The following is a 53,979-nucleotide window of genomic DNA, read 5'->3' on the forward strand; positions in this document are numbered from 1 at the left end:
TTGCACTCCGCTACTCCACTGGGTCACTCACAGGCGTCGCAATAATCGCCTTCAACTCACTGGTCATCGGGAATTCCAGGTTCAAGCCCTTGGGCGGGATCGGCTGCTCAAACCAGCGCTGGTAAATCCCGTTGATCTCCCCCGAGCTGTACAGCCCGGCCAGGGTCTCGTTGACCACCGCGAGAAACTGCGGGTCGTCCTTGCGCACCATGCAGCTGTAGATTTCCCGCGACTGTTCTTCCCCGACCACCACCCACTTGTGCGGGTCCCTGGCCTTGGCGCGCTCGCCGTAGAGCAACGCGTCATCCATGTAGAACGCCGCCGCCCGGCCGGATTGCAGCATCTGGAAGGCTTCGCCGTGGTCCTTGGCGCTGATCACCGACATGTTCAGTTTGTGATCGACGTTGTAGCTCTTGAGGAACCGCTCGTTGGTAGTACCGGCGGTGGTTACCACGTTCTTGCCTTGCAGGTCGGCGAAGCTTTTGATGCCGCTGTCGTTGGCCGTCAGCAACTGGCCCTTCACGTAGATAAACCCGTAGGAAAACGCTACCTGCTTCTGCCGCTCGGCGGTCACGCCGGTGGAACCGCATTCCAGGTCCACGGTGCCGTTTTGCACCAGGGCAATGCGGGTCTGGGAAGTCACCAGGTTGTACTTCACGTTGAGCTTCGGCACACCGGTTTTCTGCTGGATACGCTCGACGATCTTGTTCGCCAGCTCCACCGAATAGCCCATGGGCTTGCCGCTGTGATCCCCCACATAGGAAAACGGCACCGAGGCATCGCGGTAGCCGAGGGTGATGCTCCTGGCGTTGGCGATCTTGCTAAGCGTACCGTCCAAGGGGGCCTCGGTGGCATGGGCCTGAGCCCCCAACAACAGCCCCAGGGTGCAGCCGATCAACGTGATTTTTTGCATTGTTATTCTCCGTTGGTGGTTAAAGGTTCAGGTACGGCGCACCGCAATGACACTGATCTCGACCAGCACGTCCGGTCGCGCCAACTGCGCCTGCAACGTGGTGCGCGTCGGTGCCTGCCCCGGCGATAGCCAGGCGGACCAGACTTCATTCATCGGCGCAAAACCCTCCTGGATATTGTTCAGGTAGATGGTCGCATTCAGCAGATGATCCTTGTCGCTGCCGGCCTCGGCCAGCAGTGCATCAATCCTGGCCAGCACCTCTTCGGTCTGGGTCTTTACATCACGGCCTTCGCCCGGCACCTGGCCGGACAGGAACACCAAATCCTGAAAAACCACGGCGCCAGACAAGCGGCTGTTGCTGTTGATTCGGGTGATGGTCATCGAAATATCCTCAAGCGGCTCGGGGCGCGAAGCCCTGCATATCAATGGAAGTGGTGTGCCGGCCAATCAACTCGGCCAGTACCTGGCCGCTGCCGCAAGCCAGGGTAAACCCGAGGGCGCCGTGGCCGAGGTTAAGCCACAGGTTGCTGTAGGCGCTGGCACCAATCAACGGCACGCCGGTAGGCGTGGCCGGGCGCATACCGGCCCATTCGACCGCGTGCTGGTAGTCACCGGCCAGCGGGAACGTCTCAAGTGCCTGGCGTTTAATCAGCGCCAGGCGCTTGGGTTCCAGGCGGGTGTCGAAGCCGACAATATCCACCATCGCCGCCACCCGCAGTTGCTCACCGATGCGCGCGTAGACGATCTTGCGGTCGTAATCGGTGATGCTGATGTTCGGCGCCTGATGCTGCGCGCCAATCGGCACGCTCAGGCTGTAACCCTTGAGGGGATACAGCGGCAGTGACATACCCGGCAAGGCCAGCTCGGGGCTGCGGTGCCCGGCGGCCAGCACCAGGTGCTGCACCGGCAAGACTTCACTGCCCATTTCGATAGCCTGCACGGCGCCTGCGCTGTGACGAATCGCCGTCACCTTGCGCCCCATCAGGAACGTGCAGCGCCCCGACGCTTCAAGGCGCGCCGCCAGTTGTTGGCAGAACCCATGGCAGTCGCCGACCTCCTCATTGGGCGTATAGATGCCGCCGGCAAAACTGGCGCTGTCCAGGGTCGGTTCCAGCCGTGCGCAGTCCGCCGCCGAGAGCACTTGCTGTTGCAGCGGGTCGGTCACTTTATTCAAGGCGCGTTCATAGCTGTCGAGGCTGCGAAAGGTCACCAGCTTGCCGTTGCGCCGCCAGTGGAAACCGCCCAGTTGGTCTTCTTCACGCCAGCGTTGCAGGGTGCCCTGGCTCAAGGACGCCAGGCGCAGCAGGTGGGCCGCATTGCGCTGGTTCACCGAGCCACGGCAGGCGCCCAGGAACGAGGCCATCCAGCGCCACTGCGCCGGGTCCATGCGCGGGCGCAGCTTCAGCGGCGAGTCACCGCGCAGCATCCAGCCGATGGCTTGCAACGGTACGCCCTTGTCGGCCAACGGCGCGACATAGCGGTAGGACAGTTGCCCGCCGTTGGCGAAGCTGGTCTCGCTGCCCAGGGTTTCCCGGGCTTCGACCACCGTCACCTGCATGCCGGCACGCACCAGCGCATAGGCACTCGCCAGGCCGATAACCCCGCCACCGATGATGCAAACCTGCTGAGCCATGTGCGTCCCTTAACCGTGCGATGTCAGGCTTGAAGGTTAGAGGCAGGTGACAGCGGCGGGACAATGAATAAAGATGGGTCACCCATAAACAAAGGTTATGGACTGCCCATGCGCTTGCGTCATATCGAAATCTTCCAGGCCATCCGCCAGACCGGTTCCATCAGCGCCGCCGCCCAGTTGCTGCATGTCTCGCAGCCGGCGGTGAGCAAGGTGCTGCAGCACGCCGAGTTGCAGTTGGGGTTCCCGCTGTTCCTGCGTATACGCGGCAAGCTGCAGCCAACCCCGGAAGCGCTAGCGCTGGAGCGCGAAGTCGACAAGGTGACCGAAAGCCTGCAAGGCGTGCGGCGCCTGGCGCAGAACCTGCGCCGCGAGCCGGGCCAGAGCCTGCGTATCGGCGCCACACCCGCGCTGGCCTTGTCGTTGCTGCCGCCGGCCATCCGCGAATGGACCCAACGCTACCCGGACATCGCCTGCGAGCTGTCCAGCGCCCACAGCCGCGAGCTGGTGCAAAACCTGTTGATGCGTGAGGTCGACGTGGCGCTGACCCTGCAACCGCCCGATCACCCAGGGCTGAACGCCCAGCCGTTGGCCCACGGCGTGCTGGTGGCGCTGGCGCCGCAGGGTTACTGGAAGGAAAACGAGCTAGGCAAACCGTTGCCGCTGATGGCCCTGGCGGGCGCGCCGTTGATTGGCCTGTCCAGCGCCGACCCGTTGTCGGCGAAGCTGGACAGCTACCTGGAAGCGGTCGATCCACCGCCACGGGTCAGCATCGCAGTGCAGACCTATTCCCTGGCCAGGGCCATGGTCGAATCCGGCGCCGGGCTGGCGGTGATTGATCCGTTCACCGCCCTCGGCGCATCACCGGCCACTACTTGCATTCGCCCCCTTGCGCCGCCGCTGCCAATCACCTTGTACGCCCTGACCCGCGCCGACGAACCGCCGCCGCATATGCTGGCGAGCCTGTTGGAGATCTTCGGCAGCCGGGCCCATGAGCAATTGGACCGGCTATAACACGTACCCCATGATCGCCACGAAATGCAGCAGGCTGCCGCCAATCACGAACAAATGCCAGATCCCGTGGGAGTGCCGCAAGCGGTCCTCCAAGGCAAAGAAAATAATGCCCACGGTATACAGCACCCCGCCCGACGCCAGCCAGGCAAACCCGGTAGGCCCCAGCGCAGCAATCAGCGGCTTGACCGCCACCAGCACAATCCAGCCCATCACCGCATAGATCACGATCGACAAAATCCGCGCCTCGGAGCGTGGCTTGATCTCCTGCAGGATGCCGATCACCGCCAGCCCCCACACAATCCCGAACAGCGTCCAGCCCCACGGCCCGCGCAGCGTCACCAGGCAAAACGGCGTGTAACTGCCTGCGATCAGCAGGTAGATCGAAAAGTGATCCACCTTCTGCATGATCGCTTTCTTGCGCCCGCGCACGCTGTGGTACACGGTCGACGCGCTGTACAGCACCAGCAACGTGAAACCGTAAATGGCCACGCTGACAATCTTCCAGGGGTTGCCGTCCATACCGGCCACCACCAACATCCATACCGCACCCACAAAAGCCGCAACCGCCCCGAGCAAGTGGCTCCAGGCGTTGAATCGTTCCCCGTGATACATGTGTCACTCACCTCGAATAACGGTTATCACCTCGACCATTCTGACGTCACCCACCCAATATCAGGTAACAACCTTTCTTCATTTGCCCAAATACACATGCCGATGGATGATTCGCTTCATCCTGTGGGAGCTGGCTTGCCGGCGATAGCGGTGTATCAGCAGCAGATGCATGTCTGACCCACCGCTATCGCAGGCAAGCCAGCTCCTACATAAAAGCCCCTCATCGGTAACGCCCATGCCCGACCTCGAACCTGCCCAGCCCCACCCGAGTCTGTGGCAATTGTTTTACAACTTCGCCATGGTCGGCCTGTTCGGCTTTGGCGGCGTGATGCCCTGGGCGCGGCAGATGATGGTCGACCGCAGGCAGTGGGTCAGCGAACAAGGCTTCAACGAGTTGCTGACCACCGGCCAATTTTTCCCCGGGCCGAATATCGCCAACGTCGGCATCATCTACGGTCGGCGCCTGCACGGCTTGCCGGGTGCGGTTGTGACCGTGGTCGGCTTGTATCTGTTCCCCTCGCTGATCACCGTGCTGGCCGGCTTCGCCTATGCCAAATGGTGGAGCCATGACGTGGTGCAGCAGATCTTCGGCGCGGTGATGCCGATCGCCACCGGGCTGATGCTCGGCACCACCTTACGCCTGCTCAAGGCCATGCCCAGGACCCTGGCCAACTACAGCGCGTTCGTCCTGACCTTCGTGTTGATGGCGGTGCTGGTGCTGCCGTTGTGGATGGTCTTGCTGATCTGCATTCCCAGCTCGTTGGCCTTGAGCTTCATGGGCAAGCAGAAGGTGGCCGGCTGATGCAGAGCGTGCTGTTTCACCTGATGATCCAATGCGCGCTGTGGTCGCTGATGGCGATTGGCGGCAACACCGTGGCCCTGAGCGATATCCACCGCTACACCGTCACCGACATGAACTGGATCACCGACGCCCAGTTCGTCGCCTTCTTCGCCTTGTCCCAGGCCTTGCCGGGGCCCAATGGCATGTTCCTGGTATTTATCGGCCAGCAAGCCGCCGGGTTGCCCGGCGCCCTGGTGGCCCTGACCGCCAAGCTGGTGCCCTGCTCGGTGCTCACCTACTTCGGCGCCGGCTGGCTGGAAAAACACAGCAAAACCCCGTGGGTGCAGCGGGTCAAAGGCAGCCTGCTGCCGATCTCCATCGGGCTGATCCTGGCCGCCAGCTACATCCTGATGAACAGCCTGGAAAACAACGCCACCAGCCTGGTACTGACCCTGGCCAGCGCTGCCGTGGTGTATTACACAAGACTCAACGCGATCTGGCTGATCATCCTCGGCGTAGTGTTAGGCCTGTGCAGTGCATGGCTGGGAGTGAACTGGTTTTAGGGGCACAATCGACGGCATTCGAACAAGAGTCACGCCCATGCTGATCGACGAAGAGTTCACCCTCAAGAAGCTGGAAATCTTCCTGGCGTTCATGCGCACCGGCAACCTGGCGCGGGCGGCGGCTGAACTGCAGACCAGCAACGTCAGCGTGCACCGGGCGATCCACTCCCTGGAAAACGCCCTGCGCTGCCCGCTGTTCAAGCACGAAGGGCGCAACCTCACGCCGCTGGAAAGCGCCTATGTGCTGGAAGAGCGTGCGCAGAAGCTGGTGCAGGATGTGGTCGACAGCGTGCGGGTGACCCGCGAGGCCGCCGGCTTTTCCGCCGAGCGCTTCAAGCTGGGCTCGCTGTATTCGCTGACGGTGAAGACCGTGCCGCAGTTGATCATGGGGCTGAAGATTCGCCGTAGCGAGCTGAATATCGACCTGATCCTCGGCTCCAATTTCGACCTGCTGTACAAGCTGAAGAACATGGAAGTCGATGCGATCCTGATCTCCCTCGACGAGCACGCCAACGATCCGGACTGCGAGCAGATCGCGCTGTTTTCCGACGACATCTTCCTCGCCACCCCGGCCGATTCACCCTTCGACCGCGAGCAGGAAATCGACCTGGCGGACGTGCGCGACGCCACCTTCATCACCCTCACCCAAGGCTTCGCCACCCATCAGGATGGCAACCGCGTATTCAAGCAGGCGGGGTTCGAGCCGAAGGTGGCGATGCAGGTCAACGACATCTTCACCCTGCTGAGCATGGTCAGTTCGGGCGTGGGTTATGCGCTGCTGCCGGGACGGATTGCGGCGGTGTACGAGAACCGGGTGAAGCTGATTCCCCTGCAACCGCGCTACCGTTTGCAGCAGCACATTGGCGTGGTGTTTCTGAAAGCCAAGGAACGCGACCCGAACCTGCTCGCGCTGTTGGCGGAGTGCCGGATGTATGCGAACCGCCAAACCTGACAATGATCCCCTGTGGCGAGGGAGCTTGCTCCCGTTCGGCTGCGCAGCAGTCGTAAAATCAGCGCCCGTGTTGTTTCAGGATGAATGCATTGGGACCGCTTCGCGCTCCAGCGGGAGCAAGCTCCCTCGCCACAAAAGCGGTCGACACCTCTCGGGTCAGCCGACAATCCCGCGCACGATGAAGTACAGCACCGACGGCCCCAGCAAGCACCCAAGCCCGGTGTGAAAGGTGGCGGTCAGTGCGCCATACGGCACCAACCGCCGGTCCGTCGCCGCCAGGCCTGCCGTCACACCGCTCACCGTGCCGGCCAAACCACCGAACACCATCGCCGAGCGCGGGTTATCCAGGCCCATCCAGCGTGCCGCCATGGGCGTGCCCACCATCACCAGGATCGCCTTGATCAACCCAGTCGCGATGGACAGCGCCACCACATCCGAGCTTGCACCCAACGCCGCCCCGGTCACCGGCCCGACGATGTACGTCACCGCGCCCGCGCCGATGGTGGTCATGCTGATCGCATCGCGATAACCAAACGCCCAGGCGATACTCGCGCCCACAATAAACGGCAGCACCGTGCCCAGCAGCAAGGCAATCGCACCAATCAAGCCGGCCTTGCGCGCCTCGGTGGCCTGTACTTCAAATGCCGTGGCCACGATGGCAAAGTCCCGCAGCATGGCACCGCCCATCAAGCCGATCCCGGAAAACAGCGCCACGTCCGCCAGGCCTTTCTGCCCGCCGGTCAAGGTGCCGCCCACCCAGGCCAGCACCAGCCCGATCACAATCGCGATGGCTGAGCCGTGGATGCGTCCGAAGGTCAGGCGCTTGGACAGCACCACCGAAATCCACATCACCACGCCGACAAATGCAAAGGCGGTGACCAAGCCGTTATTTGCCAGGCCTTTCTCGATGAGTTCCCACATATCAGCGACCTCCCGCGACAGGTGCAGCCGCAATCAGCGGCTCTTCATCGGGCAGCGGTTCGCCCTTGTGCGTGCGGCTGATCAAGGCAATCGTGCAACCGCACACCACCACCGAACCAATCGCCGCCAGCACCGCCACCGGGCCGCCGTGCAGCGCGGTCACCACGTTCTGTTGCGCCGCCATCGCCACCACCACCGGGATGTACATGGCACCCCAGAAGCCGACACCCATCTCGCATTCCTTGGTCATGCCGCCGTGTTTGTGCATCCACAACCGTGCGCAGATCAGCAGGATCATCGCGATCCCCACCCCGCCCACGTTGGATTTGACTCCCAGCAACACGCCGAGCATGTCGCCCAGAATCACGCCGGCCAACATGCAGATCGCCAGCAACGCCACACCGTAAATAATCATGATGGTTGTCCTCAAAGTGCTTCATCGAAATTGTTGTTTTTGTGCTTCGAAAGCCTTGGGCGGCAATGCCGATCCGATAAAGATGAATACCGTACCTGTGGCGAGGGAGCTTGCTCCCGTTGGGCTGCGTAGCGGCCCTGAAATCCTCGGAGCGCTGCGCACTCCAACGGGAGCACGCTCCCTCGCCACAGGTCATTGGTGACCCGCTCTATCTCTTGACCGACCAGCATCAGCCTTGGTGGAGCTCTATCGGTGATGGTTTCCCTCCTCTCGCAGCAAGGCCTGCAAGGTGTCCAGGCGGGCGCCTTCGAAGGCGATGACGGTGCCTTGCTCGAACACCCGGCGCGCGAGGCCCGTAAGCACGGCACCGGGAGGCAGTTCGATATGCAGGCGCACACCGCGCTCGAAGGCGCTTTGCACGGTGCCGCGCCAGTCGACGATGCGGCACATGTTGAAGGCGAGGTCGTCGCGCAGGTGTTCGGTGTTGTGGATCGGCCGGGCGCGGGTGCTGCTCAGGTAGGTGATGCTCGGCGGTTTCAGTGTCACTTGGGCGAAGGCTTGAGCCAGTGCTTCGGCGGGCTTTTCCAGCAGCACGCAATGGGACGGCACGCTGACGGCCAGGCGTTTGGCGACGCCGTTGCCGCGCACCAGATTGGCGACCGCCTTCATGGCCTCATCGCTGCCGGCGATGACCGTCTGGTTGTCGGCATTGATATTGGCCAGGTAAACCGGGGTTTGCGGGCTGTGGACCTGAGCAAGCAAGGCTTCGACGGTGGACAGGTCCGGGCCGATAAGGGCGGTCATGCCGTAGCCGTGGGGATACGCGTGTTGCATCAATTCGCCGCGCAGGCTGACGAGTTTCAACGCGTCGGCAAAGTCCAGCGAGCCGGCGATCACGGCGGCCGGATAGGCACCAATGGACAGGCCGGCGACGTAATCGGGGGTGTGTTCCAGCAAACGCGCACTGGCCACACCGGCAATCAACAGGCAGAGCTGCACGGCACGGGTCGAGGCCAGCGCTTCGGCAGAATCCAGGGTAAGTACATCCTCATTGAGGGCAGCACTGGCTTCGTCCAGCACCGCACGCGGCAGTTGCTGGAGCATGCCGGGACGCTGGGCGCCCTGCCCCGGGAATGCCAGGAGGCTACTCATGCCACGGCCTGCCACGGGTCGAGCACCAACTGCGCGCCGCTGGCGTTCTTCAGCAGCACGCGACGCGAACCACCGGCCCATTCACGCAACGCGACCGCGCCAAACGGCGTTTGCAGTTGCAGGTCCACGGCGCACACCGCCGTATCCAGTATCGCCAGCAGGTCCTCTGCATCGCTGCGTTCAAGCCGCTCGGGCGTGCGCAGAATCAAATCCAGATCGCTCTTGGCATGCAGCGCTTCGACGCCGCTGGCCAACTCGAAACCCGCACTGCCGGTGACGCCCCAACTCTCTCCCGCCAGCACCGGTCGCAACTGAGCGAGGGCCTGCAACGCCGGCAAATCCCTTGGCGAGATCACACCGCGCAGGTCTTCCGGCACCACGCGCCGCTGCACCGCCGCCATCGGCATCACGGCGGCGAAGCGCTGCTCGCGCAAGCGCCCGCGTACCCCCACCGCTACCTGGCCCGGCGACGCGACGGCACGCCGCACCACCACCGGATGCCCAGCGGCCAATGCTTCCAGCACCCAGGCCGGTGCATCAGCGGGCGCATGCGCCGGGGTCATGCCCCAGAGCAAGTCGTGAGCGTTCACCATTGCTCCCGCAGCAGTTGGCGCACGTGGCTGGAGGCCGCGCGATTGGCGGCGCCCAAGCGACCGCTCAGATCCCGACCGCCGGCCTGCACATCCTTGATCGCCTGCACCAGGCAATCGCTGACACGCGCCACATCTTCGCTGGTGGGCTGCTCGATCTGGCTGACCGACAAGGTCTCCCAGAGCAAGCCGAGGCTGGCATAACTGTCGATGTCATAGGCCATCGGCGGCACGCTGGCGGCCAGGGTTTCCAGCTCTTCAACACTGCGCAGGGTTACCCGCGCCGCCGAAGCCTTGCCCATGGCATGCACCATCACGCCGGGGTCGCGCAGGGCAATCAGGCGGTTGGCCTGGTAACCATGGGCGAGGAAGGCGCCGGACATCGCCTTGCCCACCAGCAGCGCGATCACCGGGTGACCGGCCAGGCGGGCACGGGCGTAGCTGTCGGCAGCGGCGGCCAATGCCTGGTGAATGCCCAAGGCCTCTTCGCGACGACCGTAGGCCTGGCTCGGCACATCCACGATGGCAATCAGCGGACGCTTGTCGCCGGTGTTGATCGCCTCATCAACGGCCTTGGCCAAGCCCCAGCCTTCCAGCAAACCGACTTCACCGTTGCGAGCGCGAGGGAAGCGGTTTTGTGGGTCGGTGACCACCGCGATAAAGCGCACTGGCTGATCACCGAGCACACCGTCGGCAACTTTCAGCGAGTTCGGCAAACCGCTCACTGGCGCTGCGTCGCCGCTCAATGCGTTGAACCACTGCAAACCTCTCATGAGCGTTCTCCCTGATACAGATCGCGAACAGTCGCCGGGTCGATTTGCGGTTCGGCGTTCAGTGCGGCCAGGCGTTCCAGATAGTGATCAACCTGACGGCTGCGCTGTTTTTCCGGCAAGCCTTGTTGCAGCAGCTCAGTGATTTGCTGCTGAATCTGCGCCACGTCGTCGGCCACATACCGGTCGGCCAAGCCGCTGTTAAAGCGTTGCTCACCGCCGGTCAGGCTCCAGATGAAGGGCCGGTCGCGGGAGTCGTATTCCTCAAGCCCGGCTTCCTGTTCGATCACCTGCGGGCCGTTCAGGCCAAGGCGCGCCTCGCGGGTCACCAGCAGATAACTGCACAGGCCCGCCGCGATGGACATGCCACCAAAGCAACCGACGCTGCCGGCCACCACGCCGATTACCGGCTGGTACTGGCGCAGGTCGACAATCGCCGCGTGGATATCGGCAATCGCGGCCAAGCCCAGGTTGGCTTCCTGCAAGCGCACGCCGCCGGTTTCCAGCAGCAGGATGGCGCGCGTCGGGATGCCGTTGCGGTTGTCCTCGGCGGCCAGTTCCAGTGCGCCGGCCATCTTCGCGCCGCCGACTTCACCGAGGCTGCCGCCCTGGAAATTGCCTTCGATAGCGGCGATGACCACCGGCAAGCCGGCGATGCTGCCCTTGGCGATCACCACGCCGTCATCTGCCTGAGGCACCACGCCCTGGCGACTCAGCCATGGCGACATGACGCGCTGGAACGGATCGATCAATTCGCGATAGCTGCCCGCATCGAGCAAGGCCTTGGCCCGCTGCCGGGCGCCGAGTTCGACGAAGCTGTGTTTGTTCAGCAAGTCAGTCATGACCGATCTCCTCGAAACCCTGCTCCAGGCGCAAGCGCACCACGCCGGGTGTGGCGCCAAAGTCGTGGATATCGATGTTCAATGCGGGAGGTGTCTGCTCCTGGAAGATCCGTTCAAACAGGTGCTGCCAACGTAGCTGCGCACCATTGACCGAGGTCTGCACCTGAATCGTCAGGGTGCCGGCGGTGCCCGGTTCCAGCAGCACTTCCAGGTCGCCGGAGCCGACGCAACCCACCAGCGCGCGGCCCTTGGCGGGCTGCCCGGCGGGGAATTCAAAGGATAAGGTTTCCATCACAGCGCTCCGTCGAGGCGGTCGATAAACAGGCAGGCGGCCAACAGGTCGGCGGCGCCACCGGGGGAGGCATTCAGCGCCAGCAGTTGCTGGTCCAGCTCATGCAGTTGGCGGCGGCCGGCGAGGCTTGCACTGCCGCCGGCGTCCAGCACCGCTTGGGCGCCTTGTTGCATGGCCTGCAAGCCTTCAGGGCCGGCGCGGTAGAGCACGCAGGTGTCGGCCAGGTCCGTCATGATCGCCAGCAAGGCATCGAGGCGCGCGTTCTGTTCGCCGTGTTGTTGCAGGCGGCTTTTTTTCAGCTGTGGCAGGCCGCGTTGCAGCACTGACGGGAAGCCCAGTTGCGCTTCTTCACGGGCGCCGCGAGCGCCGTAGCGTTGTGCGACCTGGGCGCCGTGGCTCAGCGGTTGAGGTGCGTAACGGTCGTTGAGCAAGGCCAGGCGGGCAGCACGCAACGTCACTGCGTTGGCAGTGCAGGATTCGGGTTGCAGTGCGGCAGCGGCGACTAACAGGCCGAGGGCCCAGATCGCACCGCGATGAGTATTTACGCCGCTGGTGGTGACGAGCATTGCCTGTTCGCCTTCGCGACCGATCCGCCCGAGGGCTTCACGCAAGGGCAAACCCACTTCGCCACATTCGATCGCCACTTCGGCCATTTCCTTGAACGCCGGCCACAACGACAGCGCCGAGGCGTGCATCAAGCCGAGGTGCAAATCGTTATGGGCACCGTTGCCGCGACGGTCTACCAGGGCGGGTTTCGGCGACAGGTCTGCCTCATCGATCAACGCGTCGACGGCCATGTCGGCCAGGCGTTCGGCCAGCGTCAGGTCGTGCAGTTTGAGTGCGTGCATTTACCAGCTCCTGAACTTGGCGGGCGGGTTGTACAAGCCACCGGACCACTCCACCAGATCGGCCACGCTCTTGGCGGCCAGCAGCTCGCGGGTAGCGTCGGTGCGGCGGATGCCGAGGTCTTCGGGCAGCGCAATCAAGCCCTCGCGACGCATGCGTGCGGTGTCCTTGGGGTTGTGGCGCAAGCCGATGGCGGTCACCCCGGCCACGGCGGCGATCATCGCCTGGCGCTCTTCCAAGGAACGGGCCTTATACAGGTAGGCGATGCCTTCTTCGGTGAGCAGGTGCGTGACGTCATCGCCGTAGATCATGATCGGCGCCAGGGGCATGCCGCTTTTGCGGGCGACTTCCACCGCGTCGAGGGTTTCGACGAAGGTGGGTTTACCACCTTCCTGGAACGTCTCGACCATCTGCACCACGAGCTTTTTGCCGCGTTCGAGCAAGGCTTCCGGGGCGTCGTCGTGGCGCATGTCGAGCCAGGCGGGTGTGCCATGGCGGCGACCGCGCGGGTCGTGGCCCATGTTCGGCGCACCACCAAAACCGGCGAGGCGGCCACGGGTAACGGTGGAGGAATGACCGTCGCCATCGACCTGCAAGGTGGCGCCGATAAACAGATCCACCGCGTATTGGCCAGCCAGCTGGCAGAACATCCGGTTGGAACGCAACGAGCCGTCGCGGCCGGTGAAGAACACATCCGGGCGAGCGGCGATGTAGTTTTCCATGCCCAGTTCGGTGCCGAAACAATGCACGCTTTCCACCCAGCCGCTTTCGATAGCCGGGATCAAAGTCGGGTGCGGATTGAGCGTCCAGTTGCGGCAGATCTTGCCCTTCAGCCCCAGGGATTCACCGTAGGTCGGCAGGATCAATTCGATGGCGGCGGTGTTGAAACCGATGCCGTGGTTCAGGGACTGAACGTTGTGTTTTTCGTAGATGCCACGGATCGCCATCATCGCCATCAACACATGCACCGGCTTGATGTGCCGTGGGTCGCGGGTGAACAGCGGTTCAATGTAGAAAGGCTTGTCGGCGACCACCACGAAGTCGACCCAGCTTGCCGGAATATCAACGCGCGGCAGATCGGTGACGTCATCCACCAACTGGTTGACCTGGACGATCACGATGCCATCGCTGAAGGCGGCCGGCTCGATCAGCGCGGGTGTGTCTTCGGTGCTGGGGCCGGTGTAGATATTGCCGGCGCGGTCGGCCATGAAACCGGCGGAGAGCACGACGTTGGGGATCAGGTCCACCACCAGCCGCGCGTAGAGTTCGATGTAGGTATGAATCGCGCCGATTTCCAACAGGCCGTCTTCCAGCAACTGGCTGATGCGCAGGGACTGGGTGCCGGCAAAGGAGAAATCCAGCTTGCGGGCGATGCCCTTTTCAAACAGGTCCAGGTGCTCGGAGCGGCCGACGCTGGGCATGATCATGTGCAGGTCGTGGAGCTTGGCGGGGTCGGCCTTGGCCAGGGAGCGCGAGAGGAAATCGGCCTGCTTCTGGTTGTTGCCTTCCAGCACCACGCGGTCGCCGGGGAGGATCAGGGCTTCCAGGGCTTCGACAATGCGCTCGCTGGGGAGTACGGCGCCATCGGCGAAGGATCGCACCAAGGCGAGGCGGCGCTGCTTCTCATCGCGCCGCCGCGTCCAGCGCGAGTCGGGGGAAGTTGTTGTTGTCATGGTCGCTCCACGGGATTTGCTGTCGTGGGCTGTACCTTAGGAGGGTATTGGGGGGGCATCAATCAAGCTGGGCGGTGAACCGTTACGATTGGAGTAATGGTTCATCAGCAAATGCTGAGGCTCGGGCTCAACACAGTTCAAATGTGGGAGCGGGCTTGCTCGCGAATGCGGTGGGTCAGTTGATAAATCGGGTACTGACACACCATATTCGCGAGCAAGCCCGCTCCCACATTTGCTCACCGCTGTTCGTGAGAACGTGCGCAGAAGTCCCAAAATGGGAACGATCAGTCCCTTTTTGGGACCGATCTCGCTTCATCACCCAGCCGCTATTTCTGATGAGTCACCCACTGTTCGACCTCCATCAACAGCGCTTGAGTATGCGCAATCAGTTGCTCCAACAACCCCTCATCCTCATCCATATACCCTTCATATTCCGCCAGGTTGCGGCGCTCGTGGCATAGCGCAAACAGTCTTACCTGAACCTTGTTGGCTGCGGTGGTATGAACCAGGCATTGGAACACCAGATAGCGCTTGTCCGAGCGATAGCCGTGCAAGCGCAAGGCTGTGAGGGCGATTGCGTGGGCCGCGTTGTAAGCCAAATCAAAACGGCTGGCGAAAGATAATTGCGGGGTTTTGGCGTCCTTCAATCGATCACGGGCAGAGCGCATCAACCCATCACATTCCTTGCGATCCGGCGGCTCTGCCTTCAAGCCACCACTACGTTGCAGGTTCTCCAGGTTGGCCTTGCTGTCCATCCTTGGACTCCACGGGGTTTTCCCCAATCAGGTTGATCTTGTCCTGCTCCGCCACCCTTTGCACAAAACTGTTACCGGCATTCCATTTGCCGATCCAGTCTTCGGGGGTATAGAGCGTCGGGTTGATGGTGCGGCCCAGTTGCTCTTCCAGCGGCATGAGCTGCTCCATGACTTCACTGTAGTTGAGGTTTTCGCCGATCAGCATCAGATCTATGTCACTGGATGAGTGCGCCTCGCCCTTGGCGATGGAACCGTAGATAAATGCCCACTTCAGTTGCGCGGCAAATGGAGCCAGTGCGTTGCGCAATGGCTCGTCCAGGCTCAGGGTCTTGCGCACGATGGCCACCAGCTCCGAGTAGATGGGGCACTGCGGATTGGCCTGGTAGTGGGTTTGGTTGCCCTGGCGCGTCAAGGTCAGGATGCCTGCCAACTGCAAACGCTCCAGCTCGCGGGTCAGGCTGCCCTTGCCCACCTTTGCCCAGCGGGCGATTTCATTGGTGAAGAAGCTATGGTCGGGCTTGCCAAAGAGCAAACCCAAGACTTTCTGCTGAGTCACGGTGAATAGCGCAGTGCTAAGGGGCAGGGTTTGCATGGCAGCGACCGAAGAGTCCCAAAAAGGGAACGATAGGTCCCTTTTTGGGAACGATCAAGTTTTTAGGCTGCGCAAGAAGGAGCAACCTGCTCCAGTGCCTGATCAACCAGTAACTGCCCCAGCTCACTCATCTGCTGAATGGCCAGCACCACGCCGCGCTGGGAACCTTCCAATTCAAAGGCCAGGTTGGAGGTCAACGCGTTGAGTGAGGCAAAGGTTTCAGAAGCGTTGGCCAGCAGGGCTTCGGTGGATTGAGAGGGGGTGACGGTAAAGAGTGAAGATGAAGCCGAAGTCGGAAAGTAATGATCCATGGCACGCTCGGCGGCGGCCTGGAGTTTGCGGTGTTCGATTTCAGCGTTGTGGGGCGGATTGGGGGTAGGTTTGAACATGATGAAACTCCTAAACAGATGAGTAAGGAGCGCCACCGTTCGCTTGCACGCGAATAAGGGTGGCGACCGTGCGCAGGTGTGCAAGACCGGGCCTGTTTAGGACACCCAGCAGGTCCGAAGACCTCCTGCGCGCAGCCGCCATAAAGCAGCGAGCACAAAAAACGCCCGTTGGATGGCTGGGCGTTTGTACGCCTAAACAGTTTCGTCGGACTTGCACGTCCGTGTCACCGTTTTTTGCGATGACGCACGAAGACTAGGCGCGATCGCAAGGCACAACAAGTTCATGCACAGCGCGAGAGGTTGCAGGAAAAATCCGACTGTAAAGCGCACGCCGATTGCTCCTACAAACTTTTCGGGTTGTTGCTCGGAACCCGTCTCTCTAGCCTTTTCGGTCCGAAGCATGTCACCGATTGGGCGTTATGAATCTGATATCCAAACCTGATACAAGGCCATTGCAGAGCGTGATGTATCACATCACAATCTCGCCATGATCGTTAGCTGGAAGCATAAAGGCCTCAGGGTCTTTTTTGAGACTGGTTCTACTAAAGGTATCAACGCAGACCATGCAAAACGCTTGCGTCGTGTGTTGCTGGTTCTGAATAGAGCCACACACCGTGATGAACTGGACATGCCCGGTTGGCGGTTTCACCGATTGAAAGGCGATCTGATCGACTACTGGTCCGTCAGTATCAGCGGTAACTGGCGCATTATTTTTCGGATGTTCAACGACCAAGTAGAACTGGTCGATTATTTGGACTATCACTGAGTAAAGGCATCGATATGGACATGCATAACCCTCCCCACCCTGGCGAAATCCTGCTTGAGGACGTGATCCCGGCCTTGGGCATCACCATTACTGAAATGGCACGGCGCCTTGGCTTCGCCAGAGAAACATTCTCTAGAATCCTCCACGGACACGCGCCAATCAGCCCGGATCTTGCGGTAAGGCTTGAACGGGCAGGTATCAGCAAAGCTCGGTTGTGGCTTTCGATGCAAAGTGCCTATGACCTGTGGCAGGCAGAGCATCGAGATCAACCGAAAATCGAACGGTTTGCACGGATTGACTGACGGTTACACTCAGGCCAATCCGGCCTCGACCAACAACGCCTCCAATCCCATCAAGTCCGGCACCCTGGCCACATGCTCCCCCACCTGCACCGCCGCCAACTCCAGCGGGCACAACGGCACGTCCACATAACTCAACTGGCTATCGAGCTTGTACGAACGCGGAATCCCCTGGATCACCAACGCAATAAACTTCAACGTCGGCCGTCCTCCGAGGGTGTTCAACACCACAATCCGCGCCCGCTCTCCCACCACGCCCGACTCGCCACACGCGGCCTCAAAGCTGATCAACGGCAACTGCCGATCCCGCCAGGTAACCTGCCGCAAATACCACGGCGGCGCATCACTGGCCGGTTCGCCGCGCTGGAAGTCGATCAGCTCGGCCACGGCGACGTTGGGCAACAACAGGTGACGGTCGGCCAATGGCAGCAGCAAGCCGGTGAGTTGAGTTGCGCGGTGATCAAGCACGGGACTTGCTCCAGTAAGCGATGCTTTCCAGCAGCACCGACTCTTGATAAGGCTTGCCGAGGTAGTCGTTGACGCCAATCGCCATCGCACGATCACGGTGTTTTTGCCCGGTGCGGGAGGTGATCATGATGATGGGCATGCGCATCAGCCGCGGGTCGTCGCGCACCTGGATGGCCACTTCGAAGCCGTCCATGCGCGGCATTTCGATGTCGAGCAGCATCAGGTCCGGGGTGTGCTCTTCCAGCACGGCCATGGCGTCGATGCCGTCCTTGGCGGTGAGCACGTTCATGCCGTTGCGCTCCAGCAGGCGGCTGGTGACTTTGCGCACGGTGACCGAGTCGTCCACCACCAGCACCAGCAGCGGGCGCTTTTTCAGCGGGTCGTTGAGGATCAACGGAGCGTCCGCCGCCTGGGCCGGCAACGCCGGTGGCCGGGCGCGGATATGCGCCATCAGGTCGATGATCAGCACCACGCGGCCATCGCCAAGGATGGTTGCGCCAGACACGCCCTTCACCCCGGCAAACTGCGGCCCCAGGCCCTTGACCACGATCTCCCGGGTGCCGGCCATGGCGTCCACTTGCACCGCCACGCGCCGTTCGTTGCATTGCACCAGCAGCACCGGCAGCGGCTGGTACTGGCCCAGCAGGTTCGGCCGGCCGACGGTGTGCAGCAGGTCGCCGAGGTAGAACAGTTCATAGCGTTGGCCGGCGTATTCGTAGCGCGGCGGGTCCTGCTGATAGTGCCCTTCCAGCTCATGGGGCATGACCCGCACCAGCCCTTCGATGGTGTTCAGCGGGATCGCGTATTGATCGTCGGCACACTGCACCATCATCGCCCGGTTGACCGACACGGTGAACGGCAGGCGAATGCGAAAGTGCACGCCCTCTCCCGGCGTCGAGTCGATGACCATCGAGCCGCCCAGCTGGCGCACTTCTTCATGCACCACGTCCATGCCCACGCCACGCCCGGAAATCTGGGTGATTTTTTCGGCAGTGGAAAACCCCGGTTGCAGGATGAACTGCAACACGTCGCGGTCGCTGATTTCCAGGCTGGGGTCGAGCAAGCCACGCTTGATCGCCTTGCGCCGCACAGCTTCAAGCGGCACGCCGGCGCCGTCGTCGCGCATGTCGAAAACGATGTCGCCGCCTTCGTGGGTCAGGTCAAGGGTGATGCGGCCTTTCTCGGGTTTACCGGCCAGCAATCGTGCATCGCGGGATTCCAGGCCGTGGTCGACGGCGTTGCGCAGCATGTGTTCCAGCGGCGCGACCATGCGCTCCAGCACGTTGCGGTCCATCTCGCCTTCGGCATTGCCGACGATAAATTCCACGTCCTTGCCCAGCTCGCCCGCCACCTGCCGCACGATGCGTTTAAGCCGTGGCAGCATGCGTTCGAAGGGCACCATGCGCGTGCGCATCAGGCCTTCCTGCAACTCGGTGTTGATGCGCGCCTGTTGCTGCAGCAGGTTGTGGGCGTCCTGGTTGCGGCGGTCGAGGGTTTCCTTGAGGTCGAGCAGGTCGGAAGCCGATTCGAACAAGGCCCGGGACAGTTGTTGCAACTGGGAATGGCGGTCCATTTCCAGCGGGTCGAATTCTTCGTAGCCCAGGCGTTCGGCCTCGGCCTGCTGGCGGCTGAGGATGCGGCCCTGGGTCTCGGTGTCGAGGCGGCGCAGTTGATCGCGCATACGCTCGATGGTGGTTTCCACCTCGTTGAGGGCAACGCTCGCATCGTTGACCTGCTGCTCGATACGCCCACGGAAGATCGAAGTTTCACCCGCCAGGTTGACCAGGTCATCCAGCAAGTCGGCAGAGATCTTCACCATGTCGGCGGCCGGGTCGCTGGCCGGCACCGCCTCGGTTTTGGTTGCCGTCAACGCCAGCGGTGCGTCCGTCACTTCAGCCGGACGCACCAGGCTCTTGATGCGCTCGATCAGCAGGTCCACCGAGCCCACCGGCATTCCCGCCGCCACCGCATCGATCATCTGCGCCAGGCGGTCGTGGCAGCCTTGCAGCAAGGCGAACAGCTCCGCCGAGGGCGCCAGCAAACCTGCCGACAAGCCCTCATAGAGAAACTCCAGCTCATGGGCCAGGTCGCCAATCGGACCGATCTCGACCATGCGAGCGCCGCCCTTGAGGGTGTGCAGGTCGCGCAGCAGTGTCTCGACTTCCTGGCGATTTTTCGGCTCGGCCTGCCAGCGCAACAGCGCGGCGCCGGAGCTGTCGAGGATGTCGGCGGCCTCTTCGAGAAAGATATCCAGCAGCTCGGGATCACTGCCCGGCGTCTCGACTTCGGCGGCCGCTGCGGGCGCCGCTTGTCCGGTGCCTTGGCGCAACTCACGCAAGTGGCTGATCAGGTCGGAGGAGTCGCTCAACGGTTGCTGGTGTTGCAGTTGCTCAAGCAACAGCGCCAGCCGCTCATGACTGGCCATCAACACATTGGCCAGCTCGCTGGAATAGCTGTAGCGCCGGTCCACCAAACCTTCGTAAAGGTTTTCCAGCTCAAGGGCCAGGTCGCCCACCGCGCCGATTTCAGCCATGCGCGCGCCACCCTTGAGGGTGTGCAAATCCCGCTGCAACGATGACAGCGGCGCTGCGTTATCCGGGTCCAGCAGCCAACGCTTCAAGGACTGGCCGGCGCTGTCGAGGATGTCCACAGCTTCCTCAAGGAAGATCTCGACGATCTCGTCATCCACCGCGAAGCTCTGGTCGAGCTTCGCCGTAGCGGCGCCCAGCTCGGAGATGCTCAGCGCGCGGCTGCCATCGGTCTTGATCAAGCCGGTGGCGGACGGGTCGAGGCCTTCATCCAGCAGCTCGCGCAGGGCGCGTACCCGGGCTGGCGCCGCGCTGATTTCCTGGCCGGCGGCCAGTTGGTCGAGCATGTTGATCAGGGCTTCGTGGGCCTGTTCGGCCTCGTGGAAAAAGCGCTCGCTGACCGCCAGGCTGCTTTCTTCCACTGCACCGTAGAGGTCGAGCAAGGCTTCGCACAATTCGTCCATCGGGTGCAGGTCGGCGAGGTGCGCGCCTTCGCCGAGGGTGGTCAGTTCGTCCAGCAGCGCGCTCAGTTCCTGGCGTTCGCCGGGGTGCTGTTGCCAGCGGCGCAGCAGGCTTTCGGCGTCCAGCAGGATGTCCATGCCCTGGGCCAGGAAGTTGGCGATCAACTGCGGGTCGCGCTTGATCCGCAGGCCGGTGTTGGGCGCATTCAGCAAGGCTTCAAGCTGGCTGTTCAGCAGGTTTTGCGTGCGCTCGATCAGCCCTGCTGCACCATTGATGGCCGCGTGAGGGTCACTGTCCAGCTGGCGCACGCCGCGCTGGAACAACGCTTCGGCCTCCAGCAGCAATTCGATTTCATCCAGGTCCAGCGGCAGGCGGTGGGCCTTGTATTCGCGGGTCAGGTGATCCAGCGGGCGCGCCAGTTCGGCGATGGGCAACACACCGGCCATATAGGCGCTGCCTTTGAGGGTGTGCAGTGCGCGTTGCAGTTCATCACTGACTTGCAGCGGCAGGTGCTCGGTGGCCTGTTGCAGGAAGTGGTTGAGGCTGTCGAGGTGGCTCTGGGCTTCGTTGCGGAAGATTTCCAGCAACTGCGGGTCCAGGGCGGCCGGGTCTGTGGCCGACGGTTCGACACGGCTGGCCAAGGCGTGCGCCCGCGCCGCCAGTTCGTCTACGTCATCGCGCTGGCGCTGGGCATCGTCGGCAAAATCGGTGATCAGTTCCGGCAGCAATTCCAACACGTCATCCAGCACTGCTTGCACATCCGGGCCCGGCGCAACGCTGCGCTCCAGCACGCGGTTGAGCAGGTTTTCCACGGCCCAGGCCAGCTCTGCCAACACCAGGGCGCGCACCATGCGGCCACTGCCTTTCAAGGTGTGGAAGGCGCGGCGCATTTCGCTCAGGGTGGCCTTGTCTTCCAGGCTGGCGGTGCCGGCAGGCACATAGCGATGCAGCACGTCGAGAACTTCGGCGGTTTCTTCGAGGAAGACTTCCCGCAGTTCATCATCGATGGCTTCTTCACCGGCGGGCGGCGGCAGCAGGCTGCCGGGACGCTGGAGTGCCGGCGGGTTGAGGCGCGAGGTGGGGCTGGCCAACGCATCGGCGAGGAACGGGGTTTGCTCCGTGGGCGTATCACCCTGCTCAAGCAGTGCCTGGCGCCAGGGTTTTTCGGCCGGCAAATAGCCCAGCGCGGCCAGGCCTTCAGCGGCGACTTCCAGCACCCGTTCGCCCGGGGCGTCGTGGTCCTGGAGCATGCGTTCCAGGTAGTACTCGAGGCTGGTGAGCACATCGGCAAAATGCTCAAGCTGCGCCTCGGAAGGTGCGGCGTCGCCGACCATCAGTTGCTCGTTGACGTAGTCATTGCAGCCACGCATCAGGCTCGCCGCACGGGGCAGCGGAATCATCGCCAGCGCGCCGCGCACCTGGGTCAGCAACTCGGGCAGCGACTCCAGGCGCTGGCGGTCCCAGTGAGCCTCGATGCAGTCGATCACCAGCTCTTTGGCCTGGGTCAGGCACTGGCAGGATTCGCGGATGACGAGGTGGTGGATCTGCGTCAGGTCGGTGGTAGGCAGGCGGCTTTCTTCGCGGCGCTCCGGCTCGACAGTGCCGACCATCCCGGCCAGCGTGGCCTCGACGTAGAGCAACGCACCGGCAACGTCCATCAATACCGCATCGTTGGGTTCGCGCTGCCCCTGGGCCAGGCCGAGTACCACCGCCAGTTGGTCGATGATCACTTTGCGCGGCTGGCCGAAGCCCAATACCGCCAGGGTATCGGCGATCTGCCGCAGCGGCGCCAGCAACGCCTCAAGGTCCGAGGCGTGCTGACGGTCGCTGCGTACGAACAGGTCCAGGCGTTCCTTGACCCGCACCAGCTCCTCGCACAACGCGCCGAGCACCGAGCCCATCGCGTCGCGGTCCGGGCCGGCCAGGCGGGCGCGTTCGGCGTCCACCACGGCGCTGTCGGGCAAAGCTTCATCGAGGCCATATCGTTCTTTCAAACTTTGCATCCGTGGAGTCGGTCGGGTGACTTTGGCGACGTAGAACAACAGGCTCTTGAGCAGCTCATCCGGGGCCGGGGTGTTGACGCCGTTGATGCCCTGGATCAGCAGGCGCTTGAGTTGCTTGTCGCAGGCCTTGAGCAAACTGCGCAACGCCGGGCTGTTGGCAACCACGCCAATGAGCATGCCTTCCACCAGCGCCGAGGTGACCTGCCACAACGGTAACAGCGGCGCACCATGGCACAGGGCTTCGAGGCGGGCGAAGACCCGCGCCATGTCTTCCAGGTTGCTGGGGCCGTGGTCTTCGCGCAGCAAACCGACCAGCGCCTGTTGCAGCATCTGCCGCCACTGGCGCAGCAGTTCGGGGAAATCCTCTGGCGTGCGCTGGGCCAGGGCGTCTTCGGGCAGCGGCGGGATCACCAGCAGTTGCGGGCTGAACAGGCTGGTTTCCGAGAGCAGGCTTTCGCCGCGCACGCTGCGCAGGTCGTTGAGCAGCGGCAGCACCACCAGGGGCAGGTCGCGCCGGGCGCTGTGTACGCGGTCGAGGTACAGCGGCAGTTGGCCAAGGCCCTGTTGCAGCAGGCGAATGCCTTCGTCGCGCTGGCTGACGCGCGCGCCTTGCAGGGCGAGGGCCAGTTGTTCCATTTCTTCAGCGAACAGGGCCGCGCCGTAGAACTCGACCATCAACAGGCTGCCATGCACCTGATGGATGCATTCCAGGCACTGGCCGATGGCCTCGCTGCTGCTTTCTTCAACATAGGCGTCCAGCGCCGAACGGGCCTGTTTCAGGGTTTCGGCAATTTCGCCCTTGACCCATTCGAGGGCCACGTAGTCGTGCCGATCAACCATAACCGCTCCCGTCTGAATTCATGAGTTGCTGGTAGTGCTGGGTCATGCGTACACCGATCTCAAAACAAAGGAGATCAACTGTGGGAGCGGGCTTGCTCGCGAATGCGGTGGGTCAGACAAAGCGTCGGCGACTGACACACCACATTCGCGAGCAAGCCCGCTCCCACATTTGCTTTTCGGTGTTTTCGAGGGCGCATTTCACTCATCCACCCGCTTCGCCGCCGGCAAGGTGAACCCCGACACCGACCGCCGCAACTGACTGGCCATTTTTGCCAGGTTGCCGATGCTCTCGGCAGTGGCCGTAGAGCCCGACGAAGTCTGAGTGGTGATCTGCTGGATCACGTTCATCGTCAGGGAAATCTGCCCCGCCGACGACGTCTGCTGCTGCGCCGCGTTGGAGATACTCTGGATCAGCGCCGCCAGGGTTTTCGACACGCCTTCAATCTCTTCCAGCGCAACCCCGGCGTCCTGGGCCAGCCGCGCACCGCGCACCACTTCGGTGGTGGTCTGCTCCATGGAAATCACGGCTTCGTTGGTGTCCGTCTGGATCGCTCGCACCAGGGTTTCGATCTGTCGGGTCGCCGCCGAAGAGCGCTCAGCCAGGCGCTGTACCTCATCGGCCACCACCGCAAAACCACGCCCGGCATCACCGGCCATGCTCGCCTGGATCGCGGCGTTGAGCGCGAGGATGTTGGTCTGCTCGGCGATGTCATCAATCAGGCTGACGATGTCGCCAATTTCCTGGGACGATTCCCCCAGGCGCTTGATGCGCTTGGCGGTGTCCTGGATCTGTTCGCGGATGTTGTCCATGCCGTGGATGGTGTTGTGCACCACCTCGTTGCCCTTGTTGGCAATCTCTACCGAACGCTCGGCCACTGCCGAAGATTCGGCGGCGTTGGCCGACACCTGGTCGATGGACTGGGCCATCTGGTTGATCGCCGTGGACGCTTCGGCAATCTGCTGTGCCTGATGCTCCGACGCTTGGGCCAGGTGCATGGCGGTGGCCTGGGTGTCCTGCACCGCACCAGCCACCTGGCCGGCAGTGAGGTTGATGGTGGCCACCAGGTCGCGCAGTTGGTCCACGGAATAGTTGATGGAGTCGGCAATGGTGCCGGTGAAGTCTTCGGTGACCGAGGCGGTGACGGTCAGGTCGCCGTCGGCCAAGTCTTCAATCTCATCCAGCAGGCGCATGATCGCGTTCTGGTTGCGCTCGTTCTTCTCGGCGGTTTCCCGCAACTGGCGGTTGGTCTCGCGGACCATCACCAGGCCGATCAGGATGATCGAGGCCAGCGCCAGCAAGCCCAGCACGTAGCCGCCGATGGTGTCGAAAGTGCGCCCGTCCGCCAGGTTTTCAAAGCCGGTGGCCAGGTGCGAGGCTTCGTCCAGCAGGGTTTGCGACAGGTTGAAGATATTGCTCGCCGAGGCGCGCACCTGGAACAGCTGCGGCGAGGTCTCGAGGATTTCGTCCACGGAACCGGAGACGAATTCGAACAGCTCAGAAATCTCCGCCAACCGGGCGCGGGCGTCGTGGTCTTCAACCTGGGTGATGCGCAGCCCGGGATTGCCGTTGAGCATGCCACTGAGCACCACGCCAAAACGGTTGGCATCGCGGCCAAAGGCATCGGCGGCCTGCACGGCAGTCTCGTCCCCCGCGAGCACGGTGTTCACTGCCCCCAGGATGCGTTCGGCCAGCAATGACTGGCGCTGGGCCAACGCTACCTGGCTGGCCGGTGCGCCGCGTTGCAGCAGAATATCGACAACCTTTTCCGACTCCATCTGCAACTGCGGAACGGTTTCCGCCAGGGTCGCGGCCACTTGATGCAGCGACAGCACCGTTTGCTCGCTGGCCAGAATCGCATCGGCGTTTTTCAGCAGCGCTTCCCAGTCGGTCTGCACGGCGCGCATTTCGGCACGCACGGCGGTGGGTGCAGCGGGCAGGCCGGTGGCCGGGTCGCCTTTTTTCAGGTAACCCCAGCGCTGGGCAAAATCGTTGCGCGCATCCCCCAGCAGCTTGAACGCCGCCGCCTTGCCGGCGGCAGCCTCGGTGGCGTTCTTGGCGATGCGCTGGGACAGCACCCGCAGCTCGCCGGCGTGGCCGATGTACTGTTTGTCGTAGGTGGACTGGGTGTTGAGGTACGCGAAGTTGGCGAACAGCAGCATGATGAACACGATCAGCGCGATAAACAGCACGATGATCTGCGAGCGGCTGCGGGAGGCTTCCTGGGGTTTGACCGGGGTGACGGTACTCATGCGGCGACATCCATGAAACCTGGAGCCTGGGCCAGGGCGAAGGGGCTGAAGACCTGCCACAGCTGGTCGCCGTCGAACTGGCCCTGGATAAACGGCGCGCCGCCTGCGGTGCTCGTCGCCAACGCGTCTTGTGCGAAATGCTGCATGCCCACCACCTCGTCCACCAACAGGCCGACAAACACGTCCTGATACTCCACCACCAGCACCCGCCGTTGTTTGCGCGCCACTGACAGCTCAAGGCCAAGGAAACCGCCCAGGTCCATCACCGGCAGCAAGCGCCCGCGCAGGTTGGCCACGCCCTTGATCCACGGCTTGACCCCGGGCATCAAGGTACAGCGCGGTTCGTGCAGCACTTCCGCCACCTCGCCCATGGGCGCCACGTACCAGTGTTCGCCCAGGCGAAACCCGATCCCGCTCCAGCTGAGCAGCCGGGTTTCCTGGGACGGCAGGTCGGCAGCCAGCAAGCGGCAGCGGCGGTCGATGTCCAGCAGCAGCTCGAAGGCGGTTTGCGACTCGGTCATGGGAACGTGCCGTCAGCCGGCCAGCACCTTGTTCAGGGTGGCGATCAGGGTTTCTTCGTCCACGGGCTTGGTCAGGTAATCCTTGGCGCCCTGGCGCTCGCCCCAGATCTTGTCGGTTTCCTGATCCTTGGTGGTGATGATGATCACCGGGATGTGGCTGGTCTCGGCATCTTTGGTCAACTGACGGGTGGCCTGGAAGCCATTGAGGCCCGGCATCACGATATCCATCAGCACCGCATCCGGCTTTTCCTGACGGGCCAGCGCAACGCCATCGCCGCCGTTCTGGGCCTTGAGGACGGTGTGACCGTGCTTTTCGAGCATTTCGGTCAGTTTGTACATTTCAGTCGGCGAATCGTCGACGATCAGAACACGTGCCATGGTTTTCCCCACTTATCTAGTAGACGCAAGCCCTCGTGGGGCCCCCGTCAGTGTGCTTGTTCTACTGCGGCGAAGCCCGGTACATAGGCCTTGATCGCGCTCAGCAGTTCTTCCTTGCTGAAAGGCTTGGTCAAAAACTGATCAGAGCCGACGATGCGCCCCTTGGCCTTGTCGAACAGACCATCCTTGGAGGACAGCATGATTACCGGGATCGACTTGAACGCCGGGTTGTTCTTCACCAGCGCGCAGGTCTGATAGCCATCCAGGCGCGGCATCATGATGTCGACAAAGATAATGTGTGGATGATGGTCAACAATCTTGGCCAGGGCATCGAAACCGTCGATGGCCGTGATGACATCGCACCCTACGTTCTTCAACAGTGTTTCGGCCGTGCGGCGAATCGTTTTCGAATCGTCGATCACCATCACTTTCAAGGCGTTGGAATGCTGTTCCATATCTGCTCTACCATCGCCACAGCGAATAGGTTTTCGGTGTGTACTGCCTGATGTTGCACAGGACGAGCGCCAAAAGCCTCGGAATTCAAGGGCTGATGTGCCATGGCAGCCTTTTTAGCACAGTCTCAGAACGCAATCTATCGGCCGACCCGCGTGGTGGTTTTTCCTTGACCCACAACAGCCGCAGCGCCACTCTGACGCCACTTTTATGCGCCCTTATTTGCTAGAGGAAATCCCCCATGAGCGTTCGCGTCGGCATTGTCATGGACCCTATCGCCAGCATTTCCTATAAAAAGGACAGCTCGCTGGCCATGCTGCTGGCCGCCCAGGCCCGCGGCTGGAGCCTGTTCTATATGGAGCAGCCGGACCTTTACCAGGGCGACGGTGAAGCGCGGGCGCGGATGCGTCCCCTGCAGGTGTTTGCCAACCCCGAGAAGTGGTTCGAGCTGCAAGACGAAATCGACAGCCCCCTGAGCGACCTCGACGTGATCCTGATGCGCAAGGATCCGCCGTTCGACATGGAGTTCGTCTACTCCACCTACCTGCTGGAGCAGGCCGAGCGCGCGGGCGTGCTGATCGTCAACAAGCCCCAGAGCCTGCGCGACTGCAATGAAAAGCTGTTCGCCACGCTGTTCCCGCAGTGCACGCCGCCGACCGTGGTCAGCCGCCGCGCCGATGTGCTGCGTGAATTCGCCGCCAAGCACGGCGATGTGATCCTCAAGCCGCTGGACGGCATGGGCGGTACCTCGATCTTCCGCCACCGCGCCGGCGACCCGAACCTGTCGGTGATCCTGGAGACCCTGACTGCGCTGGGCACCCAGCAGATCATGGGCCAGGCCTACATTCCGGCGATCAAGGACGGCGACAAGCGCATCCTGATGATCGACGGCGAGCCGGTGCCTTACTGCCTGGCGCGCATTCCGGCCGCCGGCGAGACCCGCGGCAACCTGGCCGCCGGTGGCCGGGGTGAAGCCCGCCCGCTGACGGACAAGGATCGCTGGATTGCAGCCCAAGTCGGCCCGACCCTGCGCGAAAAAGGCCTGCTGTTCGTAGGACTGGACGTAATCGGCGAGAACCTCACCGAAATCAACGTCACCAGCCCGACCTGTATTCGCGAGATCGACAACGCATTTGGCACGAACATCGGCGAAATGCTGATGGCTGCGATTGCCGCCAAGCTACAAGCCAAGTGACATAGAACAGCCGGACACAAACCAACATTGCGTTATCATGCGCCACCTGTGAAACGCGCGATGTTGGTTTTCTTGTCATGACGCTCCCGTCCGATCTGCCCCCCGAACTCTCCCACAGCGGCGTGCGCCCGGCTGATCGGCTCGGATTTACCCTGTTTCTGGCGGCGTTGATTCACCTGGCGCTGATCCTCGGCCTGGGTTTCACCTTTGCCGAACCCAAGCAGATCACCAAGACCCTGGAAATCACCCTCGCCACGTTCAAAAGCGAAAAAAAGCCCGAAAAAGCCGACTTTCTCGCCCAGGACAATCAGCAAGGCAGCGGCACCCTCGACAAGAAGGCCGTGCCCAAGACCACTGAAGTCGCGCCATTCCAGGACAACAAGGTCAATAAGGTCACGCCACCGCCGGCGCCCAAGCCGGAGGTGAAACAGGCCGCACCCAAGGCGGCGGTCACCACCGTGGCGCCCAAGCCGCAAAAAGCCCCGACCCAGCGCGAAAAGGCCAAGACCGAACCCACGCCGGCCCCGCCGGCCCCGACGTTTGACAGCTCGCAACTCTCCAGTGAGATCTCCAGCCTGGAAGCCGAACTGGCCCACGAACAACAGCTGTACGCCAAGCGCCCGCGGATCTACCGCCTCAACGCCGCCTCCACCATGCGCGACAAAGGCGCCTGGTATAAGGATGAGTGGCGCAAGAAGGTCGAGCGCATCGGCAACCTGAACTACCCGGACGAAGCCCGTCGCCAGCAGATCTACGGCAATTTGCGACTGCTGGTGTCGATCAACCGCGACGGCACCTTGTACGAGGTGCAGGTGCTGGAGTCCTCCGGCCAACCGCTGCTGGACCAGGCGGCGCAACGCATCGTGCGCCTGGCGGCGCCTTTTGCGCCGTTTACCGGGGACCTGAACGACATCGATCGCCTGGAAATCATTCGCACCTGGCGCTTTGCCAAGGGTGATCGGCTGTCGAGCAATTGATGCTGGCGGTGATTTCCTGCGCATCCTCAGCTTGTCAGTTCGCCCCTCCAACGCCACACTAGCGGACATGAAAAATGTCAGCCCGACCTACCTCAAGCACCAATTCCTGATCGCCATGCCCCATATGGCCGACCCGAACTTTGCGCAGACCTTGACCTACATCGTCGAGCACACCGCCAATGGTGCGATGGGGTTGGTGGTCAACCGCCCGCAAGACCTGAACCTGGCCGATATCCTCGAGCAACTGCGCCCGGACATCGACCCACCCGCCAGCTGCCAGCACGTACCGATCTACATCGGCGGGCCGGTGCAGACGGACCGGGGTTTTGTGCTGCACCCCACCGGGCCGAAATTCCAGGCGACCGTGGACCTTGAAGGGTTGTCCCTGTCCACGTCCCAGGACGTCCTGTTCGCGATTGCCGACGGCGTGGGGCCTGATCAAAGTGTGATCACCCTCGGCTACGCCGGCTGGGAAGCCGGGCAACTGGAGGCGGAGCTGGCGAGCAATGCCTGGCTGACCTGCCCGTTCGACGCCGACATCCTGTTCAACACCCCCAGCGAACTGCGCCTGGAAGCGGCCGCCGCCAAGCTGCGGATCAACCTCAGCCTGCTGACCAGCCAGGCGGGGCACGCCTGATGGCCTTGCGTCTGATCCTCGGTTTCGACTACGGCACCAAACAGATCGGCGTCGCCGTCGGCCAGGTGATTACCGGCCAGGCCCGCGAGCTGTGCACCCTGAAGGCCCAGAACGGCGTGCCGGACTGGAACCAGGTCGAAGCCCTGATCAAGGAGTGGAAGCCCGACGCCGTGGTGGTCGGCCTGCCGCTGAACATGGACGGCACCCCGAGCGAGATGTGCCTGCGGGCCGAAAAGTTCGCCCGCCGCCTGAACGGCCGCTACAACCTGCCCTTCTATACCCACGACGAACGCCTGACCACGTTCGAAGCCAAGGGCGAGCGCCGTGACCGTGGCGGGCAGAAAGGCAGTTACCGCGACAACCCGGTGGATGCCATCGCCGCGGCCCTGCTGTTGCAGGGCTGGCTGGATGAAAACACCGCTTTATTTGAATCCTGACTGACGCGGCTTGCCGCGTCTTCTTACGTTTGAGCCCGGACCTTGCCTGCGCGAGGCCTAGAAGGAGCACCCATGAGCCTGCCCAATCCCGCCGACCTGATCAGCCAGATGGCGATCCGCCTCAAGGCGCACCTGGAACACCGTGTCATCAGCGAGCCGCGCTTTATCGGCATCCGCACCGGTGGCGTGTGGGTGGCCCAGGCGCTGCTGGAAGAACTGGGCAGCGACTCGCCCCTGGGCACCCTGGACGTGTCTTTCTATCGTGACGACTTCAGCCAGAACGGCCTGCACCCGCAAGTGCGCCCCTCGGCCCTGCCCTTCGAGATCGAAGGCCAGCACCTGGTGCTGATCGATGACGTGCTGATGAGCGGTCGCACCATACGTGCCGCGATGAACGAACTGTTCGACTACGGCCGCCCGGCCAGCGTGACCCTGGTCTGCCTGCTGGACCTGGACGCCGGCGAATTGCCGATCAGCCCGGACGTGGTCGGCGCCACCCTGTCCCTGGAAGCCCACCAGCGGGTAAAATTGTCCGGTCCCACGCCGCTCGAACTCGAACTGCAAGACCTTGCCCTTTAAACCGCCTTGTAAAGAGTCCCCGCGATGACGCCTCTAGATGCCAAGCGCCCGCTGCAGCTCAATGCTCAGGGCCAGCTGCAACACTTCCTGTCCCTCGACGGCTTGCCCCGCGAACTGCTCACCGAAATCCTCGACACGGCCGACTCGTTTCTCGAAGTCGGCGGCCGGGCGGTGAAGAAAGTCCCGTTGCTGCGCGGCAAGACCATCTGCAACGTGTTCTTCGAGAACTCGACCCGCACCCGCACCACCTTTGAACTGGCGGCCCAACGCCTATCGGCTGACGTGATCACGCTGAACGTGTCCACCTCGTCGGCGAGCAAGGGCGAAACCCTGCTCGACACCCTGCGCAACCTGGAAGCCATGGCCGCCGACATGTTCGTGGTGCGCCACGGCGATTCCGGTGCTGCGCACTTCATCGCCGAGCACGTGTGCCCGAATGTGGCGATCATCAACGGCGGCGACGGCCGTCACGCCCACCCGACCCAGGGCATGCTCGACATGCTGACCATCCGGCGGCACAAGGGCAGCTTTGAAAACCTCTCGGTGGCCATTGTCGGCGACATCCTGCACTCGCGGGTTGCACGCTCGAACATGCTGGCCCTGAAAACCCTGGGTTGCCCGGACATCCGCGTGATCGCCCCCAAGACCCTGCTGCCGATCGGTATCGAGCAGTACGGCGTGAAGGTCTACACCGACATGGCCGAAGGCCTGAAGGATGTGGACGTGGTGATCATGCTGCGCTTGCAGCGCGAGCGTATGGCGGGCGGCCTGCTGCCGAGCGAAGGCGAGTTCTATCGCCTGTTCGGCCTGACCACCGCACGCCTGGCCGGCGCCAAGCCGGACGCCATCGTGATGCACCCGGGGCCAATCAACCGTGGCGTGGAGATTGAGTCGGCGGTGGCCGATGGCGCGCAGTCGGTGATTCTCAACCAGGTCACGTACGGCATCGCCATCCGCATGGCGGTGTTGTCCATGGCCATGAGCGGGCAAACCGCGCAACGTCAATTCGAGCAGGAGAACGCCCAGTGAAGCTCAGCATTCTCGGCGCCCGAGTCATCGATCCGGCCAGCGGCCTGGATCAAGTCACCGATCTACACCTGGAAGCCGGCAAGATCATTGCCATCGGCGCCGCCCCCGCAGGCTTCAGCGCCAGCGAAACTATCGACGCCAAAGGCCTGATCGCCGCGCCTGGCCTGGTTGACCTGAACGTCGCCCTGCGTGAGCCGGGCTACAGCCGCAAGGGCAACATCACCAGCGAAACCCGCGCCGCCGCTGCCGGTGGCGTGACCAGCCTGTGCTGCCCGCCCCACACCAAACCGGTGCTGGACACCTCGGCGGTGACCGAACTGATCCTCGACCGCGCCCGCGAAGCCGGCAACTGCAAAGTGTTCCCCATCGGCGCCCTGAGCAAAGGCCTGGACGGCGAACAACTGGCCGAGCTGATCGCCCTGCGCGACGCAGGCTGCGTGGCCTTCGGCAACGGCCTGGAGAGCTTTCGCAGCACCCGCACCCTGTGCCGTGCGCTGGAATATGCGGCGACTTTCGACCTGACCGTGATTTTCCACTCCCAGGACCGTGACCTGGCCGAAGGCGGCCTGGCCCACGAAGGCGCCACCGCGAGCTTCCTCGGCCTGCCGGGCATCCCGGAAACCGCCGAGACCGTGGCCCTGGCCCGCGACCTGCTGCTGGTGGAACAAAGCGGCGTACGCGCGCACTTCAGCCAGCTGACCAGCGCTCGCGGCGTGGCCCTGATCGCTCAGGCCCAAGCCCGCGGATTGCCGGTGACGGCGGATGTGGCGCTGTATCAGCTGATTCTGACGGATGAGGCGCTGATCGACTTCTCCAGCCTGTATCACGTGCAGCCGCCACTGCGTACCCGCGCTGACCGTGACGGTTTGCGGGCGGCGGTGAAGTCCGGGGTGGTTTCGGCGATTTCCAGCCATCACCAACCCCACGAGCGGGATGCCAAGCTGGCGCCGTTCGGCGCGACGGAGCCAGGCATCAGCAGCGTCGAGCTGTTGCTGCCGCTGGCAATGACGTTGGTGGAAGATGGTTTGCTGGACCTGCCGACCCTGCTGGCGCGTCTCAGTGCGGGCCCTGCCGAGGCGCTGCGCCTGCCGGCGGGCAAGCTGGCGGTGGGCTCGGCGGCGGACCTGGTGCTGTTTGATCCGGCCAGCTCCACGATTGCCGGGGAACACTGGCTGTCCAAGGGTGAAAACTGCCCATTCATCGGCCATAGCCTGCCGGCGACTGTGCGGTACACGCTGGTGGATGGGCGGATCAGCTACCAGGCTTAAATCCAATCCGGAGTGGGCACAGTAAATGTGGGAGCGGGCTTGCTCGCGAAAGCGGTGGGTCAGTCAATAGAGATGTCGACTGACACATCGCATTCGCGAGCAAGCCCGCTCCCACATTTGGATCTTCACAAATCTTATCGGCCGCCGTTGCGCTCGGCATTGCGGATCGAAATCTGCGTATTCAGCGTCCAGAAGTCATACAGCACCCCGATCAGGAACAAGCCCCCGGTCAGCAGGTAAATGATCCCGCTGATCCATTTGCCCTGATACATGCGGTGCAAACCGAACACACCCAGGAACGCCAACAGAATCCAGGCCACGTTGTACTCGATCGGCCCGGCGGTAAATCGCAGGTCCGCTTCGCGGTCCATTGCCGGAATCAGGAACAAGTCGATCAACCAGCCAATCCCGAACAAACCGAAGGTGAAAAACCAGATCGTCCCGGTCACCGGCTTGCCGTAATAAAAGCGGTGAGCACCGGTAAAACCGAAAATCCAAAGCAGGTAGCCGATCACCTTGCTGTGGGTGTCTTGTTGCGAAACATCCTGTCGATAGGTGTTCATGGAGTACCTCTTTAGCCTCGATAGATAAATATTTCTGGTTTCTTTGTGACTTTTTTACGGGCGCCCGACATGCGGCAAATGGTATCTTCGCTTCCCTCAAAGCCTTATACCGCCTGACTTGTGTAGGACAATCGCGGCAATTCGTCACGGTTTTCCTGAATTTGACCCCAGGGTTCAGTCGACAAACGGCCTTAGCACGACACAAAAAGCTGTTATAAAGTTGCGCGCAAACCAAAAAGAGCCACGCCTAATGCGACCATTTTTCAAGACATGGCTAACCATTTGCCTATTAATGCCACTGGCCGCCCACGCCACCAATCGTGAGCAACGACTTCCGAACGTTAACGGTTTCACCCCTAAAGTTCACGCCACCACCAGCTCCGCCAAATCGGTAAAGCTGACCGTGAAGCGCCCGACTCAACTGAGCAAGGCCCACGGTAATGCAGCGCCAGGGCTGATGGCCGTCAACACCAAGCAAAGCAGCAACGTCCTCAGCCGTGCCGTCAACGTGCTCGGTACTCCTTATCGTTGGGGCGGCAGCAGCCCAAGTAAAGGGTTCGACTGCAGTGGTTTGGTGAAATATGCGTTTAACGACGTAAAAGCCGTGGATTTGCCGCGCACTTCCAACGCCATGGCCGCCGGCCACGGGCTGAAGGTTGAGCGCAAGGATTTGAAACCGGGTGACCTGCTGTTCTTCAAACTGAAGAGCCGCCAGGTGAACCACGTTGCCATCTACCTGGGCAACGACCGTTTCATCCACGCACCGCGTCGTGGCAAGTCCGTGAGCATCGATACGCTGAAGAAGCCGTTCTGGGACAAGAACTACGTGATTGCCAAGCGTGTCCTGCCTAAAGAACAGAACAACCTGCGGATTGTGCAGCGCTGATTGATCGTTCCCACGCTCTGCGTGGGAATGCCTCACTGGACGCTCCGCGTCCGCTCCTGTGACGCAGAGCGTCACGGGCTGCGTTCCCACGCAGAGCGTGGGAACGATCATGATCTTAAATATCCCCGGGCACCCTCGCCTTCTCCCGGGCATGTTCCCGGCTGATCAGCCCCTGGCTGACCAACGCCTTCAAACTCATGTCCAGCGTCGTCATCCCCAGCGCCCCACCCGTCTGGATCGCCGAATACATCTGCGCCACCTTGTCCTCGCGGATCAAATTACGAATCGCCGGTGTGCCGAGCATGATTTCGTGAGCCGCCACCCGCCCGCCGCCGACCTTCTTCACCAGCACCTGGGACACCACCGCCTGCAATGACTCCGAGAGCATCGAGCGGACCATGGTCTTTTCCCCCGCCGGAAACACATCCACCACCCGGTCCACGGTTTTAGCCGCCGACGTGGTGTGCAACGTGCCAAACACCAGGTGCCCGGTTTCCGCCGCCGTCAGCGCGAGCCGAATGGTTTCCAGGTCTCGCAATTCGCCAACCAGGATCACATCCGGGTCCTCCCGCAATGCCGAACGCAGGGCCGCCGAGAAACTGTGGGTATCGCGATGCACCTGTCGCTGGTTGATCAGGGCATTTTTCGGGTGGTGGATAAACTCGATCGGGTCTTCAAGGGTGAGGATGTGCTGGCGACGATGGGTGTTGAGGTAGTCGATCATCGCTGCCAGGGTGGTGGACTTGCCGGAACCGGTCGGCCCGGTGACCAGCACCAGCCCCCGGGGCAAGTCTGCGATGCGCCGGAACACCTCGCCCAACCCCAGGTGTTCCAGGCTCTGCACGGTTGAGGGGATGGTACGAAACACCGCGCCCATGCCCCGGTGCTGCTGGAACACATTCACCCGAAACCGCGCCACCTCGGGCAACTCGAAGGCAAAATCCGTTTCAAGAGATGTTTCGAAATCCTTTTGCTGGTGATTGTTCAGCAAAGGGCTGAGCAACGCCGCCACTTGCACCGGCGCAAGTACAGGCCAATCGAGTGGCCAGACCTCGCCATCCACTCGCAGCATCGGCGCCAACCCCGCCGACAGATGCAGGTCGGAGGCCCGCAGGCGTACGCCGGCGGCCAGCAGTTCAGTGATATCCATAGGGCTTTCCATTTCCAGTAGAATGCCGCGGACTCCATATCCACGGGCGCAACTTGAATGTCGACCATAGCAGACAACATCGGCCTGGTTTCCGAGCGGATCCGGGCAGCCGCCGAGGCCGCGCAGCGCGACGCAGGCAGCGTGCACCTGCTGGCCGTGAGCAAGACCAAACCCGCACAGGCCGTGCGCGAAGCCTATGCCGCCGGGATGCGTGACTTTGGCGAGAACTATCTGCAGGAAGCCCTGGGCAAACAGGCCGAATTAACCGACCTGCCCTTGAGTTGGCACTTCATCGGCCCCATTCAATCGAACAAGACTCGTGCGATCGCCGAGAACTTCGCCTGGGTGCATTCCGTGGACCGCCTGAAAATCGCACAACGCCTGTCCGAACAACGCCCGTCTGACCTGCCGCCGCTGAATATCTGCATCCAGGTCAATGTCAGTGGCGAAGCCAGCAAGTCCGGCTGTACACCCGCCGACCTGCCCGCCCTGGCCGAAGCCATCAGCGCCCTGCCGCGCCTGAAGCTGCGCGGCCTGATGGCGATTCCCGAGCCGACTGACGACCGTGCAGAGCAAGACGCAGCCTTCGCCACCGTGCGCGACCTGCAAGCGAGCCTCGACCTGGGGCTCGACACACTTTCCATGGGCATGAGCCATGACCTTGAGTCGGCCATCGCCCAAGGGGCCACCTGGGTGCGGATCGGTACCGCCCTGTTTGGTGCCCGCGACTATGGCCAGCCGTGAAATGGCTGACTTCCATCTGAGTAAGGACCTGTCATGAGCAACACGCGTATTGCCTTTATCGGCGCCGGCAACATGGCGGCCAGCCTGATCGGCGGCCTGCGGGCCAAGGGCCTGGAAGCACAACAGATTCGCGCCAGCGACCCGGGCGCCGACACCCGCGCCCGCGTCAGCGCCGAGCACGGCATCGAAACCTTCGCCGACAACGCACAAGCGATCGAAGGCGTTGACGTGGTGGTACTGGCGGTCAAGCCGCAGGCCATGAAAGCCGTGTGCGAAAGCCTGCGGCCTAGCCTCAAGCCCCATCAACTGGTGGTGTCCATCGCCGCCGGCATCACCTGTGCCAGCATGAACAACTGGCTCGGCGCCCAGCCGATTGTGCGCTGCATGCCCAACACCCCCGCGCTGCTGCGCAAGGGTGTGAGCGGCTTGTACGCCACATCCGAAGTCACTGCCCAACAGCGCGACCAGGCACAAGAGCTGCTGTCCGCCGTAGGTCTCGCCGTGTGGCTGGAACAAGAGCAGCAACTGGACGCCGTCACCGCCGTCTCCGGCAGTGGCCCGGCGTATTTCTTCCTGCTGATCGAGGCCATGACCGCCGCTGGCGTGAAACTCGGCCTGCCGCAGGAAGTCGCCGAGCAACTGGCCGAGCAGACCGCACTGGGCGCCGCGCAGATGGCCGTGACCAGCGATGTTGACGCGGCCGAGTTGCGCCGTCGCGTGACCTCGCCGGGCGGCACGACCCAGGCGGCAATCGAATCATTCCAGGCCGGGGGCTTTGAAGCCCTGGTGGAAAAAGCACTGGGTGCCGCAGCACATCGTTCGGCCGAAATGGCCGAGCAGCTGGGCAAATAGTCGTCCCCCACATAGGAATCAAACATGCTCGGAATCAATGACGCTGCCATTTTCATCATCCAGACCCTGGGCAGCCTGTACCTGCTGATCGTGCTGATGCGTTTTATCCTGCAACTGGTGCGGGCGAACTTCTACAACCCGCTGTGCCAGTTCGTGGTAAAGGCCACGCAGCCGCTGCTCAAGCCTCTGCGCCGGGTGATCCCGAGCCTGTTCGGCCTGGACATGTCGTCGCTGGTATTGGCGCTGCTGCTGCAGATCCTGCTGTTCGCGGTCATCCTGCTGCTCAATGGCTATCAGGCCACCACACTGCTGTTGCTGCCGTGGGCCTTGATCGGGATCTTCTCGCTGTTCCTGAAGATCATTTTCTGGTCGATGATCATCAGCGTGATCCTGTCCTGGGTCGCTCCGGGCAGCCGCAGCCCGGGTGCCGAACTGGTGGCACAGATCACTGAGCCGGTGCTGGCACCGTTCCGTCGCCTGGTACCTAACCTGGGTGGCCTGGATATCTCGCCGATCTTCGCGTTTATCGCGATCCAGCTGCTGCAAAGCTGGGTGATTCCACGTTTGGCGTTCTACGCATTCATGCCCAAAGAACTGTTCGGTCTGATCTGACAACAATGTGGCGAGGGAGCTTGCTCCCGCTGGGCTGCGCAGCAGCCCCAAAACGGCCGACCGCGTTGCATCTGCGAAATCGCGGCAACCGGACCGGGACCGCTTCGCGCTCCAGCGGGAGCAAGCTCCCTCGCCACAAAAAGCCTTAAAAACACCAGCCGCAGGCCTTTGCTTGCCGCTGGGTGCAGCGGTCTTTAGACTTACGCCTCATTTAAACGAGAGCAGGGTCGATGCCAACTGCCTTCCCCCCCGATTCTGTTGGACTGGTCGTGCCCCAAGTGGCGCACTTCAGCGAACCGCTGGCCCTGGCCTGCGGCCGTTCGCTGCCCGCCTACGACCTGATCTATGAAACCTACGGCCAACTGAACGCCACGGCCAGCAATGCCGTGCTGATCTGCCACGCTCTGTCCGGCCACCACCACGCTGCGGGTTTCCACAGCATGGACGAGCGCAAGCCCGGCTGGTGGGACAGCTGCATCGGCCCCGGCAAGCCCATCGACACCAACAAGTTCTTCGTGGTCAGCCTGAACAACCTCGGCGGCTGCAACGGCTCCACCGGCCCCAGCAGCCTCAACCCGGAAACCGGCAAGCCGTTTGGCGCCGATTTCCCGGTGCTGACCGTGGAAGACTGGGTGCACAGCCAGGCGCGCCTGGCCGACGTTCTGGGCATCGCCCAATGGGCCGCCGTGATCGGCGGCAGCCTGGGCGGCATGCAGGCCCTGCAATGGACCATCACCTACCCGGACCGCGTGCGCCATTGCCTGGCCATCGCCTCGGCCCCCAAGCTGTCGGCGCAGAACATCGCCTTCAACGAAGTGGCGCGCCAGGCGATCCTCACCGACCCCGAGTTCCACGGCGGTTCGTTCCAGGAAGCGGGCGTGATCCCCAAGCGCGGGCTGATGCTCGCGCGCATGGTCGGGCACATCACTTACCTGTCGGATGACTCCATGGGCGAGAAATTCGGCCGTGGCCTCAAAAGCGAAAAGCTCAACTACGACTTCCATAGCGTCGAATTCCAGGTCGAGAGCTACCTGCGTTATCAAGGCGAGGAGTTTTCCGGGCGTTTCGACGCCAACACCTACCTGCTGATGACCAAGGCCCTGGACTACTTCGACCCGGCGGCGAATTTCGACGATGACCTGGCGCGCACCTTCGAGGCGGCCACCGCCAAGTTCTGCGTGATGTCGTTCACCACCGACTGGCGCTTCTCCCCGGCCCGCTCGCGGGAATTGGTGGATGCGCTGATGGCCGCCAAGAAAGACGTCTGCTACCTGGAGATCGACGCACCGCAAGGCCACGACGCCTTCCTGATCCCGATCCCGCGTTACTTGCAGGCTTTTAGCAATTACATGAACCGAATAGCACTGTGAGAACGCCATGAGAGCCGACCTGGAAATCATCCAAGACTGGATCCCCGCCGGCAGCCGCGTGCTCGACTTGGGTTGCGGCGATGGCGAACTGCTGAGCTGGCTGCGCGACAACAAGCAAGTCACCGGCTATGGCCTGGAAAACGACCCGGACAACATCGCCCAGTGCGTGGCCAAGGGCATCAACGTGATCGAGCAGGACCTGGACAAGGGCCTCGGCAACTTTGCCAGCAACAGCTTCGACATCGTGGTCATGACCCAGGCGCTGCAAGCCGTGCACTACCCGGACCGGATCCTCGACGAAATGTTGCGCGTCGGCCGCCAGTGCATTATCACCTTCCCCAATTTCGGCCACTGGCGTTGCCGCTGGTACCTGGCCACCAAGGGCCGCATGCCGGTGTCGGACTTCCTGCCGTACACCTGGTACAACACGCCCAACATCCACTTCTGCACCTTTGAAGACTTCGAAGCGCTGTGTGGCGAGCGCGAAGCCAAAGTCATCAACCGCCTTGCCGTCGATCAACAGCATCGTCACGGCTGGGCGAGTAAGCTATGGCCCAACCTGCTGGGTGAGATCGGGATCTACCGGGTCAGCAGCCCGGGCCTGACGGACCACCAGATTGCCGTCTAACCATTTTCAAGGAGGACGATCATGAGTCGCCTGGCTGTTTTTCTACTCACCGCGTGCCTGAGCGTCAGCGCTATGGCGGCGGATGTTATCGATGGTAATCGTCAGAAAGAATTCGGCGATATCACGGTGCACTACAACACCCTGACCACCAGCTTCCTGACGCCGGAAATGGCTCAGGAAGCCGGGATCGTACGCAGCAAAGAGCTGGGCATGATCAATGTGTTCGTAAACAAGGGCGTCGAATCGATAGACGCCACCGTTACCGGCACAATCAAGGATCTGGGCGGCAAGAGCGAGATGCTGACGTTCAAGAAAATCACCCAGAAAGGTTCTACGCTTTACGTCGCCCAGTACCCGGTGCCGCAGCAGGAAACCAAGATTTTCACCATCAACGTTGAAACCGGTGGCAAAGCCCACGGTTTCAGTTTCAACCAGGAACTGTTTCCGGCGCAATGATGAACCTTACTCAACTCGTACTGGCCAGCCATAACGCCGGCAAGCTCAAAGAACTCCAGGCCATGCTCGGCGACTCGGTGCAACTGCGCTCGATTGGCGAGTTCAGCCAGGTAGAGCCGGAAGAGACCGGCCTGTCGTTTGTCGAGAACGCCATCCTCAAGGCCCGCAACGCCGCGCGTATTTCCGGCCTGCCGGCACTGGCTGACGATTCGGGCCTGGCCGTGGACTTCCTGGGCGGCGCGCCTGGCATCTACTCGGCACGTTACGCCGACGGTAAAGGCGATGCGGCCAACAACGCCAAGCTGCTGGACGCCCTCAAGGACGTGCCCGACGCGATGCGCGGCGCGCAGTTCGTCTGCGTGCTGGCCCTGGTGCGTCACGCCGATGATCCATTGCCGATCCTCTGCGAAGGCTTGTGGCACGGTCGCATCCTGCATGCGGCCAGCGGCGAGCACGGGTTTGGCTACGACCCGTTGTTCTGGGTGCCGGAGCGCAATGTCTCCAGCGCCGAATTGAGCCCGGCCGACAAGAACCAGATCAGCCACCGCGCCCGCGCAATGGATTTGCTGCGCCAGCGCCTGGGCCTGAAATGACCCAGAACACCTCCGCGCAGCCACTGATTCTCGGTGGCGCGCAAACACCTCGGGCGGCCCTGCCTCACCTGCCGCCCCTGGCGCTGTATATCCACATCCCGTGGTGCGTGCGCAAATGCCCCTATTGCGACTTCAACTCCCACACCGCCAGCAAGGTGCTGCCAGAGGAAGAGTACGTCGACGCGTTGCTGGCCGACCTCGATCAGGACCTGCACGCGGTGTATGGCCGTGAGCTGAGTTCGATCTTTTTCGGCGGCGGCACCCCAAGCCTGTTCAGCGCCGTTGCCCTGGGCCGGTTGCTCAAGGGCGTGGAAGCGCGCATCCCGTTTGCCGGCGATATCGAGATCACCCTGGAAGCCAACCCCGGTACCTTCGAGCAAGAGAAGTTCGTGGCGTACCGCAAGCTGGGGATCAATCGGCTGTCGATTGGCATCCAGAGTTTCCAGCAGGAAAAACTCGAAGCCCTGGGCCGCATCCACAACGGTGACGAAGCCGTGCGTGCCGCCGGCATGGCGCGCCAGGCCGGGTTCGACAACTTCAACCTGGACTTGATGCACGGTTTGCCCGATCAGTCCCTGGAGGACGCCCTGGGCGACCTGCGCCAGGCCATTGCCCTCAAGCCCACGCATCTGTCCTGGTATCAACTGACCCTGGAACCCAACACCGTGTTCTGGAACCAGCCGCCCGTGCTGCCGGAAGACGACACCCTGTGGGACATCCAGGAAGCCGGCCAGGCGCTGCTCGCCGAACACGGTTACGCCCAGTACGAAGTCTCGGCCTACGCCCAACCGGGCCGGCCGGCGCGGCATAACCTGAACTACTGGAGCTTTGGCGATTTTATCGGCATCGGCGCCGGTGCCCACGGCAAGCTCAGCCATCCGGATGGGCGCATCGTGCGCACCTGGAAAACCCGGGCGCCGAAGGACTACCTCAACCCGGCGAAAAACTACCAGGCCGGCGCGAAAGAACTGACCAACGAAGAGTTACCGTTCGAGTTCCTGATGAACGCCCTGCGCCTCACCGACGGCGTCGAAGCCAGGCTTTACGCCGAGCGTACCGGCCTCGAACTGGCCAGCCTCGATGAAGCTCGCCGCGAGGCAGAACAAAGTGGCCTGATGCAGGTCGAACCGTCACGCCTGGCGGCCACCGACCGCGGGCAACTCTTTCTCAATGACCTGCTGCAGAAGTTTTTGAGCTGATTGCTCTTAAGGAAATCAAATGGATCTGGTACTCGACCTGCTCGCCACCGTATCCCGCTGGAGCCGTAGCAACCTGTCGGAAATCTCCCTGGCGTTGGTAGGCTGCCTGCTGGTGCTGTTTGGCGCCGACATCAAGGGCTGGGTCGAAGCACGGCTGGGCAGCATCGCGGGTGCGCTGCGCGTGCCGCTGATGGCGCTGGTGTGCATGATCGGCAGCGGTGCAGCACTGATCTATGCCACGCCGTGGATTGTTCGTGGGTTGAGCCAGTTCAACAACTACAGCCTGGCGCCGGTGTTGTTGGTGGTGCTGGTGTTGATTGGGGTGGTGGCGGATCGCCGCTGACCTTAAGCGCGGCACAAAACAAATGTGGGAGCGGGCTTGCTCGCGAATGCGGTGTGTCAGTCAGCGTAAATGTCGACTGATCTACCGCATTCGCGAGCAAGCCCGCTCCCACATTTTTTACTGCATTTCAAGCCTGGGACTTATCAGTCCACTTTCTCGAACTTCAAATCCCAAACCCCATGCCCGAGTCGCTCGCCGCGACGTTCAAACTTGGTGATCGGCCGCTCGGCCGGGCGCGGGACGCATTTGCCGTCTTCCGCCAGGTTGCGGTAGCCAGGGGCGACGTTCATCACTTCCAGCATGTACTCGGCATACGGTTCCCAGTCGGTGGCCATGTGCAGGATGCCGCCCACTTTCAGCTTGCTGCGCACCAGTTCCGCGAAGGAAGCCTGGACGATGCGGCGCTTGTGGTGGCGGCTCTTGTGCCAGGGGTCCGGGAAGAACAGCATCAGGCGGTCGAGGCTGTTGTCGGCGATGCAGCGGTTGAGCACTTCGATCGCGTCGCAGTCGTAGACCCGCAGGTTGGTCAGGCCCTGAGTCAGCACGCCGTTCAGCAGCGCGCCAACACCCGGACGGTGTACTTCAACCCCGATAAAATCCTGCTCCGGCGAAGCCGCGGCCATTTCCAGCAGGGAATGGCCCATGCCGAAGCCAATCTCCAGGGAGCGTGGTGCCGAGCGGCCAAACACCTGGTCGTAATCCACCGGCGCGTCTGCCAGCGGCAGGACGAACAGCGGCGTGCCCTGCTCCAGGCCCTTTTGCTGGCCCTCGGTCATGCGACCGGCGCGCATCACAAAACTCTTGATGCGGCGGTGCTTGGACTCGTCGCCTTCTTCCAGGGTGTTCGGCGTTTCGTTTGATTCAGTCATCAATGGCTCTTACTTGATCAGACCATCCAGCGGCGAGGAGGCGCTGGCGTAAAGTTTTTTCGGCATGCGCCCGGCGAGGTACGCCAGGCGGCCGGCGACGATTGCGTGTTGCATGGCTTCGGCCATCATGATCGGCTGCTGGGCATGGGCGATGGCCGAGTTCATCAGCACCGCATCGCAACCCAGTTCCATGGCGATGGTGGCGTCGGAGGCAGTGCCCACGCCCGCATCCACCAGCACCGGGATCTTGGCTTCTTCAAGGATGATCTGCAGGTTGTACGGATTGCAGATACCCAGGCCGGAACCGATCAGGCCGGCCAGCGGCATCACCGCGATGCAGCCGATTTCCGCCAATTGACGGGCAATGATCGGGTCATCACTGGTGTAGACCATCACGTCGAAGCCTTCCTTGACCAGGGTTTCGGCAGCCTTGAGGGTTTCGATCACGTTGGGGAACAGGGTTTTCTGGTCGGCCAGCACTTCCAGCTTCACCAGGTTGTGGCCGTCGAGCAGCTCACGGGCCAGGCGGCAGGTGCGCACGGCTTCGATGGCGTCGTAGCAACCGGCGGTGTTCGGCAGGAAGGTGTAGCGATCCGGCGACAGCACTTCGAGCAGGTTCGGCTCGCCCTCGATCTGGCCGAGGTTGGTGCGGCGCACGGCGAAAGTAACGATCTCGGCGCCCGAGGCTTCGATGGCCAGGCGGGTTTCTTCCATGTCGCGGTACTTGCCGGTGCCGACCAGCAGACGCGACTGGAAGGTACGACCGGCCAGGACGAAAGGCTTGTCGCTACGAACGATGCTCATGGGAAATCCTCGAGTTGGGGTGAGGTTCTGCAGAATGCGGGTTGGCGCCCTGGAGCGCCGGACGGCTAGCCGCCGCCGATGGCGTGGACCACTTCGACCTGGTCACCCTCGGTGAGCGCGGTCTCGACGTGCTGGCTACGCGGGACGATATCCTGGTTGAGCTCCACTGCGACGCGGCGTCCGGTCAAGTCCAGACGGGTCAGCAGGGCCGCAACGGTTTCACCGTCGGGCAGTTCAAAGGGTTCGCCGTTCAACTGAATGCGCATGCCACGGGCCGCCATCGTTTTTAGGGGCCAGCATTCTAGCGTGATTGGCGTTGCTGGCCCAAGCCCCTTGGTCAGGCAGCCTGTAGACGCCACGCCGCCAAACCGAGGAAGAACCAGCCCAGCAGGAACGCCAGGCCACCAAACGGGGTGATGATGCCGAGCTTGCTGATGCCGGTCATGGTCAGCACATACAGGCTGCCGGAGAACAGCAGGATGCCCACGGCAAAAGAGACACCCGCCCACGTCACCAGCCTGCCCGGGATGTGCGCCGCCAACAGTGCCACGCCGAACAGCGCCAGGGTGTGCACCAACTGGTAGGTCACGCCGGTGTGGAAAATCGCCAGGTACTCGGCGCTCAGGCGGTTTTTCAGGCCGTGGGCGGCAAACGCACCCAGGGCGACGCCGGTGAAACCGAAAAAGGCAGCCAGCATCAGAAAGCCACGCAACATGAGGAACTCCAGTCAGACTCAGGGGGCAGGGTCTGTATAATGGCCCGCTCAACGGGTTCGGCCAAGCCATCTCTATGCTGCGTCTCCTCTTCAAGCGTTTTCTCAAAGCCCTCAAGTGGTTTGCCATCGGCAGCGTGCTGCTGGTGCTGCTGTTCCGTTTCGTGCCGCCACCGGGCACTGCGTTGATGGTTGAGCGCAAGGTCGAGTCCTGGGTCGACGGCGAGCCGATTGACGTACAGCGCACGTGGGTGCCGTGGGATCAGATCTCCGACGAACTTAAAGTGGCGGTGATGGCCGGCGAAGACCAGCGCTTCCCGCAACATTGGGGTTTTGATTTCGGCGCGATCCAGGCGGCATTGCAGCATAACGAGCGCGGCGGTTCGATTCGTGGCGCCAGCACCTTGAGCCAGCAGGTATCGAAGAACCTGTTTTTATGGACCGGCCGCAGCTATTTCCGCAAGGGCCTGGAAGCCTGGTTTACCGGGCTGATCGAGATTCTCTGGCCCAAGCAGCGAATTCTTGAGGTGTACCTCAACAGCGTGGAATGGGATGAAGGCGTGTTCGGCGCCGAAGCGGCGGCGCGGCATCACTTTGGCGTGAGCGCCAAGGCGCTGACCCGCCAGCAGGCCAGCTACCTGGCGGCGGTGTTGCCTAACCCGCGGGTGTGGAGTGCCAGCCATCCAACGTCGTATGTCGCGCGACGGGCGGCGTGGATTCGGCAGCAGATGAGTCAGTTGGGTGGCGACAGCTATTTGAATGAGCTGAACAACTCGCGCAAGGCGCCTTGGGCTGACTGACACCCCACAAAACAACTGTGGGAGCGGGCTTGCTCGCGAAAGCGGTGTGCCAGTCAATACCTTAGGTGACTGATCCACCGCTTTCGCGAGCAAGCCCGCTCCCACATTTCGATCGCGCTGTCCTAGCTACCTGTGTCAGGCGGCGATCGACAGTTTCAGCTTGTTCATCGCACTCTTCTCGAGCTGACGAATCCGCTCGGCCGACACGTTGTACTTCTGCGCCAGGTCGTGCAGCGTGGCTTTTTCTTCTGCCAACCAGCGCTGGTAGAGAATGTCACGGCTGCGGTCGTCCAGCACTTCCAGCGCTTCGTGCAGGTTGTGATTGGAGTTGTCGCTCCAGTCGGCATCTTCCAGCTGACGCGCCGGGTCGTACCGGTGGTCTTCCAGATAGTTGGCCGGCGATTGGAAGGCGCTGTCGTCGTCCGCTTCGGCGGCCGGGTCGAAGGCCATGTCATGGCCGGTCAGGCGACTTTCCATCTCGCGCACTTCACGTGGCTCTACGCCGAGGCTTTCGGCCACGCGATGCACTTCTTCGTTGTTCAGCCACGCCAGGCGTTTCTTCTGGCTGCGCAGGTTGAAGAACAGTTTGCGCTGGGCCTTGGTGGTCGCGACTTTCACGATGCGCCAGTTGCGCAGGATGAATTCGTGAATTTCCGCCTTGATCCAGTGCACAGCAAACGACACCAGGCGCACACCCATTTCCGGGTTGAAGCGCTTCACGGCTTTCATGAGGCCAACGTTGCCTTCCTGAATCAGGTCAGCCTGGGCCAGGCCGTAGCCGCTATAGCTACGGGCGATATGTACGACAAAACGCAGGTGGGCGAGCACCATCTGCCGAGCCGCCCCCAAATCCTGCTCATAGTAGAGACTCTCGGCCAGTTCACGCTCCTGCTCGGGCGTCAGCAATGGAATGCTGTTGACCGTGTGCACATAGGCCTCCAGGTTCGCACCCGGGACCAGAGCATAAGCAGGTTGCAAAGAAGTGGTCATACGAAAAAACCTCCGACTCACATAACTCGTGCAGTTCAGCACTGCGAAAATTGACCGGGAACCGTAGGACAAGTTCCCTAAACCACTGATACGGTCAATACAAACGAAACCACATTACCCTGACATTAACTACTTCGGTGCCAGCTCACGTAAATGCCGTGCGACCGCAATCCAAGCACCGATATACCCCAAGAGCACTGCCCCAAGCAACAATGACAGACCATCGGCTGCCGGCACGCCGGCCAGGGCAAAATCGCTGCCGTACAAACCGGCAAGCCCCACCACCGCATCGTTCAGCCAGTTCAGGCCAAAAGCCAGTACGCCCCAGGACAAAATTCCCGCACCGAAGCCATAAAGCGCGCCCATGTACAGAAAAGGCCGACGCACATAGCTGTCCGTGCCGCCGACGAGTTTAATCACTTCTATCTCGGTGCGGCGGTTTTCAATATGAAGACGAATGGTATTGCCTATCACCAAAAGTAATGCAGACACCAGCAACACCGTCAGGCCGAACACAAACCGGTCGCCCAGCTTGAGAATCGCGGCCAACCGCTCTACCCAGACTAGATCAAGTTGTGCCTGTTGGACCTTCGGCAGCTCTGCGAGTTTTTGTCGCAGGGCTTCCAGGGTGGTCTTGTCGACCTCGTTCGGGGTGACCAGCACCACGCCCGGCAGCGGGTTTTGCGGCAACTCCTTGAGCGCCTCGCCCAGGCCGGACTGTTGCTGGAACTCTTCCAGGGCTTGATCGCGGCTGATGTACTCAGCCTCGGCCACACCCGGAATGCCCTTGATCTGGTCGCGCAGGGACTCACCGTCCTGGGCGCTGGCATCCAGGTTCAGGTACAGGGAAATCTGCGCCGCCCGCTGCCACGAACCGCCAAGGCGCTCGACATTGTTCAGCAGCAATGACAAGCCCATGGGCAGGCTCAAGGCCACGGCCATGACCAGGCAGGTAAAAAAGCTGCCGATCGGCTGCTTGCCGAGGCGGCGCAGGCTGTCTACCAGGCTGGCACGGTGGCTTTCGATCCAGGCATGCACCAGGGTGCCGAAATCCGGGCCATCGTCTTCGTCGCGTTTTTTCTTCTGTGGCTGCGGGTCGGCCGCCTTTGGCGCGACGCGCTCGGAAACCTTCGGGCTGCGTGTTGCACTCATACCCCAGCCTCCCCGTCACCGATCAGGCGGCCGCGTTGCAGGGTCAGCATGCGGTGGCGCATGCGGGCGATCAGCGCCAGGTCGTGACTGGCGATCAGCACGCTGGTGCCCAGGCGGTTGATGTCTTCGAACACGCCCATGATTTCTGCGGCCAGGCGCGGGTCGAGGTTACCGGTGGGTTCGTCCGCCAGCAGCAAGGCCGGGCGATGGACGATGGCGCGGGCGATGCCGACGCGCTGTTGCTGGCCGGTGGACAGGTCGCCTGGGTACAGGTCGGTCTTGTCCGACAGCGCCACGCGCTCCAGGGCCGAATCCACGCGCTTGACGATTTCGGCCTTGGACAGACCGAGAATCTGCAACGGCAAGGCGATGTTGTTGAACACCGTGCGATCGAACAGCAACTGGTGGTTCTGGAACACCACGCCGATCTGGCGACGCAGGAATGGAATCTGTGCGTTGCTGATGGTTGCCAGGTCCTGGCCCGCCAGCAGCAGTTTGCCGGTGGTTGGGCGTTCCATGGCCAGCAGCAGGCGCAACAAGGTACTTTTACCGGCACCCGAATGGCCGGTCACAAACAAGAATTCGCCGCGACGCACCCGGAAACTCAGCTCATGCAAGCCGACATGCCCGTTGGCGTAGCGTTTACCGACCTGTTCGAAACGAATCATGAACGCTCCCGCTCGGCAAACAGTGCCTGTACAAAGGGTTCGGCTTCAAAAGTGCGCAGGTCGTCGATGCCTTCACCGACGCCGATGTAACGAATCGGCAACCCGAACTGCTTCGCCAGGGCGAAGATCACACCGCCCTTGGCCGTGCCGTCGAGCTTAGTCAATGCCAGGCCGGTCAGTTGGACCGTCTGGTGGAATTGTTTGGCCTGGCTGATGGCGTTCTGGCCGGTACCGGCGTCCAGCACCAGCAATACCTCGTGGGGCGCGTCGGCATCGAGCTTGCCGATCACGCGGCGAACTTTCTTCAGCTCTTCCATCAGGTTGTCTTTGGTGTGCAGGCGACCGGCGGTATCGGCGATCAGCACATCAATGTTGCGCGCCTTGGCGGCCTGCACCGCATCGAAGATCACCGAGGCCGAATCGGCGCCGGTGTGCTGGGCGATGACCGGGATCTTGTTGCGCTCGCCCCAGACCTGCAATTGCTCCACGGCGGCGGCACGGAAGGTGTCACCGGCGGCGAGCATGACTTTCTTGCCTTCCAGTTGCAGCTTCTTCGCCAGCTTGCCGATGGTGGTGGTCTTGCCGGCGCCGTTGACGCCAACCACCAGGATCACAAACGGCTTTTTCTGCGTATTGATGATCAGCGGCGCTTCCACCGGCTTGAGCATGTTGGCCAGCTCGGCCTGCAGCGACTTGTAGAGCGCATCGGCGTCGGTCAGTTGCTTGCGCGCGACCTTCTGGGTCAGGCTCTGGATGATCACGGCGGTGGCTTCGACGCCCACGTCGGCGGTCAGCAGGCGGGTTTCGATGTCCTCCAGCAGCTCGTCATCGATGGTCTTTTTGCCGAGGAACAGGCTGGCCATGCCTTCGCCGATGCTGGCGCTGGTCTTGCTCAGGCCTTGCTTGAGGCGGGCAAAGAAACCGGTCTTGCCGGTTTCGGCAGGAACAGCAGGCTCTTCGATGACTGCTGGCGCGGCGACGGCGACCGGAACAGGTTTGGCGACCACCGGTGCAAGCACCTCAACCACTGGCGGCGCTTGGACCACAACGGGCGCAGGCTCCACGAGGGCCGGAATCGGCGGAGCCACATGCTCGGCCAGCTCGTCTTCAACCAGTGCTACAGGCTCTTCTGCCACCGGCAACACCAGCCATGGCTTGTGCTCTGGCTCTGGCGCAGGTTCTGGCTCAACCACCGGCTGCAACACCGGCTCGGCCATCGGCAACACCACCGGGGCCGGTGTTTCGGCAACCGGTTCGGCTTCTACTATGGATTCGGGGATCGGTTCAGCTTGAACCTGCGGCTGTTCGACGACGGTTTCCTGCGGCTTTTTGCGCAGCCATCCGAACAGGCCTTTTTTCTCGCCAGCCGCAGCTGGGGTCTTCTTGTCGTCGTTGGAACCAAACATGGAGACGGCTATCTCAAGGTAGCGACGCGCCAGGGGGCGTGCCGGTAAATAAAATTCGATGCGTAACAGACTGTTTTTTAGCCAGCTCGTTCATGCGCAACATTTTGTAAGGCCTAAATAGAGCCTTAACAAGACAGCCATAGTGGCCGTCCCTAGGTCGGACCAGTATCCTAGCACCTCCTCGCCCGCCGACGCTAAGACCAAGCGGGCAGCCCAACAGGTTTAAAAACGAATGAATGCTCTAGCCCGCCGCGCCGCAGGCCTGCTGCTCAGCACAGTTTGTCTGCCCCTTTCAGCTTTGGCTGCCGACCCACAACCCACCCATGAATTCACCCTGGACAACGGCCTCAAGGTCGTCGTGCGCGAAGACCATCGCGCCCCGGTGGTGGTTTCCCAGGTCTGGTACAAGGTGGGCTCCAGCTATGAAACCCCGGGCCAGACCGGTTTGTCCCACGCCCTGGAACACATGATGTTCAAGGGCAGCGCCAAGGTCGGCCCCGGCGAGGCTTCGTTGATCCTGCGTGACCTGGGTGCCGAAGAAAACGCCTTCACCAGCGACGACTACACCGCTTACTACCAAGTGCTCGCCCGTGACCGCCTGGGTGTCGCCTTCGAGCTGGAAGCCGACCGCATGGCCAGCCTGCGCCTGCCGGCCGACGAGTTCAGCCGCGAGATCGAGGTGATCAAGGAAGAGCGCCGGATGCGCACCGACGACAACCCGATGTCCAAGGCCTATGAGCGCTTCAAGGCCATGGCCTACCCGGCCAGCGGCTACCACACGCCGACCATCGGCTGGATGGCCGACCTGGACCGCATGAAGGTTGAAGAGCTGCGCCACTGGTACCAATCCTGGTACGTGCCGAACAACGCCACCCTGGTAGTGGTGGGCGACGTAACCCCGGATGAAGTCAAAACCCTGGCCCAGCGCTATTTCGGCCCGATCCCCAAACGCGACGTCCCCCCGGCGAAAATCCCGCTGGAGCTGGCCGAGCCCGGTGAACGCCTGCTGACTATGCATGTACAGACCAAACTGCCGAGCGTGATCCTTGGTTTCAACGTGCCGAGCCTGGCCACCGCTGAAGACAAACGCTCGGTCAACGCCCTGCGCCTGATCTCGGCCCTGCTGGACGGCGGCTATAGCGCGCGCATCTCGACACAACTGGAGCGCGGCGAAGAGCTGGTGTCCGGCGGCTCGTCGAGCTACGACGCCTACACCCGCGGTGACAGCCTGTTCACCCTGACTGCCACACCGAACCTGCAAAAGAAAAAGACCGTGGCCCAGGCTGAAGCCGGCCTTTGGCGCCTGCTGGATGAGCTGAAGGCCAAGCCACCGAGCGCTGAAGAACTGGAGCGTATCCGCGCCCAGGTCATCGCCGGCGTGGTTTACCAGCGCGACTCGATTACCAGCCAGGCCACTGCCATCGGCTCCCTGGAGACGGTGGGCCTGTCCTGGAAACTCATGGACACCGAGCTGGCCGAGCTGCAAAGCGTCACCGCCGAAGATATCCAGAAAGCTGCACGCACCTATTTCACCCGCGAACGTCTCAGCGTCGCCCATGTCTTGCCTGAGGAGACCGCTCATGAGTGAACGTAAAAACAACCGCCTGGTGCTGCCCGGCCTGATCGTGGTGACTTTGGCTGCGGCCTGCGCGGTGTACTTGCTGCGCCCCAGCGAATCCGTCGCCAGCCAGGCGCTGGAGCAGGCCAAGTCCGCCAACAAGCTGCAATCCCTGGCCGAGCTGGACGACAAGGCGCCGACCAACCGCAAGCTCGACGTGCAAACCTGGACCACCGCCGAAGGCGCCAAGGTGCTGTTCGTCGAAGCCCATGAACTGCCGATGTTCGACATGCGCATCCTGTTCGCCGCCGGCAGCAGCCAGGACGGCGCAACACCAGGCCTGGCGCTGTTGACCAACGCAATGCTCAACGAAGGCGTGCCGGGCAAGGACGTCAGCCAGATTGCCGCCGGTTTCGACGGCCTGGGTGCTGATTTCAGCAATGGCGCTTACCGCGACATGGCGCTGGTTTCCCTGCGCAGCCTGAGCGCCAGCGACAAGCGTGACGCCGCCCTGTCACTGTTTGACGACGTGATCGGCAAGCCGACCTTCCCGGCAGACTCTCTGGCGCGGATCAAGAACCAGCTGCTGGCCGGCTTTGAATACCAGAAACAGAACCCCGGCAAACTGGCGAGCATCGAGCTGTTCAAGCAGCTCTATGGCGACCACCCTTACGCCCATCCGAGCGAAGGCAACGCCGAGAGCGTGCCGAAGGTGACTCTTGCGCAATTGAAGGACTTCCACGCCAAGGCCTACGCCGCCGGCAACGCAGTGATTTCTGTAGTCGGCGATCTGACCCGCGCCGAAGCCGAAGCCATGACCGCCAAGGTTTCCGCGTCCCTGCCAAAAGGCCCGGCGCTGGCGAAAATCGCCCAACCGGTCGAGCCCAAGGCTGGCACCACGCACATCGAGTTCCCGTCCAAGCAGACAACCCTGCTGCTGGCGCAACTGGGTATCGACCGTGCCGACCCGGATTACGCCGCGCTGTCACTGGGTAACCAGATTCTCGGCGGCGGTGGCTTCGGCACCCGTTTGATGAGCGAAGTGCGCGAGAAACGCGGCCTGACCTACGGCGTATACTCCGGCTTCTCGCCGATGCAGGTACGCGGCCCGTTCATGATCAACCTGCAAACCCGCGCCGAAATGAGCGCCGGCACGCTGCGATTGGTGCAGGACGTACTCGCCGACTACCTCAAGACCGGCCCGACACAGAAAGAACTCGATGACGCCAAGCGCGAACTGGCCGGCAGCTTCCCGCTGTCCACCGCGAGCAACGCCGATATCGTCGGGCAGCTGGGCGCCATGGGTTTCTACAACCTGCCGCTGAGCTACCTGGAAGATTTCATGAAACAATCCCAGGCGCTGACCGTTGACCAGGTCAAAGCTGCTTTGAACAAACATTTGAGTGCCGACAAGATGGTCATCGTGACCGCCGGCCCGACGATTGCGCAAAAGCCACTACCGCCCCCCACTGATAAACCCGCCGAGCAACCGCTCGGGGTTCCGGAGCATTAATGGCCCGTCCATCCCGTCCCAAAAAACCTGTCCACAACGTTCACAACGGTGTGGGCCAACTGCGCATCATCGGCGGAGAGTGGGGCAGCCGTAAGCTGAGCTTCCCTGATGTCGTGGGCCTGCGCCCGACGCCAGACCGCGTGCGTGAAACCCTGTTCAACTGGCTCGCGCCGTATATCGCCGGGGCCAAGGTGCTGGACCCGTTCGCGGGTAGCGGCGCGCTGTTCCTGGAGTCGCTGTCCCGTGGCGCGGCGCTGGGCCAGGCGCTGGATGCCAGCAATGTGGCGGTCGCCAGCCTCAAGGAACACCTGGGCACGCTGCGTTGCACCACAGGGCAAGTGCAGACGGCTGACGCGTTGCGCTACCTGGAAACCCAGGAAGCCCGTGAGTTTGACGTGGTGTTTCTTGATCCGCCGTTCAACCAGAACCTGCTGCCGACTGTATGTGCGCTGCTGGAAGAGCGTCAGTGGTTGGCGCCGGATGCCTGGATCTACACTGAAAGCGAAACCGCACCGTCCACACTCGGCCTGCCGGGCACGTGGCGCCTGCACCGCGAGCAGAAATCCGGGCGGGTGTATTACGCGTTGTGGCAACGCACCGTGTAGGAGCGAGCTTGCTCGCGAAGATCGTTAACGATGACGCGGGAAACCAGGGGAACGCGGTGATCTTGAGTTTTTCGCGAGCAAGCTCGCTCCTACAATGATTGGAGCAAGCCCATTCGGCACCGAGAATTTCATGACTCCGCCCCTCGACCGCTTCTCCCCCGCCTTCGGCCTCGGCAACCCGCACCTGCAAACGCTGTGGGGACCGCTGTGGCGCAAAACCACCCACATCGAACGCCAGCGCGAACGGCTGTGGCTGGCAGACGGCGACTTTCTCGACCTCGACTGGCACGGGCCCCATGAGGCAACCACCCCGTTGGTGCTGGTCCTGCATGGCCTGACCGGCTCGTCCAACTCGCCCTATGTAGCCGGCCTGCAAAAAGCCCTCGCAACCCAAGGCTGGGCCAGCGTCGCGCTGAACTGGCGTGGCTGCTCCGGCGAACCCAACCTGCTCGCCCGCAGCTACCATTCCGGCGCCAGTGAAGACCTGGCCGAAACCATCGCTCACCTGCGGGCCAAGCGCCCGTTGGCGCCGCTGTATGCGGTGGGGTATTCACTGGGCGGCAATGTGCTGCTCAAGTACTTGGGCGAAACCGGCGAAGCCTGCGGGCTGCAAGGTGCGGCAGCCGTGTCGGTACCGTTTCGCCTGGATCAGTGCGCCGATCGCATTGGCCTGGGCTTTTCTCGGGTTTATCAGAAGCATTTCATGCGCGAAAT

At 62.4% G+C, this 53,979-nt stretch carries 60 protein-coding genes (1 of these 60 only partly in view); 28 read left to right on the forward strand and 32 right to left on the reverse strand.

Annotated features, from left to right (window positions below; translation table 11 throughout):
- Positions 1-10 precede the first annotated feature (10 nt).
- From HX839_RS05465 to HX839_RS05475, 3 genes are read right to left on the reverse strand one after another with little or no spacing between them, the layout of a single operon-like run.
- Positions 11-913 (reverse strand): transporter substrate-binding domain-containing protein, encoded by a 903-nt coding sequence (locus HX839_RS05465; RefSeq protein WP_087693232.1) that lies wholly within the window; start codon positions 911-913, stop codon positions 11-13.
- 27 nt (positions 914-940) lie between these two features.
- The gene (locus tag HX839_RS05470) at positions 941-1,294 is read right to left on the reverse strand and encodes a RidA family protein (protein WP_177022320.1); all 354 of its coding nucleotides are present in this window, start codon (positions 1,292-1,294) and stop codon (positions 941-943) included.
- A 10-nt stretch (positions 1,295-1,304) separates the two neighbouring features.
- The gene (locus HX839_RS05475) at positions 1,305-2,546 is read right to left on the reverse strand and encodes a D-amino acid dehydrogenase (protein WP_003216831.1); all 1,242 of its coding nucleotides are present in this window, start codon (positions 2,544-2,546) and stop codon (positions 1,305-1,307) included.
- Positions 2,547-2,654: 108 nt separating this feature from the next.
- Here HX839_RS05475 and HX839_RS05480 point away from each other — a divergent pair, with 108 nt between their 5' ends.
- Positions 2,655-3,557, forward strand: coding sequence for a LysR family transcriptional regulator (locus HX839_RS05480; RefSeq protein ID WP_177028010.1), 903 nt, complete (start codon positions 2,655-2,657; stop codon positions 3,555-3,557).
- Here HX839_RS05480 and HX839_RS05485 read toward each other — a convergent pair.
- Positions 3,552-4,169, reverse strand: coding sequence for a hemolysin III family protein (locus tag HX839_RS05485; protein ID WP_177066835.1), 618 nt, complete (start codon positions 4,167-4,169; stop codon positions 3,552-3,554). The genes HX839_RS05480 and HX839_RS05485 overlap by 6 nt on opposite strands.
- A gap of 235 nt (positions 4,170-4,404) precedes the next feature.
- On the opposite strand from HX839_RS05485, the gene HX839_RS05490 reads away from it, so the two are divergent.
- From HX839_RS05490 to HX839_RS05500, 3 genes are read left to right on the forward strand one after another with little or no spacing between them, the layout of a single operon-like run.
- Positions 4,405-4,971, forward strand: a complete 567-nt coding sequence (locus HX839_RS05490) for a chromate transporter (RefSeq protein ID WP_003216826.1) — start codon at positions 4,405-4,407, stop codon at positions 4,969-4,971.
- Positions 4,971-5,513 (forward strand): chromate transporter, encoded by a 543-nt coding sequence (locus HX839_RS05495; protein WP_087693236.1) that lies wholly within the window; start codon positions 4,971-4,973, stop codon positions 5,511-5,513. The genes HX839_RS05490 and HX839_RS05495 overlap by 1 nt, the downstream gene beginning before the upstream one ends.
- A 37-nt stretch (positions 5,514-5,550) precedes the next feature.
- Positions 5,551-6,465, forward strand: coding sequence for a LysR substrate-binding domain-containing protein (locus HX839_RS05500; RefSeq protein ID WP_003216822.1), 915 nt, complete (start codon positions 5,551-5,553; stop codon positions 6,463-6,465).
- A 156-nt stretch (positions 6,466-6,621) separates the two neighbouring features.
- Here HX839_RS05500 and madM read toward each other — a convergent pair whose 3' ends face one another.
- The 12 genes from madM to HX839_RS05560 form a co-directional block, all read right to left on the reverse strand.
- Positions 6,622-7,386, reverse strand: a complete 765-nt coding sequence (gene madM, locus HX839_RS05505; protein WP_003216820.1) for a malonate transporter subunit MadM — start codon at positions 7,384-7,386, stop codon at positions 6,622-6,624.
- A 1-nt stretch (position 7,387) separates the two neighbouring features.
- Positions 7,388-7,801, reverse strand: coding sequence for a malonate transporter subunit MadL (gene madL / locus HX839_RS05510; RefSeq protein ID WP_003216818.1), 414 nt, complete (start codon positions 7,799-7,801; stop codon positions 7,388-7,390).
- A 246-nt stretch (positions 7,802-8,047) separates the two neighbouring features.
- On the reverse strand, positions 8,048-8,953 hold the full coding sequence (gene mdcH / locus HX839_RS05515; RefSeq protein WP_177066836.1) for a malonate decarboxylase subunit epsilon: 906 nt from the start codon (positions 8,951-8,953) through the stop codon (positions 8,048-8,050).
- On the reverse strand, positions 8,950-9,546 hold the full coding sequence (locus HX839_RS05520) for a malonate decarboxylase holo-ACP synthase (protein WP_003216812.1): 597 nt from the start codon (positions 9,544-9,546) through the stop codon (positions 8,950-8,952). Before HX839_RS05520 ends, mdcH begins: the two co-directional genes overlap by 4 nt.
- Complete coding sequence (gene mdcE / locus HX839_RS05525; RefSeq protein ID WP_177066837.1) at positions 9,540-10,316, reverse strand: biotin-independent malonate decarboxylase subunit gamma; 777 nt, start codon at positions 10,314-10,316, stop codon at positions 9,540-9,542. The genes HX839_RS05520 and mdcE overlap by 7 nt, the downstream gene beginning before the upstream one ends.
- Entirely contained in the window at positions 10,313-11,155 is an 843-nt protein-coding gene (locus tag HX839_RS05530; protein ID WP_177041208.1) for a biotin-independent malonate decarboxylase subunit beta, read from the reverse strand. The genes mdcE and HX839_RS05530 overlap by 4 nt, the downstream gene beginning before the upstream one ends.
- Entirely contained in the window at positions 11,148-11,447 is a 300-nt protein-coding gene (locus tag HX839_RS05535; RefSeq protein ID WP_003216806.1) for a malonate decarboxylase subunit delta, read from the reverse strand. Before HX839_RS05535 ends, HX839_RS05530 begins: the two co-directional genes overlap by 8 nt.
- Positions 11,447-12,295 (reverse strand): triphosphoribosyl-dephospho-CoA synthase, encoded by an 849-nt coding sequence (locus HX839_RS05540; protein WP_177066838.1) that lies wholly within the window; start codon positions 12,293-12,295, stop codon positions 11,447-11,449. The genes HX839_RS05535 and HX839_RS05540 overlap by 1 nt, the downstream gene beginning before the upstream one ends.
- A complete protein-coding gene (gene mdcA, locus HX839_RS05545) occupies positions 12,296-13,966 on the reverse strand; it encodes a malonate decarboxylase subunit alpha (RefSeq protein ID WP_023659312.1) in 1,671 nt (556 codons plus the stop codon).
- Positions 13,967-14,292: 326 nt separating this feature from the next.
- The gene (locus HX839_RS05550) at positions 14,293-14,721 is read right to left on the reverse strand and encodes a hypothetical protein (protein ID WP_177066839.1); all 429 of its coding nucleotides are present in this window, start codon (positions 14,719-14,721) and stop codon (positions 14,293-14,295) included.
- Positions 14,684-15,313 (reverse strand): nucleotidyltransferase domain-containing protein, encoded by a 630-nt coding sequence (locus HX839_RS05555; RefSeq protein WP_177066840.1) that lies wholly within the window; start codon positions 15,311-15,313, stop codon positions 14,684-14,686. The genes HX839_RS05550 and HX839_RS05555 overlap by 38 nt, the downstream gene beginning before the upstream one ends.
- Positions 15,314-15,375: 62 nt before the next feature.
- Positions 15,376-15,702 carry a DUF6124 family protein gene (locus HX839_RS05560; protein WP_023659313.1) on the reverse strand — a complete coding sequence of 109 codons (327 nt, stop codon included), beginning with the start codon at positions 15,700-15,702 and terminating at the stop codon, positions 15,376-15,378.
- A 487-nt stretch (positions 15,703-16,189) separates the two neighbouring features.
- Between HX839_RS05560 and HX839_RS05565 the strand changes: the two genes are divergently transcribed.
- Both HX839_RS05565 and HX839_RS05570 read left to right on the forward strand, forming a co-directional pair.
- Positions 16,190-16,468, forward strand: coding sequence for a type II toxin-antitoxin system RelE/ParE family toxin (locus tag HX839_RS05565; protein ID WP_087693244.1), 279 nt, complete (start codon positions 16,190-16,192; stop codon positions 16,466-16,468).
- Positions 16,469-16,482: 14 nt separating this feature from the next.
- Entirely contained in the window at positions 16,483-16,770 is a 288-nt protein-coding gene (locus HX839_RS05570; protein WP_087693245.1) for a HigA family addiction module antitoxin, read from the forward strand.
- 9 nt (positions 16,771-16,779) lie between these two features.
- Here the strand turns inward: HX839_RS05570 and HX839_RS05575 are convergent, their stop codons facing one another.
- The 6 genes from HX839_RS05575 to pilG form a co-directional block, all read right to left on the reverse strand.
- Positions 16,780-17,235, reverse strand: a complete 456-nt coding sequence (locus HX839_RS05575; protein WP_003213725.1) for a chemotaxis protein CheW — start codon at positions 17,233-17,235, stop codon at positions 16,780-16,782.
- On the reverse strand, positions 17,228-23,068 hold the full coding sequence (locus HX839_RS05580) for an Hpt domain-containing protein (protein WP_177066841.1): 5,841 nt from the start codon (positions 23,066-23,068) through the stop codon (positions 17,228-17,230). Before HX839_RS05580 ends, HX839_RS05575 begins: the two co-directional genes overlap by 8 nt.
- A 198-nt stretch (positions 23,069-23,266) precedes the next feature.
- A complete protein-coding gene (locus HX839_RS05585; RefSeq protein ID WP_008434142.1) occupies positions 23,267-25,318 on the reverse strand; it encodes a methyl-accepting chemotaxis protein in 2,052 nt (683 codons plus the stop codon).
- A complete protein-coding gene (locus HX839_RS05590) occupies positions 25,315-25,839 on the reverse strand; it encodes a chemotaxis protein CheW (protein WP_177066842.1) in 525 nt (174 codons plus the stop codon). The genes HX839_RS05585 and HX839_RS05590 overlap by 4 nt, the downstream gene beginning before the upstream one ends.
- Before the next feature lie 12 nt (positions 25,840-25,851).
- The gene (gene pilH, locus HX839_RS05595; RefSeq protein WP_003213734.1) at positions 25,852-26,217 is read right to left on the reverse strand and encodes a twitching motility response regulator PilH; all 366 of its coding nucleotides are present in this window, start codon (positions 26,215-26,217) and stop codon (positions 25,852-25,854) included.
- A gap of 47 nt (positions 26,218-26,264) precedes the next feature.
- On the reverse strand, positions 26,265-26,672 hold the full coding sequence (gene pilG / locus HX839_RS05600) for a twitching motility response regulator PilG (RefSeq protein WP_003213736.1): 408 nt from the start codon (positions 26,670-26,672) through the stop codon (positions 26,265-26,267).
- Between the two features lie 239 nt (positions 26,673-26,911).
- Between pilG and gshB the strand changes: the two genes are divergently transcribed.
- The 7 genes from gshB (at position 26,912) to HX839_RS05635 (ending at position 32,792) form a co-directional block, all read left to right on the forward strand.
- Positions 26,912-27,865 (forward strand): glutathione synthase, encoded by a 954-nt coding sequence (gene gshB, locus HX839_RS05605; RefSeq protein WP_003213738.1) that lies wholly within the window; start codon positions 26,912-26,914, stop codon positions 27,863-27,865.
- A 77-nt stretch (positions 27,866-27,942) separates the two neighbouring features.
- Positions 27,943-28,842 (forward strand): energy transducer TonB, encoded by a 900-nt coding sequence (locus tag HX839_RS05610; protein ID WP_003213740.1) that lies wholly within the window; start codon positions 27,943-27,945, stop codon positions 28,840-28,842.
- Positions 28,843-28,909: 67 nt separating this feature from the next.
- Positions 28,910-29,479: a YqgE/AlgH family protein gene (locus HX839_RS05615; RefSeq protein ID WP_003213742.1), complete on the forward strand. Its 570-nt coding sequence runs from the start codon at positions 28,910-28,912 to the stop codon at positions 29,477-29,479.
- Entirely contained in the window at positions 29,479-29,916 is a 438-nt protein-coding gene (ruvX, locus tag HX839_RS05620; protein ID WP_003213744.1) for a Holliday junction resolvase RuvX, read from the forward strand. The genes HX839_RS05615 and ruvX overlap by 1 nt, the downstream gene beginning before the upstream one ends.
- A gap of 72 nt (positions 29,917-29,988) precedes the next feature.
- The gene (gene pyrR / locus HX839_RS05625) at positions 29,989-30,495 is read left to right on the forward strand and encodes a bifunctional pyr operon transcriptional regulator/uracil phosphoribosyltransferase PyrR (RefSeq protein ID WP_177066843.1); all 507 of its coding nucleotides are present in this window, start codon (positions 29,989-29,991) and stop codon (positions 30,493-30,495) included.
- Positions 30,496-30,519: 24 nt separating this feature from the next.
- Positions 30,520-31,524 (forward strand): aspartate carbamoyltransferase catalytic subunit, encoded by a 1,005-nt coding sequence (locus tag HX839_RS05630; RefSeq protein WP_003213748.1) that lies wholly within the window; start codon positions 30,520-30,522, stop codon positions 31,522-31,524.
- The gene (locus tag HX839_RS05635) at positions 31,521-32,792 is read left to right on the forward strand and encodes a dihydroorotase (protein ID WP_003213750.1); all 1,272 of its coding nucleotides are present in this window, start codon (positions 31,521-31,523) and stop codon (positions 32,790-32,792) included. Before HX839_RS05630 ends, HX839_RS05635 begins: the two co-directional genes overlap by 4 nt.
- 134 nt (positions 32,793-32,926) lie before the next feature.
- Here the strand turns inward: HX839_RS05635 and HX839_RS05640 are convergent, their stop codons facing one another.
- Positions 32,927-33,355 carry a TM2 domain-containing protein gene (locus HX839_RS05640; RefSeq protein ID WP_003213752.1) on the reverse strand — a complete coding sequence of 143 codons (429 nt, stop codon included), beginning with the start codon at positions 33,353-33,355 and terminating at the stop codon, positions 32,927-32,929.
- 250 nt (positions 33,356-33,605) lie between these two features.
- Between HX839_RS05640 and HX839_RS05645 the strand changes: the two genes are divergently transcribed.
- Positions 33,606-34,241 (forward strand): C40 family peptidase, encoded by a 636-nt coding sequence (locus tag HX839_RS05645; protein WP_023659314.1) that lies wholly within the window; start codon positions 33,606-33,608, stop codon positions 34,239-34,241.
- A gap of 115 nt (positions 34,242-34,356) precedes the next feature.
- Here HX839_RS05645 and HX839_RS05650 read toward each other — a convergent pair whose 3' ends face one another.
- On the reverse strand, positions 34,357-35,391 hold the full coding sequence (locus HX839_RS05650) for a type IV pilus twitching motility protein PilT (RefSeq protein WP_177009098.1): 1,035 nt from the start codon (positions 35,389-35,391) through the stop codon (positions 34,357-34,359).
- Positions 35,392-35,448: 57 nt separating this feature from the next.
- Between HX839_RS05650 and HX839_RS05655 the strand changes: the two genes are divergently transcribed.
- The 9 genes from HX839_RS05655 to HX839_RS05695 all read left to right on the forward strand — a co-directional run bounded on the left by HX839_RS05655 (position 35,449) and on the right by HX839_RS05695 (position 42,188).
- On the forward strand, positions 35,449-36,135 hold the full coding sequence (locus tag HX839_RS05655; protein WP_134327465.1) for a YggS family pyridoxal phosphate-dependent enzyme: 687 nt from the start codon (positions 35,449-35,451) through the stop codon (positions 36,133-36,135).
- Between the two features lie 33 nt (positions 36,136-36,168).
- A complete protein-coding gene (gene proC, locus HX839_RS05660; RefSeq protein WP_177054919.1) occupies positions 36,169-36,987 on the forward strand; it encodes a pyrroline-5-carboxylate reductase in 819 nt (272 codons plus the stop codon).
- A 24-nt stretch (positions 36,988-37,011) separates the two neighbouring features.
- Positions 37,012-37,599 (forward strand): YggT family protein, encoded by a 588-nt coding sequence (locus HX839_RS05665; protein WP_003213764.1) that lies wholly within the window; start codon positions 37,012-37,014, stop codon positions 37,597-37,599.
- A gap of 230 nt (positions 37,600-37,829) precedes the next feature.
- Positions 37,830-38,969, forward strand: coding sequence for a homoserine O-acetyltransferase (locus HX839_RS05670; protein WP_008434158.1), 1,140 nt, complete (start codon positions 37,830-37,832; stop codon positions 38,967-38,969).
- 7 nt (positions 38,970-38,976) lie between these two features.
- Entirely contained in the window at positions 38,977-39,597 is a 621-nt protein-coding gene (gene metW, locus HX839_RS05675; RefSeq protein WP_003213768.1) for a methionine biosynthesis protein MetW, read from the forward strand.
- A 21-nt stretch (positions 39,598-39,618) separates the two neighbouring features.
- Positions 39,619-40,053 (forward strand): DUF4426 domain-containing protein, encoded by a 435-nt coding sequence (locus HX839_RS05680; protein ID WP_003213770.1) that lies wholly within the window; start codon positions 39,619-39,621, stop codon positions 40,051-40,053.
- Positions 40,050-40,646, forward strand: a complete 597-nt coding sequence (rdgB, locus tag HX839_RS05685; RefSeq protein ID WP_008434161.1) for an RdgB/HAM1 family non-canonical purine NTP pyrophosphatase — start codon at positions 40,050-40,052, stop codon at positions 40,644-40,646. The genes HX839_RS05680 and rdgB overlap by 4 nt, the downstream gene beginning before the upstream one ends.
- The gene (gene hemW / locus HX839_RS05690; RefSeq protein ID WP_256343980.1) at positions 40,643-41,845 is read left to right on the forward strand and encodes a radical SAM family heme chaperone HemW; all 1,203 of its coding nucleotides are present in this window, start codon (positions 40,643-40,645) and stop codon (positions 41,843-41,845) included. The genes rdgB and hemW overlap by 4 nt, the downstream gene beginning before the upstream one ends.
- 19 nt (positions 41,846-41,864) lie before the next feature.
- Positions 41,865-42,188: a DUF3392 domain-containing protein gene (locus HX839_RS05695; RefSeq protein ID WP_003213776.1), complete on the forward strand. Its 324-nt coding sequence runs from the start codon at positions 41,865-41,867 to the stop codon at positions 42,186-42,188.
- 143 nt (positions 42,189-42,331) lie between these two features.
- Here the strand turns inward: HX839_RS05695 and trmB are convergent, their stop codons facing one another.
- The 4 genes from trmB to HX839_RS05715 all read right to left on the reverse strand — a co-directional run bounded on the left by trmB (position 42,332) and on the right by HX839_RS05715 (position 44,576).
- Positions 42,332-43,057 carry a tRNA (guanosine(46)-N7)-methyltransferase TrmB gene (gene trmB / locus HX839_RS05700; RefSeq protein WP_003213778.1) on the reverse strand — a complete coding sequence of 242 codons (726 nt, stop codon included), beginning with the start codon at positions 43,055-43,057 and terminating at the stop codon, positions 42,332-42,334.
- A gap of 9 nt (positions 43,058-43,066) precedes the next feature.
- Complete coding sequence (locus tag HX839_RS05705; RefSeq protein WP_093204048.1) at positions 43,067-43,861, reverse strand: thiazole synthase; 795 nt, start codon at positions 43,859-43,861, stop codon at positions 43,067-43,069.
- A gap of 65 nt (positions 43,862-43,926) precedes the next feature.
- Complete coding sequence (thiS, locus tag HX839_RS05710) at positions 43,927-44,127, reverse strand: sulfur carrier protein ThiS (RefSeq protein WP_008434168.1); 201 nt, start codon at positions 44,125-44,127, stop codon at positions 43,927-43,929.
- A 71-nt stretch (positions 44,128-44,198) separates the two neighbouring features.
- Complete coding sequence (locus HX839_RS05715; protein ID WP_003213781.1) at positions 44,199-44,576, reverse strand: DUF423 domain-containing protein; 378 nt, start codon at positions 44,574-44,576, stop codon at positions 44,199-44,201.
- Between the two features lie 74 nt (positions 44,577-44,650).
- Here HX839_RS05715 and mtgA point away from each other — a divergent pair, with 74 nt between their 5' ends.
- A complete protein-coding gene (mtgA, locus tag HX839_RS05720; RefSeq protein WP_087693250.1) occupies positions 44,651-45,373 on the forward strand; it encodes a monofunctional biosynthetic peptidoglycan transglycosylase in 723 nt (240 codons plus the stop codon).
- 135 nt (positions 45,374-45,508) lie between these two features.
- Here the strand turns inward: mtgA and rpoH are convergent, their stop codons facing one another.
- The 4 genes from rpoH to ftsY all read right to left on the reverse strand — a co-directional run bounded on the left by rpoH (position 45,509) and on the right by ftsY (position 49,589).
- Positions 45,509-46,363, reverse strand: a complete 855-nt coding sequence (gene rpoH, locus HX839_RS05725; protein ID WP_003176698.1) for an RNA polymerase sigma factor RpoH — start codon at positions 46,361-46,363, stop codon at positions 45,509-45,511.
- 129 nt (positions 46,364-46,492) lie between these two features.
- A complete protein-coding gene (gene ftsX / locus HX839_RS05730; protein WP_003213783.1) occupies positions 46,493-47,515 on the reverse strand; it encodes a permease-like cell division protein FtsX in 1,023 nt (340 codons plus the stop codon).
- Entirely contained in the window at positions 47,512-48,183 is a 672-nt protein-coding gene (gene ftsE, locus HX839_RS05735) for a cell division ATP-binding protein FtsE (protein ID WP_003213784.1), read from the reverse strand. The genes ftsX and ftsE overlap by 4 nt, the downstream gene beginning before the upstream one ends.
- Positions 48,180-49,589, reverse strand: coding sequence for a signal recognition particle-docking protein FtsY (ftsY, locus tag HX839_RS05740; RefSeq protein WP_177066844.1), 1,410 nt, complete (start codon positions 49,587-49,589; stop codon positions 48,180-48,182). Before ftsY ends, ftsE begins: the two co-directional genes overlap by 4 nt.
- A gap of 232 nt (positions 49,590-49,821) precedes the next feature.
- Between ftsY and HX839_RS05745 the strand changes: the two genes are divergently transcribed.
- The 4 genes from HX839_RS05745 to HX839_RS05760 all read left to right on the forward strand — a co-directional run.
- The gene (locus HX839_RS05745; RefSeq protein ID WP_003213786.1) at positions 49,822-51,177 is read left to right on the forward strand and encodes a pitrilysin family protein; all 1,356 of its coding nucleotides are present in this window, start codon (positions 49,822-49,824) and stop codon (positions 51,175-51,177) included.
- Entirely contained in the window at positions 51,170-52,660 is a 1,491-nt protein-coding gene (locus HX839_RS05750; RefSeq protein WP_003213787.1) for a pitrilysin family protein, read from the forward strand. The genes HX839_RS05745 and HX839_RS05750 overlap by 8 nt, the downstream gene beginning before the upstream one ends.
- Complete coding sequence (rsmD, locus tag HX839_RS05755; protein ID WP_003213788.1) at positions 52,660-53,265, forward strand: 16S rRNA (guanine(966)-N(2))-methyltransferase RsmD; 606 nt, start codon at positions 52,660-52,662, stop codon at positions 53,263-53,265. The genes HX839_RS05750 and rsmD overlap by 1 nt, the downstream gene beginning before the upstream one ends.
- A 130-nt stretch (positions 53,266-53,395) precedes the next feature.
- Positions 53,396-53,979, forward strand: partial view of a hydrolase gene (locus tag HX839_RS05760; protein ID WP_177066845.1) — the 5' portion only. The gene runs 412 nt beyond the window's last position; only the first 584 of its 996 coding nucleotides appear in the window; its start codon is at positions 53,396-53,398; its stop codon lies off the right edge, out of view.

The sequence above is a fragment of the Pseudomonas sp. I8001 genome (genome assembly GCF_013385345.1).
Taxonomy (GTDB): Bacteria; Pseudomonadota; Gammaproteobacteria; order Pseudomonadales; family Pseudomonadaceae; genus Aquipseudomonas.

Coding starts and splice junctions, on each gene's coding strand:
- HX839_RS05470 (WP_177022320.1), bottom strand. CDS start 1,294: ATGACCATCACCCGAATCAACAGCAACAGCCGCTTGTCTGGCGCCGTG.
- ftsY (WP_177066844.1), bottom strand. CDS start 49,589: ATGTTTGGTTCCAACGACGACAAGAAGACCCCAGCTGCGGCTGGCGAG.
- HX839_RS05715 (WP_003213781.1), bottom strand. CDS start 44,576: ATGTTGCGTGGCTTTCTGATGCTGGCTGCCTTTTTCGGTTTCACCGGC.
- HX839_RS05665 (WP_003213764.1), top strand. CDS start 37,012: ATGCTCGGAATCAATGACGCTGCCATTTTCATCATCCAGACCCTGGGC.
- HX839_RS05495 (WP_087693236.1), top strand. CDS start 4,971: ATGCAGAGCGTGCTGTTTCACCTGATGATCCAATGCGCGCTGTGGTCG.
- metW (WP_003213768.1), top strand. CDS start 38,977: ATGAGAGCCGACCTGGAAATCATCCAAGACTGGATCCCCGCCGGCAGC.
- HX839_RS05610 (WP_003213740.1), top strand. CDS start 27,943: ATGACGCTCCCGTCCGATCTGCCCCCCGAACTCTCCCACAGCGGCGTG.
- HX839_RS05530 (WP_177041208.1), bottom strand. CDS start 11,155: ATGACTGACTTGCTGAACAAACACAGCTTCGTCGAACTCGGCGCCCGG.
- HX839_RS05490 (WP_003216826.1), top strand. CDS start 4,405: ATGCCCGACCTCGAACCTGCCCAGCCCCACCCGAGTCTGTGGCAATTG.
- HX839_RS05570 (WP_087693245.1), top strand. CDS start 16,483: ATGGACATGCATAACCCTCCCCACCCTGGCGAAATCCTGCTTGAGGAC.
- mtgA (WP_087693250.1), top strand. CDS start 44,651: ATGCTGCGTCTCCTCTTCAAGCGTTTTCTCAAAGCCCTCAAGTGGTTT.
- HX839_RS05680 (WP_003213770.1), top strand. CDS start 39,619: ATGAGTCGCCTGGCTGTTTTTCTACTCACCGCGTGCCTGAGCGTCAGC.
- rpoH (WP_003176698.1), bottom strand. CDS start 46,363: ATGACCACTTCTTTGCAACCTGCTTATGCTCTGGTCCCGGGTGCGAAC.
- pilG (WP_003213736.1), bottom strand. CDS start 26,672: ATGGAACAGCATTCCAACGCCTTGAAAGTGATGGTGATCGACGATTCG.
- hemW (WP_256343980.1), top strand. CDS start 40,643: ATGACCCAGAACACCTCCGCGCAGCCACTGATTCTCGGTGGCGCGCAA.
- HX839_RS05585 (WP_008434142.1), bottom strand. CDS start 25,318: ATGAGTACCGTCACCCCGGTCAAACCCCAGGAAGCCTCCCGCAGCCGC.
- HX839_RS05590 (WP_177066842.1), bottom strand. CDS start 25,839: ATGACCGAGTCGCAAACCGCCTTCGAGCTGCTGCTGGACATCGACCGC.
- ftsX (WP_003213783.1), bottom strand. CDS start 47,515: ATGAGTGCAACACGCAGCCCGAAGGTTTCCGAGCGCGTCGCGCCAAAG.
- proC (WP_177054919.1), top strand. CDS start 36,169: ATGAGCAACACGCGTATTGCCTTTATCGGCGCCGGCAACATGGCGGCC.
- HX839_RS05555 (WP_177066840.1), bottom strand. CDS start 15,313: ATGCAAACCCTGCCCCTTAGCACTGCGCTATTCACCGTGACTCAGCAG.
- HX839_RS05480 (WP_177028010.1), top strand. CDS start 2,655: ATGCGCTTGCGTCATATCGAAATCTTCCAGGCCATCCGCCAGACCGGT.
- HX839_RS05670 (WP_008434158.1), top strand. CDS start 37,830: ATGCCAACTGCCTTCCCCCCCGATTCTGTTGGACTGGTCGTGCCCCAA.
- HX839_RS05655 (WP_134327465.1), top strand. CDS start 35,449: ATGTCGACCATAGCAGACAACATCGGCCTGGTTTCCGAGCGGATCCGG.
- trmB (WP_003213778.1), bottom strand. CDS start 43,057: ATGACTGAATCAAACGAAACGCCGAACACCCTGGAAGAAGGCGACGAG.
- rdgB (WP_008434161.1), top strand. CDS start 40,050: ATGATGAACCTTACTCAACTCGTACTGGCCAGCCATAACGCCGGCAAG.
- madL (WP_003216818.1), bottom strand. CDS start 7,801: ATGATTATTTACGGTGTGGCGTTGCTGGCGATCTGCATGTTGGCCGGC.
- madM (WP_003216820.1), bottom strand. CDS start 7,386: ATGTGGGAACTCATCGAGAAAGGCCTGGCAAATAACGGCTTGGTCACC.
- rsmD (WP_003213788.1), top strand. CDS start 52,660: ATGGCCCGTCCATCCCGTCCCAAAAAACCTGTCCACAACGTTCACAAC.
- thiS (WP_008434168.1), bottom strand. CDS start 44,127: ATGCGCATTCAGTTGAACGGCGAACCCTTTGAACTGCCCGACGGTGAA.
- HX839_RS05535 (WP_003216806.1), bottom strand. CDS start 11,447: ATGGAAACCTTATCCTTTGAATTCCCCGCCGGGCAGCCCGCCAAGGGC.
- gshB (WP_003213738.1), top strand. CDS start 26,912: ATGAGCGTTCGCGTCGGCATTGTCATGGACCCTATCGCCAGCATTTCC.
- HX839_RS05630 (WP_003213748.1), top strand. CDS start 30,520: ATGACGCCTCTAGATGCCAAGCGCCCGCTGCAGCTCAATGCTCAGGGC.
- HX839_RS05540 (WP_177066838.1), bottom strand. CDS start 12,295: ATGCACGCACTCAAACTGCACGACCTGACGCTGGCCGAACGCCTGGCC.
- HX839_RS05650 (WP_177009098.1), bottom strand. CDS start 35,391: ATGGATATCACTGAACTGCTGGCCGCCGGCGTACGCCTGCGGGCCTCC.
- HX839_RS05750 (WP_003213787.1), top strand. CDS start 51,170: ATGAGTGAACGTAAAAACAACCGCCTGGTGCTGCCCGGCCTGATCGTG.
- mdcH (WP_177066836.1), bottom strand. CDS start 8,953: ATGAGTAGCCTCCTGGCATTCCCGGGGCAGGGCGCCCAGCGTCCCGGC.
- HX839_RS05615 (WP_003213742.1), top strand. CDS start 28,910: ATGAAAAATGTCAGCCCGACCTACCTCAAGCACCAATTCCTGATCGCC.
- pyrR (WP_177066843.1), top strand. CDS start 29,989: ATGAGCCTGCCCAATCCCGCCGACCTGATCAGCCAGATGGCGATCCGC.
- ftsE (WP_003213784.1), bottom strand. CDS start 48,183: ATGATTCGTTTCGAACAGGTCGGTAAACGCTACGCCAACGGGCATGTC.
- HX839_RS05705 (WP_093204048.1), bottom strand. CDS start 43,861: ATGAGCATCGTTCGTAGCGACAAGCCTTTCGTCCTGGCCGGTCGTACC.
- HX839_RS05565 (WP_087693244.1), top strand. CDS start 16,190: ATGATCGTTAGCTGGAAGCATAAAGGCCTCAGGGTCTTTTTTGAGACT.
- pilH (WP_003213734.1), bottom strand. CDS start 26,217: ATGGCACGTGTTCTGATCGTCGACGATTCGCCGACTGAAATGTACAAA.
- mdcE (WP_177066837.1), bottom strand. CDS start 10,316: ATGAGAGGTTTGCAGTGGTTCAACGCATTGAGCGGCGACGCAGCGCCA.
- ruvX (WP_003213744.1), top strand. CDS start 29,479: ATGGCCTTGCGTCTGATCCTCGGTTTCGACTACGGCACCAAACAGATC.
- HX839_RS05645 (WP_023659314.1), top strand. CDS start 33,606: ATGCGACCATTTTTCAAGACATGGCTAACCATTTGCCTATTAATGCCA.
- mdcA (WP_023659312.1), bottom strand. CDS start 13,966: ATGACAACAACAACTTCCCCCGACTCGCGCTGGACGCGGCGGCGCGAT.
- HX839_RS05485 (WP_177066835.1), bottom strand. CDS start 4,169: ATGTATCACGGGGAACGATTCAACGCCTGGAGCCACTTGCTCGGGGCG.
- HX839_RS05475 (WP_003216831.1), bottom strand. CDS start 2,546: ATGGCTCAGCAGGTTTGCATCATCGGTGGCGGGGTTATCGGCCTGGCG.
- HX839_RS05520 (WP_003216812.1), bottom strand. CDS start 9,546: ATGGTGAACGCTCACGACTTGCTCTGGGGCATGACCCCGGCGCATGCG.
- HX839_RS05465 (WP_087693232.1), bottom strand. CDS start 913: ATGCAAAAAATCACGTTGATCGGCTGCACCCTGGGGCTGTTGTTGGGG.
- HX839_RS05560 (WP_023659313.1), bottom strand. CDS start 15,702: ATGTTCAAACCTACCCCCAATCCGCCCCACAACGCTGAAATCGAACAC.
- HX839_RS05500 (WP_003216822.1), top strand. CDS start 5,551: ATGCTGATCGACGAAGAGTTCACCCTCAAGAAGCTGGAAATCTTCCTG.
- HX839_RS05640 (WP_003213752.1), bottom strand. CDS start 33,355: ATGAACACCTATCGACAGGATGTTTCGCAACAAGACACCCACAGCAAG.
- HX839_RS05695 (WP_003213776.1), top strand. CDS start 41,865: ATGGATCTGGTACTCGACCTGCTCGCCACCGTATCCCGCTGGAGCCGT.
- HX839_RS05745 (WP_003213786.1), top strand. CDS start 49,822: ATGAATGCTCTAGCCCGCCGCGCCGCAGGCCTGCTGCTCAGCACAGTT.
- HX839_RS05580 (WP_177066841.1), bottom strand. CDS start 23,068: ATGGTTGATCGGCACGACTACGTGGCCCTCGAATGGGTCAAGGGCGAA.
- HX839_RS05550 (WP_177066839.1), bottom strand. CDS start 14,721: ATGGACAGCAAGGCCAACCTGGAGAACCTGCAACGTAGTGGTGGCTTG.